Consider the following 55218-nt stretch of genomic DNA (forward strand, 5'->3'; position numbering starts at 1 on the left):
AGAGCAATCTTGTTCGGCATCCCGATTTCCCTCTCAAGGGCATGGGCAGAACCGATCTGCCATGCCTGTTCACTCCAGAACGCGGCATGGGCTTCGGCGAGATCCCTGCCAGGACGGCAGTCCGACAGCGCGCTTGCGAACTAATTCCCTATCGCCTACGGCAGGCCTGTTTCTGAGTGTAGAACCGCTCGGGCGGAGAGTATGTGTCGAATACGGCATAATGCCGGCTTTAACCCGAAACGGAGCTCATCATGAAAGTGGCCATTCTTTCCGGCACGGTCTACGGTACTGCTGAAGACGTCGCCCGCCATGCTGTCACGGTTCTCAAAGCGGCGGGCTTTGATGCCTGGCACGACCCGCGTGCGCAGCTCTCGCAGGTGCTGGACTTCGGGCCGCAAGCCTTGTTGGTAGTGACCGCCACCACCGGGATGGGTGAATTACCGGACAGTTTTGTCCCGCTGTATTCGACAATCCGCGAACAGGTTCCGGCCTGGCAGGGCTTGCCCGGCGGGGTGATCGCGCTCGGGGACGCCAGCTACGGCGATACCTTCTGCGGCGCGGGGGAGCTGGTTCGGGAGTTGTACGCCGAGCTGGGTGTACGTGAAGTACAGGAGATGCTGCGTCTCGACGCTAGCGAAACGGTTACGCCGGAAACTGACGCAGAGCCATGGCTTGATCGTTTTGCTACAGCCCTGCGCGGCTGAACGGTCAGCCGGGCAACAAACTTCAGGGGCGCCGAACGGCGTCTGCCGGGCTGATGCTGCGGGCCTGGGCAAACGCATGCACTTGCGGGTAGAACTCCCGGAAATCCTGCAACAGCGGCGTGTATAGCTGTTCGAGTTCAACGGCGCCGCCTGCCAGGCCTTCCGGACGAGACAGTCGACGGCTCATACCGGCCACGACCTGCTCCATCACGGCGAATTCCCGATAGCTGCCGAGCCAGTCATGGGCCGCCATGCGCGGCGCGATCAACGCCAGCTTGGCGGGCAGCTCGGCTTCCTCACGCAACACCCGATACACCCGCGCGGTGAAGTTCGGGAGGGGTTCGCTGGCGTAGTCGTGCCAGTGCGCGGCCAGGCAGTGATCAAAAAACAGGTCGACCAATATGCCCGCATAGCGTCTGCGCTCGCGAGGAAAGCGTTGCTTGGCCTGGAGGACGACCGGATGGCTGTCGGTAAAAACATCGATCTGTCGATGCAGGCGAATGCCCGCTTCAATGTCGGCCGGCCAGCGGTCCTGCAGGGGGCCCTTGACGAAATCCCCGTAGAGGCTTCCGAGCAGCTGCCCGGGCCGTTCGCCGCCAAGATGCAGATGTGCAAGATAGTTCATGAGGCGAGTCTAGCAGCGCTTCCTTGCATTCAGCTTGCATGCTTGCGCAGCGCCTGATTGATATGGTTGGCGTTCGATCCATCACCGCTGCCCGCTCAGTCCGGGCAGAGATGACGCTTCGGCGGTCAGGTCGTTGCGATGACTGCTAACTTTTTCGTTTCCTGGAGCCTATAGATGTCTTGGCATGAGCTGCTTGGTCCGCTGCAACACCTGCCGCAATCCATGCCGCTGGAGAGTTGGTTCGCGACTCTGCAATCGCAGGGTGTGAACGATTCTTTTGAGCTTGCGGTGTTAGGCGGGCGGCTGGCCGCCACCCCCGGCTTGGCATTTCTCGCCGGCTATCAGGCCGCCCTCCGAAGGCTGTGGCCTGAAGCTCCCACAGGCCTTGGCGCACTGTGCGCCACCGAGCGTCGTTTGCTGCGGCCGGCTGACATGCAGACCCGGCTGGATGGAGTACGGCTGACCGGCAGCAAGGATTTTGTCATTGCTGGCTCGGCTGCGGCGTGGTTGCTGGTGCCGGCGCGTGATGAGGCGCTCGGCGAGCGACCGCGGCTGAGTCTCTGCATGGTCCGCACGACCGATCCGGGCGTTATCGTCGAGGCGGCGTCGCCGTTGGCGCTGGTGCCGGATATTCCGCACGGCCGCTTACGGTTGGCGAGCGCGGCTTGTGATCGCTTGGCTGGCGACGGTTGGGACGACTACGTCAAACCGTTCCGGACACTGGAAGACCTTCACGTACTCGCGGCACTGGCTAGTTGGCTTTACGGCGTCGGGTTGCAGTGTGGCTGGCCGCAACGGCTGCAGCTGCAGCTCTTGGGTGTGTTACCGGGCGCGGCTGAGATCTCGCGGCTGCCACCAGCGGACCCGGCGACCCATTTATTGTTAGCTTCGCTGAGTCTGCAGTTCGAGTCGCTTGGTGAGGCGCTCGATGCCGCGCTGGCAACCGGCCCGCAGCTGTGGTCGGACCTCTGGCGGCGCGACCGCGGCGTGCTGCAGTTGGCTCGCCGTGCTCAAGCCAAGCGGTTGATGCAGGCAGCCGAGCTGTTTGGGCTGCCCCCCGAAAGCGATCAGGCATGATCAGCGAATTGCCAGCCGCCGGGAACTCCTCGCTGCGCTGCGGACCTATAACTGGCGTGCCGCGACAGCGCGGGTCGGTCTCCCCGGGCTTTAAGCAGCGCGGGTGATCGAAAAACCTGTGAATTACCCGACAAGGATTTCAATGTCATTGAGCTGTGTCGCTACCTTGGTCCCTGGCGCGGTGCTCCTGCCGGGCGGCCGGTCATGATGCTTGCCGGCGAGGTGTTCCCCTGGCGAGAGGACAATCGTTTCCAGCTACTGCTCGACGGGCCGCAGTTCTTTCCGCGCATATTGGCCCGTATCAATGGGGCCCAACAGCGAGTAGATGTCGAACTCTATCTCGTCGAGGATGGCGGCTGCGCCGATCGACTGATCGAGGCTCTGGTCGCGGCGGCTGATCGAGGTGTGCGGGTTCGCTGCCTGTTTGATGGCTTCGGCTGCCTCAAACTGGGGCAGAAGGCCCGGCAGCAGCTGAGCGACGCTGGGGTCGGTCTGCGCCAATACAATCCGCTGAAACTCCGATTGAAGTTTCGCAACCTGCACCGCGATCACCGCAAGCTGATTCTTATCGATGACGCGCATTGTTTTGTTGGCGGGACCGGCGCTACCGATGAATTCTGGAACCCCTCGAATGCGGATGAGCATTGGCACGAAGCGATGGTCGAAATCAGCGGCCCGCTCGTTGCCGACTGGCAGCGCCTGTTCGATGTGCAGTGGACGCTGTGCCTGAAAAAGAGAATCTGGCAACTGCCGCTACCGCAACGACTTCCAAGAGTCCCTGCCAATCCGATAACCGATGATGGCATGGGCCGAGTGGCTTACTCGGCGGCGCGCCAACATCGGGACATTCTCCATAGCCTGCTGCGCAACCTGCAGCGCGCCGAACGCAGGATCTGGTTGGCGACCCCATATTTCCTGCCCACTGGCCGCGTTCGTCGGGAGTTGATGCGTGCGGCGAGACGCGGTGTCGATGTGAGGTTGCTGCTGACCAGCCGTAACACAGATCACCCCGCGGTCCGCTATGCCGGGCAGCGCTATTATCCAAGGCTGCTGCGAGCCGGCGTGCGTATCCACGAATATCAGCCACACTTTCTGCACCTGAAGATGGCGTTGGTCGACGACTGGGTCAGCGTCGGCTCGTGCAATTTCGATCATTGGAATCTGCGCTGGAATCTGGAAGCCAATCTTGAAGCGCTCGACCGGCAGTTCAGTGCATCTGTGGCGAGCAGCTTTGAGAATGATTTTTCGCGTAGCCTCGAAATTGATCTTCAGCGGTGGCATTCCCGTCCACTGAACCAGCGCATCTACCAGCGCTTGTGGGGGGTGCTTGACCGGCTCGTGATTAACATTTTCAACCGAAGCGGCTGACGGTACTGGCCGCGTTGTTTATAAAGTGTCCAAACTGAAAGGGAGAGCGTTCTGATGGCTGCGAAGAAAATTCTGATGCTGGTCGGTGACTACGTCGAAGATTACGAAACCATGGTGCCGTTTCAGGCGTTGCAGATGGTAGGCCATACCGTGCATGCGGTCTGCCCGGACAAGAAGGCTGGCGACACCGTCCGTACCGCGATTCATGACTTCGAGGGCGATCAGACCTACAGCGAGAAGCCCGGCCACAATTTTGCGCTGAACTTCGATTTCGCCGCGGTGCGGGCGGAAGATTACGACGCCCTGGTCGTGCCGGGAGGGCGTTCGCCTGAGTACCTGCGGCTCAATGAGCAGGTGATCAGCCTGGTCAAGGCCTTTGGTGAGGCGAAAAAGCCGATTGCTGCGGTCTGCCATGGCGCTCAGCTGCTGGCCGCTGCAGACGTGCTACAAGGGCGTGCGTGTAGTGCTTATCCCGCCTGCGCGCCGGAGGTTCGCCTGGCCGGTGGTGAGTTCGTCGATATTGGCGTTGATAAAGCGCACACCGAGGGCAATCTCGTGACGGCCCCGGCGTGGCCGGCTCACCCCGCCTGGCTGGCTGCATTTCTCGAACTGCTCGGTACCCGCATCAGCCTGTAAGATGCCGCTCCGTTCGAAGGCCCGCTCCGGCGGGCCTTTTCTTTTCACTCCGCAGGCGCTGTCTGCTCAAGGTCTGAGGCCACCATGACCCAACCCCGAGACCCGCTTCACGGCGTAACGCTGGAATCAATACTCGTCGAGCTGCAGGCTCACTATGGCTGGGAAGGGCTGGCGGAGCGGGTCGATATCCGCTGCTTCAAGAGCGATCCCAGTATCAAGTCAAGCCTGACGTTTCTGCGCAAGACGCCATGGGCGCGGGCGAAAGTAGAGGAATTGTTCGTTCGACAGCGCCGTCGGCAGGCGAGCTGATCGTCCTGCATCTGATGGCTGCAGAAACGAAAAAGCCCGGCTGATAGCAGCCGGGCTTCATGGGTGAGGCGGTTACTTACTGCACTTCTACCGCCAGGCTGTCGGCGATCTTCTGCTGCCAGATCGCAGGTCCCGTGATGTGCACCGACTCGCCGTTGGTGTCGACCGCGACGGTGACGGGCATGTCCTTCACTTCAAACTCGTAGATGGCTTCCATACCCAGTTCGGCGAAGGCCAGCACCTTGGACTTCTTGATCGCCTGGGCGACCAGGTAGGCGGCGCCGCCGACAGCCATCAGGTAGACGGCCTTGTTGTCCTTGATCGCGTCGATGGCGATTGGGCCGCGCTCGGACTTGCCGATCATGCCCAGCAGGCCGGTGCTTTCCAGGATCTGACGGGTGAACTTGTCCATGCGGGTAGCGGTGGTCGGACCGGCTGGGCCCACTACTTCATCACCGACCGGATCGACCGGGCCGACGTAATAGATGAAGCGTCCCTTGAGGTCCACCGGCAGCTCTTCGCCCTTGTTCAGCATGTCGACCATGCGCTTGTGCGCGGCGTCGCGGCCAGTGAGCATCTTGCCGTTGAGCAGGACGGTTTCGCCCGGCTTCCAGCTCTGCACATCTTCCGGGGTGAGGGTGTCGAGGTTGACACGACGCGCGCTCGGACCGGCTTCCCAGACGATTTCCGGGTAGGCATCCAGCGGCGGCGGGGTGAGTTCGGCAGGGCCGGAGCCGTCCAGCACGAAGTGCGCGTGGCGGGTGGCGGCGCAGTTGGGGATCATGCACACCGGCAAGGATGCGGCATGGGTCGGGTAATCCATGATCTTCACGTCGAGTACGGTAGTCAGGCCGCCCAGGCCCTGGGCGCCGATACCCAGCTGATTGACCTTCTCGAACAGCTCCAGGCGCAGCTCCTCGATGCGGTTCTGTGGGCCGCGGGCCTTCAGCTCATGGATGTCGATGGATTCCATCAGAACTTCCTTGGCCATCACCGCGGCTTTCTCTGCGGTGCCGCCGATACCAATGCCGAGCATGCCCGGCGGGCACCAGCCAGCGCCCATGGTCGGAACGGTCTTGAGCACCCAGTCGACGATCGAGTCGGACGGGTTGAGCATGGCCATTTTCGACTTGTTCTCCGAACCGCCGCCCTTGGCTGCGACGTCCACTTCGACCTTGTCGCCGGGAACGATGGAGTAGTGGATCACAGCTGGAGTGTTGTCCTTGGTGTTCTTGCGGGAACCAGCCGGGTCGGCCAGGATCGAAGCCCGCAGGACGTTCTCTGGCAGGTTGTAGGCGCGACGCACGCCCTCGTTGATCATGTCGTCCAGACTCATGGTGGCGCCATCCCAGCGCACGTCCATGCCCACGCGCACGAATACAGTGACGATGCCGGTGTCCTGGCAGATCGGCCGATGGCCGGTTGCGCACATCCGCGAGTTGATCAGGATTTGCGCCATGGAATCGCGCGCTGCCGGCGACTCTTCGCGCAGGTAGGCCTCGTGCATCGCCTGGATGAAGTCGACGGGGTGGTAATAGGAGATGAACTGCAAAGCGTCGGCAACGCTTTGTATCAGGTCGTCTTGCTTGATCACGGTCATGCAGCGCGTCCTCTTGGCGGGGCGGAGACAAGGCGTGTCGAGAGATTCAGCCGACACACTCAGGTAAAAAGGCGCGGCAGTATAACCTGCCGTAGAGAGAGGAACACAGACGGACCAAAGGTGAAGGGATGCACAGCGGAAACTGGCATGACGCTAGCGACAACATGGCGTTGCGTGACGGACCGAGACGTAGGCACATCGACGCGAGCGCGATGGAGTGGGTCGAACACGATCGTCCGGCTGCAACTGTGCCTGACCAGGTGTTCTCAATCTGCGGTTATAACTGTGTATAGGTTTTTCACAAGGGCCGGCGTAAAGTATGACGAATTGCCACTATGGGAAAGGATTCCATGCGTGCTAGTCGTGACCAGAGCGAACAGCGAGCTCTGCAGTTGTTGGTGACCAAGCGCTTCGGCATGGCCGCTGCGACTTACGGTCTTGCGTTGTTGCTCACATGGATTACCGTGGCTGCCGGCTTCTATCAGGCGCCGATCGAGACTGCCATCGCGGGATCGGTGATGATCGCGGCCAGCCAGTTGACCTTTTTCTGGGTCTTCTATCGCGGTCATAACCTGCGCTTTCGAGACCCCAGCCTGACCGAGCCACAAGTGCTGGTTGCCCTGGTCTGGCTGACCTTCTTTTTGTTCAATCTCGGCGATAACCGCGGATCGTTGCTGGTGCTGTACGTACTGGTGCTGATGTTTGCGGTGTTTCTGCCACCGAAAATTTTCCTTCGTTACGCCGTGTTGGCGCTGTGCAGCTTTGTCGTCATGGTTTTATTCGACGCGCAGATGGGCCACCTGAACGAGCCACAGACGGCTCTGCTGCAGACGGGTGTGCTGCTGGTGACCCTGGTCTGGATGTGCTTGTTCGTCGGTTATGTCTACAGGTTGCGTCAACGTATGCGTCAGCGCCGGTTTGCGCTACAGGCGCATCAGGAAACACTGCGCGGCATGATGCGGCAGCTGGAAGACCTGGCCTCGACCGATGAGCTGACCGGCCTCTACAACCGCCGGCATTTCCTGCGTAAGGCGGAGGCCGAGCTGAGCCGGCTGCGGGCAGGACATCAGTCCGGCCTGGCCCTGATCGATCTCGACTATTTCAAACGGATCAATGATCTGCACGGGCATGCGGTGGGCGATCGGGTCTTGCAAACCTTTGCCTCGGTGGCGCGCTCCTGTCTGCGAGACGGCGACATACTGGCCCGCTACGGGGGCGAAGAGTTCGTTTTGTTGCTGCCAAACACCGATGCCGAGCAATTTGGCGCCTGTTGCGAGCGCTTGCGCGAGGCCTTCGCCAATGCCCAGCCGCCGGAGGGGAATATGCAAGCCGGGCATTTGAGCCTTTCAGTCGGCATGACCCTACTCCGTGAAGGCGACGATCTGGACGAGTCCCTGCAGCGCGCCGACGACGCGCTGTACCGGGCCAAGGACAACGGTCGGAATCGGTGCGAGATCAGCTGGGCGACGGTAGATGCCTGAGATCAATCACCGAGGGCGGACGTGGCACGTGGCGAATGGCAGCAATCTGCTCGATGCGCTCAATGATGCCGGTTTGAACGTACCCTTCAGCTGCCGAGCGGGCAGTTGTCATGCCTGTCTGGTGCGCTGCCTGCAAGGTGAACCACAGGATGCCCGCCCGCAGGCTCTCGACTTGGCCCGGCGCCTGGAAGGCTGGCGGCTCGCCTGCCAATGCAGCGTGGTGGAAAATCTCGATATAGCGGTTTGCGACCCGGCGCGCGAAGGCCTGCCAGCGCGGGTCGAAGGGCTCGACTGGCTGGATCATCAGGTTCTGCGATTGCGCCTGATGCCCAGCGAACGGCCGCTGCGCTATCAGGCTGGGCAGCATGTGCTGTTGTGGAACAGTCTTGGCGTCGCCCGGCCTTATTCGCTCGCGAGCGTACCTTGGGAAGATCGCGGGCTTGAGTTTCACCTTGATTGCCGGCACAGCGGTGCGTTCTGCGACGCGGCCCGCGCCCTGACAATCGGAGACACGCTGCGCCTGGGGCAACCGTATACGGGCGCGCTGCGCTACGAGCCCGAGTGGCAGATGAGGCCGCTACAGTTGTTGGCTGCCGGCACAGGACTTGCTCCGCTCTGGAGCTTGCTGCGCGAAGCATTGCACCGGAAACACCAGGGGCCGATCCGGCTGCTGCATTTCTGTCGGGGAACGTCCTATCTGCAAGGGCCGCTTGAAGCGCTAGCCGGGTTGAACGGCAATCTGAGCATCGAATACGTCGACCGGGAGCATGAACGCAGCCGTCTGCAGTCGCTGCGTGCCGCCTCGCGCCAGGAGATTGCACTTATCTGCGGCGGTCGCGAGTTTGTAGAGGACTGCGCAAAACGCATGTTTTTGGCGGGACTGCCGCGGGGGCAGGTGCTGAGCGACACTTTTCTTACGCGCCGGTCCGGCGGTTAAAGACAGGAATCTCTAGACCTGCGGGAACGGCGCGCCAGGCCGCCCTGGGCGGGAACTGGCGCGTCGCGCTAATCAGCTCAGGGAGTCGCCCACACGCAGGATCTTCATAGTGTTGGTGCCACCCGTGCCGTGATAGGTGTCGCCCTTGGTCAGGATCACCCAGTCGCCAACATTGACGATGTTGCGCTTGAGCAACTCGTCCACGGCGGATTGGCTGACCTTGTCGACGGGCAGGGCTGCCGGATCGAAGGGAATGGTCTGCACACCGCGGAACATGGCAACGCGCGCCTGGGTATCGCGATGGGGTGAGAAGGCGAAGATGGGTACTGACGAGCGAATCCGCGACATGATCAGCGGGGTATAGCCGCTTTCGGTCAGGCTGATGATCGCCTTGACGCCGGGAAAGTGGTTCGCCGTGTACATCGCCGCCAGTGCCGTGCTTTCGTCGCTGCGCTCGAAGCGCTGACCAAGACGGTGGCCCGACTTGATGCTGGTTGGATGCTTCTCGGCACCGACGCAAACGCGCGCCATGGCCTTGATCGCTTCGACCGGGTACTCGCCCGCGGCGCTTTCGGCCGAGAGCATCACGGCGTCGGTGTAGTCGAGCACGGCATTGGCTACATCGGACACTTCGGCGCGGGTCGGCATCGGGTTCTGGATCATCGACTCCATCATCTGGGTCGCGGTGATCACCACCTTGTTGTTGCGGCGTGCATGCAAAATGATCTTCTTCTGGATGCCCACCAGCTCGGCATCACCGATTTCTACGCCCAGGTCGCCGCGCGCGACCATTACGCCGTCACTGGCGCGGATCAGGCCATCCAGCGCCTCGTCATCGGCGACCGCTTCGGCGCGCTCGATCTTGGCGATCAGCCAGGCGCTCGAGCCGGCTTCGTCGCGCAGGCGGCGGGCCAGCTCCATGTCGGCGGCATCACGCGGGAAAGAGACGGCGAGATAGTCCAGGTTCATGTCGGCGGCCAGCTTGATGTCGGCCTTGTCCTTGGCCGTCAGCGCCGGTGCGGTCAGGCCACCGCCACGACGGTTGATGCCCTTGTTGTCCGACAGCGGACCGCCGATCAGCACGGTGCAGTGCAGTTCGTCGGCCGTGGTGGCGTCCACGCGCATGACCACGCGACCATCGTCGAGCAGCAGTTCGTCACCGACGCTGCAGTCTTTCACCAGGTCCGGGTAATCGATCCCGACCACTTCCTGGGTGCCAGCATCACGGGGGTGGGTGACCGAGAAGCGGAAGCTGTCGCCTTCGGCCAACTCTATGCGCTTGTTGGTGAACTTGGCGATACGGATCTTCGGCCCCTGCAGATCACCGAGCAGCGCGACGAAGCGACCGTGCTTCGCGGCAATGTCCCGTACCAGCTGCGCGCGTGCGCGGTGCTCATCGGGCGTTCCGTGGGAAAAGTTCAGGCGGGCCACATCGAGCCCGGCAACGATCATTTTTTCCAGCACCTCGGGCGAACTACTGGCAGGACCCAGCGTGGCAACGATTTTGGTACGGCGCGAAGTCATTCAGTGCTCCTTTTTCAGAATGGCCGCGAGGCTACTATGCCCGGCGGCTGTAGTCATTGTTGGGCTGCACTACTCTTTCGGTGGGCGCCCGAGAGATCCTGAAGGGCGATTTAGCTGGACAGGTGGACTGCAGTTTTCATGACGACGGTCGATAATCCGGCATCGGAGGAATCACCCATGCGCACACTGTTCATCATTGTTCTGGCCACCCTCAGCGTAGGCTGCAGCAGCAAAAATGCCCTGAATCGCCATCTCGATGCGGCCTACAAGCAATACGAGCTGGGTGATTGCGGCCAGGCCATGCTCGAACTGTCCCAGGCGGAGCGTCGCAGCCGACCACGGGATAATCTGCAGCCGGAAATATCGCTATTGCGCGGCCAGTGCCTGGAGCGTCAGGGCCTGTTTGTCGACGCGGCACAGACCTATCAGTTCATTCAGGCGCGTTATCCGGCCAGCGAATACGCCTTTCGCGGACGGGCCAGGCTGGAGACGCTGCGTCAGTTGGGGCACTATCAGCCGGAGGAACGGGTGGTGACCCACGCCGTCAAACCCTGAGACGAGAGCCGGCTCATAACGACCGGTAGGGAAGGACCCCATGCGTATCGCAGTACTGATAGTTGGCGCTTTGTTGGCCCCGCTGGCGCCCGCGGAAATCTACCGCTGGGTTGATCCCGCCGGTAACGTGCATTTCAGCGCGAAGCCGCAGGCGGGTGCGGAGCAGATCGAGGTTCGGCCGCAGGTGATCGATAGAGACGAGGCGACCCGCGAGCGCCAGGCGCGCACGGAGCGCTTCTTCGAGGCTCGTCGCGAGGAGCAGGAGGCGGCTAGCGTGGCGGCGAGCGCCAGGCAGACGCAGCGAGAGCAAGAGTGCCGGCAGCTGCAAAACCGTCTGTCACGCCTGTCTCGTGGCGGGCGCTACTTCACGGCCGATGCAAAGGGTGAGCGGGTCTACTACAGTGATGAGGAAATAGGCGCGGCACGGCGGCAGTTGGCCAGTCGTATCAGTCAGAACTGCCGCTGAATAGCCGGAAACGGCAGCAGCGATAACACTTGGCGGCAGGCCCGCATCCGATGAGCATGCACAATCAGCGCAGCATTCAACGGCATCAATTGCCGTACTACCTCAACGTATTCAACCGCTTTACGGACAAGCCCTTGGGTTTCATCGGCAATCTGTCCGAGTCCGGACTGATGATGATCAGTCCCTATCCGATGATGACAGACGTACGTTTCGATATGCGCTTGAAGATCCCCGGGCAACATAGCCAGCTGCGCTATATCGATTTCAGTGCCGTCTGTCGTTGGTCGCGCGAGGACGTGACGCCCGGCAGCTTTGACTCCGGTTTCATATTTGTCTCACCGCCCCGTGAGATTCGCGAAATGATCGATGCGTTGCACCACTACTTCAGCTTTCGCCCCATGCAGCACATCCCACCAGCGCGTCTGCCGCGTAACCAGCCAGCCGGGAGCAAGGCTGCCGATCAGGACTGCTGCCAAGGCACCTGAGCCCGTCTGCTGGCAGGCCAATTGCCCAAAGCCTAAGCGCTAGCGGCGCCAGAGCAAGCGAAATTCGGTTACAGCACACCGCCTTTCTTCCACGCCAGATAGCGGCTGATCAGTGCTGGACCCAGCTCATGCGGACAAGCATCGAGAACTGGCACGCCATGGGCGAGCAACCGCTCATGGAGTCTGCTGCGGGCGTTGAGGTAGTCGAGCGTGCCGCAATAATCGAGGGCGTCCTGAAAGGTTTTGACCGGCTGCTGACGTAGCCTGTCGAGCACCGGCTCGCGCAGGCTCACGACCAGTACACGGTGGCGACGGGAAAGTTGCCGGACGGCACCGAGCAGAGCCTCGTCGTCCTCGTCGCGCAGGTTGCTCAGGATGATTACCAGGGCGCGGCGTTTCTGCAGGGTCAGGACATCATTGATGGCCAGCGCGAAATCGGCCGGTCGCTGCGTATTGACCAGGTCATAGACACCGTTAAGCAGCGCGTTGAGTTGGGTCTGGCCTTTGGCCGGGGCGAAGAAGCGCCGTTGCTCGGTGGCGAACGTATAGAGGCCCAAAGCGTCGCCCTGGCGCAGGGAGACGTAGCCCAACAGCAGGCTGGCATTGAGCGCATGATCGAAGTGCGTGAGCGGGCCATCCTGGCTACGCATCCGTCTGCCGCAATCGAGCATCAGCAGAATCTGCTGATCTCTTTCGTCCTGATACTCCCGAACGATGGGCATGCGATTGCGTGCTGTGGCCTTCCAGTCGATCTGCCGCAGGGTGTCGCCTTCGCGAAATTCGCGTAATTGGTGAAAGTCCATGCCAAGCCCCCGCCTGGGCTGCTGACGTACACCCAGGCGGCTCAGCCAACGGTCGACCGCCATCAGTGGCGCACCATTCAGCTGGGTGAAATCGGGATAGACCCGCGTCTGTGATTGCAGCGGCAGTAAGCGCCGCTCTCGCCACAGCCCCAGCGGGCTGAACAGGTGAATTTCGCAATGCTCGAAGTGAAAATGGCCGCGACGCGTCGGCTGCAGGCGATAGCTGACCTGGCAGAGCTGCTGCGGTGCCAGCAGCACCTGCTGTGGCAGCGCCTGCATACCCAGTCCTGCCGGCGCATGGTCGAAGATTGCGGCACGCATGGCTCGCGACAGCGGATGTCGAATCTCGAGCTGAACGTCATGCCAACGTCCCAGGGCGAGATTGCCGGCCAGTGTGCGTCGCACCGCTGGCGAAGGCAGGCGGTGCAGGTGCAGGGCGTCAAACGTTGCGACCAGACCCAGGCACAGCAGCAAACCCCACCAGGCCATATGGGCAGCCGAGGGCACGGCGCTGTCGAGTGCCGCGGCGGTACCCAGCAAAAGCCCAAGGCAAAGCAGGGCGACCAGTGCGTAGAGCAATCGACGTGACGGATTCATCGACTGCCTCGAGTGCCGTTTAGCGTCACAGGCGAGGAGCCGCGATCTGCTCGAGCAGCTGTTGAAGCAGCTGGTCTACCGATGTGCCTTCGATGTCGAGCTCAGGCGAGAGCCTGACGCGATGCCGCAACACGGCCAGAGCGCAGCCTTTTACATCGTCCGGGACGACGAAATCGCCGCCACGCAACAAGGCGCGTGCGCGTGCGCAACGCACCAGCGCGATCGACGCGCGTGGACCAGCGCCCAGCGTCAGCCCCGGCCAGCTGCGGGTGGCCCGGGCCAGCCGAACGGCATAGTCGAGAACCTGGTCATCGAGCGGCAGGTCGCTGGCGATTTTCTGCAGCGCCTGGGCATCCTTCGCCTGCAGCAGAACGCGCAAGCCACTGACGTCCAGAATGTCGGTACGAACCGAGCGAGTGACTTGACGAACCAGCGTCAACTCCTCGTCCGCCTGCGGGTAGTCCATGCGCAGCATCAGCATGAAACGGTCGAGCTCGGCTTCCGGCAGTGGATAGGTGCCTTCCTGCTCGATGGGGTTCTGCGTGGCCATCACTAAAAACGGTTGCGGTGCAGCGAGCGCGCGGCCCTCGAGCGTAACCTGACGCTCCTGCATGACTTCCAGCAGCGCCGCCTGGGTCTTGGCGGGTGCACGATTGATCTCGTCAGCCAACAACAGGTTGGTGAACACCGGGCCCTTGCGCAACTTGAACTGCTCGCTGGCCAGGTCATAGACTGCATGACCGGTGATGTCGCTGGGCATCAGGTCCGGCGTGAACTGAATACGCGCGAAGTCGCCACCGAAGCAGCGCGCCAGTGCCCGTACCAACAAGGTTTTGCCCAATCCCGGAACGCCCTCGACCAGCACGTGGCCGCCGGCGATCAGGGCCGTGAGCAGTCCGTCGACGACTTCGTGCTGGCCGATTATGGCCTTGTGCAGCTCGTGGCGTAGCGCCTGGGCGAGCTGGCTGGCACGTTGGCGCTGATTGCTCGGCGGTACGTCTGGATTGGCGCTGTTTGGATCGCTGGGTGTTTCGCTCATAAGCTGTTCCTGATGCTTTGCAGGCGGGCAACCTGGCGGGTGAATTCAGTGGCGCTGACGGGTTTTTTCAAAGGGGGCAGCATGGCCTGCGCGACAGCCTCGGCGCCGGTTCGGCTGACCCTCGCCAGCACCTGGCACTGTTCGGCGTGTTCGAGGCTCTCGAAGCCCGGGTGACGTCGCTGTGCCTGTCGCCGAATATCGTCTTGAAGGCTGCTAATTAATCGGTGCTGTCCGGCCCGCCGATAGAGAAAATCGGCGGTGCCGCGCAGGTGCTCGTGCAGGCGTCGCCGATTCCGCTCGGCTGGCGCTTCCAATGGACCCTGGCGCTGCGCAACATGCCAGAGCGTTGCAAGCAGCATCAGTAGCAGCGCTGCCAATGCTTCCGGAAAATAACGCAGCAGCCGTTGCAGCAGATCATCATGCTCGGTGCGGTAGATCAGCGTTACGTCGCGGTCCTGGGTGAGGTACCACAGCAGCCAGGCATGGTCGTATTGGGCAATGGCATCGTTTCGCCAGATCCAGCTGTCGGTCAGGGCCGTGATCAGGCCGTTCCCGCGCTGCAGTTGCAGCATATGCGTCGCGCTGGCGCTGTTGGCCCATGCGTGCGCACGGCCACCGGCGTCGTAGAGGTGATAGTTGGTATCGAAGGCGAGATAGGCAGGAGCGTCTTCGTTTTCCAGATAGAGGCGAGTCAACGCAGGGCGTTTCTCGGCGTTCGCGGCGGCATCAGCGGTATGACTGTCGTCGAGATTCTCGCCCGCCTCGTGCTGCTGAAGGTTCAGTGCATCGAGTAGCAAGTCGCCGCTACTTCCCGCGTTTTCGTCCCAGATACGCTCGGCGACAAACACCAGGTGGCCACCCTGATCGACCCAGTGCAGCAGGCGTTCGGCCTGGCCGGGCGTCATGTTGCTGCGCTGGCCCAACAGTAATAGCACCTGTTGATTGCTTTTGGACTCGGCGAGGCCACCGAGGCCTTGTGCATGATCGACCGCGCGCCCCTGATCGATCAGGAAGCGCTCTGCGGCCAGATACGGATTGCTGCGTACTTCCGGTGCGGGACCATGCTCGATCGTTTCCTCATAGGGCGTCGCCTTGCTCAAGGCAAAAAGCAGCAACAGCCCAAGCAGCAATCCGCCCGCAGCAAGCAGAAAGAACCGACGTGGCCTGCTCATGCGAGCCGCTCACTGCCAAACAGTGCGCGCCAGCGTTGGCAAAGCTCGTCTCGGGCCGCATCGGGCGGTAGCTGGTTTCCATAGGCCAGACCCAGCCAGTGTTGTGTCAAAGCTTCGGCGTACTCGAGCAGCTGTGGCTGGGCCTGCTGTCGCAACAGCTCAAGTATTTCCCCCTCGGTATGCGAGTTTTTCAGGGGCAGTTGTCGCTCGTGCAGCAGCCGGCTGAGAAAGGCCCGGTAGAGCAGGCCGAGCGCTTCGCGTGGGCGCTGGTGCCAGAGCCGCTGTACCTCGGCGACAACGTCCGTCGGGATGCTTTCGGGTTGCAGGTCAAGCCCGAACAGTACGGCCGGCGTTGTGTGGCGCTGTCTGATCCGCAACTGGCCAGGTGTCACGTATAGCTTGAGCCAGTCACGGTAGCGCCACAGCAGCCAACCAGTCAGGCCGAACAGGGCGGCCCAGAGGAGCACTTCGATCGCGCTCGCAAGAGTGCCCGTGTGCTGGGTCAGCAGGTCGCTGCGCAGCAGTCGCTCAAGCAGGCGCGCAAACCAGCCCGGCTCGTCATCCGCTGCTTCGGTGAAGCGCCAGCGGGTGACTGTTTCGTGGTTTCGGAAAGGTGGTTGGTCGAGCAGTTCACCGATCCGCTGACTGGCCGCCTTGCTGGTCAAGGGCTGCTTGAGCAGGCGATCACTGCCTGGGCCGGAGGTTTCGTCTGTCTGCATCGTTTCGCCCGCGACAGGCGCAGCCAGTGCCACCTCGGTTGGCGATAACAACCACAGGCCCAGACCCATCAGCAGCATCGGCAGCAACGACTTCATGCGCGCCTGCAGGCGACGAAACGTCAGTTCGATATCCCAGCCCTCGAGCGTGGTGCGGCGGTTCAGGTAAAGGCTGAAACCGCTGGCGACATAAATTGGCTCCCATAGCACCAGCACCAAGGCATAGAGCAGGTTGGACAGGTGTTCGAACCACAGCCAATCGCCGCTCATGCCGAGTAGATCCTGCCAGTTCCAGTCGGCCAGCATCTGGCGTGGGATGAGCATATACATCAGCGCCAGAGCACCAAACCACAGCCCCATCTCCAGATGCATGCCCACCAGGGTCAGCCAGGATGCGGCCCGGCTGTCCCGTTGTCCCAGCACCGCGAGGCGCTGCTGACGAGCCGAGCCGGCCAACTGCTCGAGTTGCAACACGGGAAGATTAAAACTTCTCTTCAGGCTGAAACGGTGCCAGGTAACGCTGGAGAACCACTGTGAACGCAGCAGTTGCGGAAGCGCCGTGATGCTTTGGCGCAGGGTCGGTGTGTCGCCGAACAGCGCGCGCGACAGGATAAAAAGCGGTAGCCGTTCATAGAGCGGTTTCAACCACCAGAACAGCAACAGCGAAAGCGTCGGGTGTTGCCAGAACAACAGGGTCAACAGGGCGAAGACCGGCAGTGTCACCAGCGCCCAGCTGACCATCAACACCGCGGCGTGACGTTGTGCCAGCAGAATGCCGAGATCCAGCGACTCCCAGGCGGTGCGGGGGCGGATCGCCATGCTGGCATCATTCAGGCGCATGGAAACGCCGCCCACTTCGTGCCAGATAAGCACCGACCAACAGCCACAATACAGCGCCGACGGCGTATTTGACTGCGGCTGGCGGGTAGGTCATCGACGACCAGTACGCCTCGATAAAGGCTGCGATCAAGAGAAACAGCGTGGCTCCTGCAATCAGCCTCACTGCCGTAGCGGCAGCCAGGCGCAATGCCTCGCTGCGTGTTCGACGGCCGGGTGACACAAGAGCGGCACCCAGTTTCAACCCGGCTGCGCCCGCCAGGGTGATCGCCGTCAGTTCAAACGCGCCATGACCGATGACGAATGACCAGAACGGCTGATCGTAGCCGATGCCGGTCAGGTGGCCGGCAATGGCGCCGATGATCAAACCGTTGAACAACAGGTAAAACAGGCTGCCAAGGCCGAAGAGCAGGCCGCCAGCAAAGGTCTGGAAGGCGATGCCGATGTTATGCATCACGTAGTAACCGAACATCACCCAGTCGTCAGCGGAACCACGCTCGCCAAAGCGGCCGAGACGACTGGCGTCAGGGTCGTACATGGCTTCCATCTCTGCGACCTGCTCCGGGCTGATAAGGCTGTAGACCAACTCCGGAAAGGCCAGCACCAGCGCAGCCATCCCCAGCAGGCTAAGGTAGAAAATCAGACTCGCGGCTGCCAGATATCGCCACTCTGTGCGAACGAGTCTGGCAAAACCGCCAAGAAAGAAGCCGAGCAGGCGACCACCCAGCGGGCTTCGGTGGCGATAGAACTGATGATGCCCGCGTTGAACCAGCAACTGCAGGCGCTCGACGAAGCGCATGCTGTAACCGCGCGACTGTGCCAGTGCCAGTTGCTGACAGAGCCGTCGATAAGCAGCCGGAAAGCCAGCGACGCTGCCGGGCGCCGGGGTTTTGCCGCGTTCCAGCGCTGCGAGCATGTCCTCGAATGCCTGCCATTCGGTCTGGTGCCGGGCTTCGAACTGGCTTTGCTTCATACCGGACCCACCAGGCTTCGCGCGATGCCGTGGATTCGGGCTTCCGCGTGTGCGGGTTCGATCTGCAGCGGTTCGGCCAGGATCGAGGCCAGCTCAAGGCGTCTCGGCGCAGAGAGTGTCGAATGGCGCTCTGCAAAGGTGATCAAGGCATGTTGCTCAGCCAGGGTCAGGGCCAGTGGGGACGCTACTGCGTCGGCTGCTGGAAGTGCTGGCGCGTTGACGTTGCGCTCGCGGTACACCACCAGCGTACCCGCGGCGAGGTCGCCCAGGCGTTTGAACGAGGGGTGCCAGAGGCAGCAGAGGGCGCCGAGGAAATAGCCGAACGGCAGCATGTCGACGAAACGCAACAGATTGCGTGTCAGGGACGAGGCCCAGCCGACCGGCGTGCCGTCATCATGAATGACGCGCAGTCCCAGCCATTGTTTGCCGGGAGTGCGTCCCTGGTTCAGCACTTCGAACAGCACCATGTACCACCACTGCACCAGAAACAGCAGCAGTGCACCAACACCCATGCCAAATTTGCCCAACAGGGCGAATGCAAATCCCAACGCCGCCAGTATTGCGCCCCGTATCAGCAGATCCAGTGCAAACGCCAAAGCGCGAGGGACCAGGCCGGCTGGATGGAGCAGCAAATCGATGCCTTCCGGTGTTTCGACGCGGTGCGTGTTATCCAGCAAGGCAGTGGCTGAAGGGGCGGATGGCACGGCTCTGGCTCGCTAATCGGGGACTGGATGCTATGCGCACATTGCGCCTCAGGCAACGGCGATAGCCGTGCCAGGCGAATGAAACCACCGAATGGCGCCCTCAGCCATAACCGGCTTGGCAGTTCTGATTGATAGGCGGGTTGATTGCTCACGCCGGCGTTGCAACTCCACTCGAACAGAGGTGCCGACCATTCGTTAAGGGTGGGGCTGGCGCGCTAGACTGGCGGCGACAATCGAGAAGGAAGCTCCCTTGACCTCCAGCATCTTCTGGTATGACTTCGAAACAACTGGCATCTCGCCTCGCTGTGATCGGCCTGTGCAAGTGGCTGGCATCCGCACCAACGAAGCGTTGGAGGAAATAGGCGAGCCGCTGAATATCTATTGTCGTCTGAGCGATGACATCCTTCCGCACCCCGCTGCGTGCCTGGTCACTGGCATAACGCCTGCCACGCTAGCGGAAAAAGGACTATGCGAGACTGAGTTCGTGGCTCGGCTTCATCATGAGCTGGCGGTGCCTGGCACCTGTGGCGCGGGGTACAACAGCCTTCGTTTCGATGATGAGGTGCTGCGCTATAGCCTCTACCGCAACTTCTTCGATCCCTATGCGCGTGAATGGCAGGGCGGCAACAGTCGCTGGGACCTCATTGACCTGGTTCGTACCGCCTATGCGTTGCGTCCGGAAGGCATCGTCTGGCCGGAAGAGGAGGGGCGAGTCACCTTGAAGCTGGAGCGCCTCAGTGCGGCTAACGGGCTCGAACACGAGAGTGCTCACGATGCACTGTCAGACGTGCGGGCAACGATTGCCCTGGCTCGACTGATACGCGCGCGACAACCGCGGCTTTATGACTATCTCTACAAGCTACGGCGTAAACATGCGGTGGTCGAACAGGTCCAACTGCTTAAACCGATGGTGCATGTATCCGGTCGGTTTTCCGCGGCGCGACATTTTCTATCGGTGGTACTGCCGCTGGCCTGGCATCCTCGTAACCGTAATGCACTGATCGTCTGCGACCTGAGTGCCGACTGTACGCCGCTGTGGGAAGAACAGGTCGAGACCATTCGCGAACGGCTCTATACCCGCCGGGAAGACTTGGGCGAGAAACTTCCGATTCCCTTGAAGCTCGTGCACATGAACCGCTGCCCAGTGCTGGCGCCCATGAGCGTGCTGCGCCCGTCAGATATCGGGCGACTGGGACTGGATATTCAATGTTGTGAGTCGAGAGCTGCCGAATTACGCGGCCGCGAACCTGAATGGCGGTGGAAGCTTGCCGACATCTACCAAGAGGAAGCGTTTGCGGGTTCGCCCGATCCTGAACAGCAGTTGTATGACGGTTTCTTCAATGAACGTGACCGACGATTGTGTGAGCAGGTACGAAACGCTCCGCCGCTTGCCGCCGACACCGCACTGCCGTTTGATGACTTGCGCTTGCCTGAACTGCTTTTCCGCTATCGCGCGCGTAACTTCCCCGAATGCTTATCGGCCGCCGAAACCCAGCAATGGCAGACGTTCTGCAGGCAGCGCTTGATGACGCCCGAATACGGTGCGCCGAATACCTTGGAGCAGTTTGAACAAACCGTGCAGGCTTTATTGCCCTCAGCTACGCCCGAACAAGCACGTCTGCTGCAGCAATGGTCAATACATGCTCGCGGCTTGCGTGAGCGTTACATGCGGTGATGATTGCTTGGTCATGGAACAAAAAAGCCATCTAACGCAGCGTAACTGCGTCAGATGGCTTTGGGTACGGCGTTGAAACTTAGCCCAACAAGGTGGCCCAGCTTTCAACCTCGTCGGAACCCCATTGTGCTTTCCACTCTTTCAACGTTTTGTGATTGCCACCTTTGGTTTCAATCACTTCACCGTTGTGAGGGTTCTTGTACTGCTTGACGCGCCGGGCGCGCTTGGTCGCGGTGGGTGCTTTGGATGCACGCAGTGGCTTGTTGCTGCGGGCATCGGGGTCGAGCAGAGCGATAATGTCGCGAAGGGACTTCTGGTATTCGCCCATCAGTTCGCGCAGTTTGCCTTCAAACTCGAGTTCCTTTTTCAGCTTGTCATCTGCTGACAAGGATTTCAGGCGCTCCTGTAGTTCCTTGATAGCTTCTTCAGTGGCGCGGTATTCATTGATCAGCGACATGTCACTTCCTTGGTATAGGTTTGAACGCAAGTGACAGCAATCATAGACAGCTGCCGCGGACAAGTAAATGTTGCTTTGGGTAAAGTTTGCTCACTTTGTTTCATCTTTGTGTATGGCGTGCGAGGTGCGCTAGTTAAACCAGGCATCGGTGAAGTACTGCACATAAAAGAAGGTTGCGGCGGCTACGTCACGCTTATTTACCCTGCCCGGGTGCTTGGCAATCCGCTTCAGTGTTGCGTTCCTCTGCCCGTTGATGCCGCGCCGGACAACTTATCCCTTCGGCTATTGCGGTTTTAATCATGATCTTCGTGCAATCGAATTCGTCCCGGGCTGCGAGTGGCAACCAGTACAAGGGCATGCTGTGGTGCGGGTTGAATAATATGGTGGCGGTTTTCTTCGCTGGGCTAGAATGCCGCGTCTTTATGGGTAAGCCGGAGTTAACTTAAAAATGCGCACTTTCAGGCTGGTTATCGCCTGTCCCGACGGCGTCGGCATTGTGGCCAAGGTCGGCAATTTCCTGGCGACCTACAATGGCTGGATCACCGAAGCCAATCACCATTCCGATCATCAGAGTGGCTGGTTCTTCATGCGGCATGAGATCCGGGCCGACTCGCTGCCTTTTGATCTCGATGGCTTTCGCCAGGCGTTCGCGCCAATCGCTCGCGAGTTTGCCATGGAATGGCGCATCACCGACTCTGCCCAGCGCAAGCGGGTAGTGCTGATGGCCAGCCGCGAGTCGCACTGCCTCGCCGATCTGCTGCATCGTTGGCACAGTGGGGAACTGGATTGCGACATTCCTTGCGTAATCTCCAACCACGACGATCTGCGCAGCATGGTCGAGTGGCACGGCATTCCGTATTTCCATGTGCCCGTCCAGTCGGGACGCAAGGAAGAGGCGTTTGCCGAAGTGTCGCGCCTGGTTCGCGAGCAGCGGGCCGATGCAATCGTATTGGCGCGCTACATGCAAATTCTGCCGGCTGAGCTATGCGAGGAATATGCGCAACGGGTAATCAATATCCATCACAGCTTTCTGCCGTCATTCGTCGGTGCAAAGCCCTACCATCAGGCCTCGCTGCGGGGAGTCAAACTTATTGGTGCGACCTGTCACTATGTAACCGAAGAGCTCGATGCCGGGCCGATAATCGAGCAAGACGTGGTGCGCGTCAGCCACAGAGACAGCATTGAGGACATGGTCCGGCTGGGCAAGGATGTGGAAAAGATGGTGTTGTCCCGTGGTTTGCGCTATCACCTGGAAGAGAGAGTGCTGGTGCATAGCAACAAAACACTGGTATTCAACTGATCCATCGCTATCGGCGCGGGAGGTGAAATGAGCAACCCACTGGACAAGGCTGGCGCGAAAGCGCCACCGATCATCGGTAGCGGTTGTACTCAACGCTACGATCCGGAGCGGCTGGGGCCAACGCTGGGCACTGACTTTCCGGGTGCTGAAGCGCTCTGGAAACGTCACCTTGATGCGTTCGATAGCATTGTCGACGGCAGCGTAAGTGGCGATGCCGCCACTACTCAAGCCAGCAGCGCGAGACCGGCTGACTGACATTGCGGAACAATCCATTGTTCAGTTCGAGGCCTGCGATGAAACAGACCGATTGCCTGTTACTGGGCGCTGACACGACGGGCGAGGCCAACGTACACCCGCTGCATCTAGCCAACCGTCACGGTTTGATCGCCGGTGCCACCGGCACCGGAAAAACCGTGACCTTGCAGCGCCTCGCCGAGCAATTCAGCGATGCTGGCGTCGCTGTTTTCGCAGCAGATATCAAAGGCGATTTATGTGGCCTGGGCGCCGCTGGCGATCCGCAAGGAAAGATCGCCGAGCGGATCGCCAGCATGCCCTGGCTCGATCATAGACCCCAGGCCTATCCGGTGATTTTGTGGGACGTGCACGGCGTAAGCGGCCATCCGCTCAGAACCACGCTGACAGAGATGGGGCCATTGTTGCTGGGCAACCTGTTGGAGCTAAGCGATAGCCAGCAGGCGGCGCTCTATGCAGCATTCAAGGTGGCCGATCGCGAAGCGCTGCTGCTGCTCGATCTAAAAGATCTCAAGTCCCTACTTGCTCATCTGAAACAGCATCCGGAGGTGCTTGGTGAAGATGCGGCCTTGTTAACGAGCGCATCGTCCCAGGCGCTGTTACGGCGGCTGGCAACACTGGAGCAACAGGGGGCCGAGGCGCTGTTTGGTGAGCCGGCGCTCGCGCTCGAAGACATTCTGCAGCCCGCGAGCGACGGGCGCGGACGAATTCATCTACTCGACGCCAGCCAGCTCGTCCATCAGGCCCCCAAAGTCTATGCAACCTTTTTGCTGTGGCTGTTGGCTGAGTTGTTCGAACAGCTCCCCGAGCGCGGTGATGCCGATCGACCGCTGCTCGCGCTGTTCTTTGACGAAGCGCATCTGCTGTTCAACGACACCCCGAAGGCCTTGCAGGACAGATTGCTGCAGGTGGTCAGGCTGATTCGCTCGAAGGGCGTTGGCGTCTATTTCGTCACTCAGAGCCCAACGGATCTGCCAGATGATGTGCTGGCTCAGTTGGGTCTGCGCGTGCAGCACGGGCTCAGGGCCTATACGGTCAAGGAACAGAAAGCGCTGCGAGCGGTGGCGGAGGGTTTTCGCGCTAACCCGGCTTTTTCGTCACTGGACACCTTGTCCGGTCTAGGAACCGGTGAAGCGCTGGTCGGTGGTCTTGAGGACAAAGGTACGCCGTCGATGGCTCAGCGTGTTGCCGTCGCACCCCCTCAGTCGCGCATCGGGCCGCTAACCGAGCGCGAGAGACAGGACCTGATCGCCAGTTCGCCGCTGAGAGGTCGTTACGACAGGCCGGTCGATCGTGAGTCTGCCTACGAAATATTGCTCGAACGGGCCAAGCAGGCATCCGAGAGCCAGCCACAAGCGAAGGCTGCTGCATCAAAAAACGGTGTTACCGATGCGTTAGGTGATATGGCCGGGCAGGTATTCAAGAGCGCAATGCGCCAGGCTGCGACGCAGCTAGGCCGGCAATTGATGCGGGGCCTTCTGGGCTCTTTATTGGGGGGTAAACGCTGAGCAGAATCAATCAGCTGTGACCGCTCAGTTTCTAGCCGCGATGCTCGCGGTGCGTATTTACCGTGCCGCGTTCACTTGGTCTCTGGAGCTTGTTCTGACAACTCTTTCTCGATTTTCTGCAGTTCGGCCTTGAATACCTGATCGTGCACGGTCGGCTTTTTACGCCATGGCTTTCGCTCGGGATCGGGCTGCGCGGCATAGGTCGTTATTTCCCCACCGTAAACAGCCTGGAAACGGTTGGCTTGCTTTTCCAGTTCGGCACGTAGCTCTTCTTTTGTCACGTCTTGTATTGCCTCTTAATTAAATATCTATCAGCAGCGCGGCGCGCTAAGGGGGGCGAGTTTCTGGGCTCGAATGAGGCCCGGCTCGGGTTGGGTGTATATGCGATAGGAGGAGACAGTACTGCAAGCGGGCTTAGCTAAACAAGTGTGACGCTAAAACGAGTATTCGGTCCGGTGGCGAACTGTGGTGTCAGGGCGGGGTAGTTTGCCAGTGCGAATTATCGCTTAAGCAAATGCTTGCTCGAGCTGTAACGATATTTTGGTGAGCAAAGCTTTGATCAGAGTAAAAGCCAGCAGCAGTACCTGGCGTTTGCAAACCATCCATGAATAAAAAAACCGCGCCTGATTCGGCGCGGTTTTGTTTGCAATATGTAATTTTAGCGAGCCGATTGGCTGGCCACGTCATTTGGCGCGCGGCCATAGACGTCGTCCAGACGCTCGATATCATCCTCGCCCAAATAGCTACCCGACTGGACTTCGATAATTTCCAGCGGGATTTTGCCAGGGTTGGCCAGGCGGTGAATGGACGTCACGGGGATGTACGTGGACTGGTTCTCGGTGAGCAGGAATGTCTTGTCATTGCAGGTCACTTGGGCAGTGCCGGAAACGACGATCCAATGCTCGGCGCGATGATGGTGCATCTGCAACGACAGCTGCGCACCGGGGTTGACGCAGATCCGCTTGACCTGGAAGCGTCCGCCCATATCGACCGAGTCGTACCAGCCCCAGGGGCGATAGACAGCGCAGTGGTTCTGCGTTTCGGAGCGCTTCATGGCGTCGAGCTTGTTGACCAGCTTCTTGACGTCCTGGACCTTGTCCTTATGGGCGATCATCGTGGCGTCCTTGGTCTCAACCACTACGATATTGTCCAGGCCAACGACGGTTACCAGCTTGCCGTTGCCGTGAACGAGACAGTTGCGGCTGTCTTCGACAATCACGTCGCCTCTGGTCACGTTGCCGTTTTCATCCTTTTCCAGCACGTCCCAAAGTGACGACCAGGAGCCCACGTCGCTCCAGCCAGCCGACATCGGCACGACGCATGCCAGTTCGGTTTTTTCCATGACCGCATAGTCAATCGAATTATCGGGGCAGCAGGCGAAGGTGGCTGGGTCGATCAGCAACTCTTCACCATTCTTGATGCTGCGCTCCAGCGCCACCCAGCAGGTGTCGTAGATGTCCGGGTCGTGCTTCTTCAGCTCGTCGAGGAACACGCTGGCACGGAACAGGAACATGCCGCTGTTCCAGTAGTAGTCTCCGGAATCGACGTATTCCTGCGCGCGCACCTCGTCCGGCTTTTCGACGAACTGGGTGACGCGGTTGACGCCTTCAGGCAGGCCGTGGCGCTCCTGGTGATCGCACTTGATGTAGCCATAGCCAGTTTCCGGGCTGGTGGCTGGGATGCCGAACAGCACCATTCCGCCGTTTTCGGCCGCATTGGTGGCCAGGGCGAGAGAGCGCTGGAAAGCTTTATGGTCTTCGATAACGTGATCGGCGGGCAGTACCAAAAGCAGCTCGTCACGCTCATCAGCAATCAACTTCATCGCCGCGATGGCAATTGCCGGGGCGGTGTTACGGCCGAACGGCTCGAGCAGGAGGCCTTGGGTTTGAAGCTTGCGTGCGGCCAGTTGCTCTTTGACGATGAACCGGTGCTCCTTGTTGCAGACCAGCAGCGGCGCTTGCATGCCTTCGAAGGCCAGGCGCTCGATGGTTTGCTGGAACAGTGTTTGTTCAGCCGTGAGGGCGAGGAACTGCTTGGGGAATGCCTTGCGCGAAAGAGGCCAGAGTCGGGAACCGCTGCCGCCTGAGAGGATGACCGGAATCATGTTGTTTCTCCTGAATCGTTGAGAAGGGGGAGTTCTTCTTGTCCATGTGGGCGGCCAGATGCCTGTGCTCGCCATGCGCTTTTTGGTCGGGCCTTCAGGTGCCGCGTGCCGTCAAGTTCCGTTTTCCAACAGGAAAATGCTTTCGGGGCGAACTGCGTGCTCCGAGCCTGAATGTGATGGGGTGCTACTCGATCGCCGATAGGTGCCGCGGTCAGTGTCGTAAGTGATATTGCGCAGCTGGCAGTGGTTCCGGCGTGGGTACCTGCAAATTGATCCATCTCGAAAAGGCAGGGGGTCGTGCTGTTCGGCTGCACTCCAGCTGCCCGCGGTAGGCGCGCCTGACGGTATTTGCCAAGTGCTTGCGACGCGCTGACCTGCCCCGTCTGTCCTCTGTTGAGCATGCCTGGCGAGGCTAAACGTCTGCCTTGGCTGAAGCGCTGAATACGTTGCTGAAAATTCCACTGCACGTTCATGTGCGACGTCCCTTTCCGTCTGGAAATGCCGGTACGCGCTTATGATTGCCGGTGCCTTCGGATAGTTCCCCGCAGCCCTGCCGTCGATCGGGGAGTTTTTGACGGGTGTGGAAAAGACGACGGTCTGCTGGCGCAGCGAGCCTTAATCCGGAGGCGAGGTTCAGGTCGGGAATACGGCCACGGCCTATGTTGGCGAGCCGTGAATCACCCCCTGCATAAGAGCGAGGGGGCGTCAGCTGGGGGTCAGGCTTGGGCGTCTCTTAGAAATACCAAGTGATCAGGCGACGAGCTTTCAGGGCAATAACGATAGCCGTCGTAATCGAAGCCTTTCAGTTGATCGGGCGACTCGATACGTTCCTTGATTACAAAGCGGCTCATCAGCCCCCGGGCCTTCTTTGCGTAGAAGCTGATGATCTTGTACTGGCCGTTCTTCATATCCTTGAAGTCGACATCGATCACCCGCGCGTTCAGCGCCTTGCGGTTCACGGCGCCGAAGTATTCTTTTGAAGCCAGGTTGAGCAAGACGTCGTCGCCCTGTGCGGCCAGCGCTTCGTTGAGCCACCCGCTTATCCGCTCGCCCCAGAAGGCGTAAAGGTCCTTGCCGCGTGGGTTGGCCAGCTTTGTGCCCATTTCCAGACGATAAGGCTGCATCAGATCCAAGGGACGCAGCACGCCATAGAGCCCGGATAGCATGCGCAGATGATGCTGTGCGAAACCGAGATCTTCTTCGGAGAGGTCATTGGCGTTTAGGCCGGTGTAGACGTCGCCCTTGAACGCAAGGAGTGCCTGCTTGGCGTTGTCCAGCGTAAAGGCCGCATCCCAGCTGCCATAACGAGCGACATTGAGCGCCGCAAGCTTGTCGGACAGATGCATGAGTTCGCCAATCTGCTGGGGCGACATGTCGCGCAGCTGGCTGATCAAAGCCTGCGCGTGATCCAGGTGTTCGGGCTGGGTGAAGCGTCGGGTGGTCGGTGGGGTGTCGTAGTCCAGGGTCTTGGCTGGGGAAATCACCATCAGCATGCAACGGTCTCCTTTGATGTGAGCGGATTCTAGGCGGTATGGCCGTCCCCGCTCCAGCTATGGCCGTGATTAGGTGTTGACCTTGACTCGGGCTAAGGCGGCACGCTTCTCTTGTTGCTAACGAAGGAGGACACATGACCGATTGCAATCACTCGCACTGGCAGCCCTCGCACGATTACCGTCCGCTCGAGAACGGCGCGGAAAAACAGACGTGGGCGGTGGTGCTGTTGACGGGTCTGGCCATGGTCGCTGAGATCGTCGCCGGCTATTGGTTCAATTCGATGGCATTGCTGGCGGACGGCTGGCATATGGCCTCGCACATGGTGGCGATCGGCATGTCGGCGACCGCCTACTTGTTGGCTCGACGCTACGTGCACGACCAGCGTTTTGCCTTTGGAACCTGGAAGATCGAGGTGTTGGCGGGCTTTGCCAGCGCTGTATTGCTGGTGATGGTAGCGTTGCTGATGATCGGGGAGTCGCTGATGCGCTTCTGGTCGCCGGCCAGCATCGGTTTTGATGAGGCGCTTTGGGTCGCGGTGATCGGTTTGTTGGTAAATATGCTGTCCACCTGGTTGCTGCGCGGCCAGCCCCACCATCATGGCCACGATCACGATCACGATCACGATCACGATCACGATCACGATCACGATCACGATCACGATCACGACCATTCAAGCGCGCCGGCCAAGGACCTCAACCGTCATGCCGCTTTCATCCATGTGCTGACGGATGGCCTGACCTCCTTTGCGGCAATTGTCGCCTTGCTGGGCGGCAAGTACTTCGGCTGGAGCTGGCTGGATCCGCTGATGGGTATCCTCGGTGCCATCGTCATTCTGATCTGGGCCAAAGGCCTGCTGCGTGAAACGGCGAAGGCTTTGCTTGATCGGGAAATGGACGACCCGCTGGTGCGGCGAGTGAAGGAGCAGTTGGAGCAAGTGCCGGATACCGAAGTGACCGACTTGCATCTGTGGCGAGTCGGGCGAGCGCAGTACAGTTGTATCGTCAGCGTCGTCACCCATCAGCCCTATTCGGCCGACCGCTACAAATCACAATTGGCGGGGTTTCCAGAGCTGGTTCACGTAACAGCGGAGGTGAACCGGTGCGGCGAAAGCGCGCAGGTTGATTAACGAGACTAGTCCTCGAACAGGCCTGCGCCAAGCGCTATCCGTCGTTTCGTTAAAAAAACGTCATCCGTTCGAAAAAGACTTTTTCCTGTCATCTTTTTTGCGGTATTACCTGATGCAAGACCGCCGAACCCTGCACTCACAGGTGGCGGCCTCTGGGTGGCCCCAAGCCCCTGCTACCCAAGTCCGCTCATCTTGCGCACGGTGGTTCTTTCTACGGCGGAGTGCTTTGGCCCTCCGTCGAACCGGCTCCGAAAAGGTGATCGCGTATGGATGACTACGGCAGACCCCGCGCAACTCAGCCCACCCTTTACGTTCTTGATACCAACGTTCTGATTCACGACCCCAACGCGCTATTGAATTTCCAGGAGCATCAGGTCGCCATTCCGATGACCGTGCTTGAAGAGCTGGATCAGCTCAAGACCGGCAAGCACAGCGTGGCGGCCGAGTGTCGGCAGACGATTCGCCTGATCGACAAGGTGCTGGGTGATGCTACCCCTGAAGAAGTTGAACTTGGCGTCCCTATCCAGCGTGAGAAAAGCGGCCCGTGCGGCAGCTTGTCGATCCTGATGAGCAAAGTCGCCGATTCGAGCGGGTTGCCAGAGGACCTCAACGACAACAAGATCATCAACCAGGTCGTGGATCTGCAGCGTCGCAGCGCGGGCGTTCCGGTGGTTTTGGTCACCAATGACATCAATATGCGGCTCAAGGCGCGTGCCTGTGGCGTTGCCTCGGAGGACTACCACACCGACAAGCTGGTCGACGATGTCGGGCAGCTATCGCGCGGCTACCACAGCCTCAGCGGGTCGTTTTGGGACAGGGTCAGTAAGGTCGATACGCATCAGGGGCACGGCCGCACTTGGCACCGGGTTCAGTTGATCGACAACTTGCCCGCGGTGCACATCAACGAGTTCATCCTCGATGAGCAGGGCTTCGTTGGCTGGATCAAGGGCATCAAGGCTGACGAGCTCCTATTGCTCGACATGCATCAGGAGCCCTTGCTTCATCAGGAAGCCTGGGGCCTGAAGCCGCGTGACATCCACCAGGCACTGGCGCTCTTCGCACTGCTTGATCCGGATATTCATCTGGTCAATCTGTCGGGCGCCGCCGGGTCGGGCAAGACAATCCTGGCGCTGGCAGCCGCCATCGAGCAGACGGTGGTGAGCAAGCGCTACCGCCGCATCATCGCGACGCGCAGCGTACAGGGGCTGGATGAGGATATCGGCTTTCTGCCAGGCACCGAGGCGGAAAAGATGGAGCCCTGGCTGGGAGCGATCACCGATAACCTCGAAGCGCTGCATATGGACGATGAAAGCACTCATGGCAGCGTCGACTACATCCTGCAAAAGGTGCCGCTGCAGTTTAAATCGCTCAATTACATTCGCGGGCGCAGCTTCCAGCAGAGCCTGATCCTTATCGATGAATGCCAAAACCTGACGCCGCACCAGATGAAGACGATCATCACCCGAGCCGGTAGCGGGTCGAAAGTGGTCTGTCTCGGTAACCTGGCTCAGATTGATACGCCTTACCTGTCTGCCACCAGCTCGGGGCTCACCTACCTCACCGAGCGATTCAAGGACTTTCCGCACGGTATGCACATCACCTTGCAGGGCGTTCCCCGTTCGGTCCTGGCCGAGTACGCCGAGGCCCATATGTAAACAAGCAACTGGAGAAGCTGGAGCTTCAAGCAAAGCATGACCTGGCAGGAAACGATGGGCAGGCTTGCTTCCAGCTTCCAGCTTCCAGCTTCCAGCTTCCAGCTGAGCTAAACTGCCGGACCCCACAGTCTTAGCAGGATGAAAAATGCTCACCCATCTCGATGCCCAAGGGCGGGCCAATATGGTCGACGTAACCGCCAAGGCCGTCACGGCGCGCGAGGCGGTGGCGGAAGCCAGAGTCCGTATGCGTCCCGAAACCCTGCAGATGATCCAGCAAGGCGGGCATCCGAAGGGCGACGTCTTCGCGGTTGCCCGTATCGCAGGTATTCAGGCGGCCAAAAAGACCCACGACCTGATCCCGCTTTGTCATCCGTTACTGCTGACCAGCATCAAGCTCGACCTGCATCCGGACGGCGATGATTGCGTGCGTATCGAGGCCCGCTGCAAGCTGGCGGGCCAGACAGGCGTAGAGATGGAGGCGCTGACCGCCGCGAGTGTCGCTGCGCTGACGATCTATGACATGTGCAAAGCGGTCGACAAAGGCATGGTCATCGAGGGCGTGCGACTGTTGGAAAAGCTTGGCGGCAAGAGTGGCCACTGGCAGGTGCCGGCATGATCCAGGTTCAGTTTTTCGCGCGCTATCGTGAAGCGCTCGGCCGCGATTCAGAACAGTTGGAGTGGGATGCCTCTTGGCAACAGGTCGACGATCTTCGCTTGCGATTGCTGGCACGCGGCGCCGAGTGGGCGGTGCTAGGCGAGCAGAACCTGATGTGCGCGCGTAATCAGGAGTTGTGCAACCTTGACGAGCCATTGGCCGATGGCGATGAAGTGGCATTCTTTCCGACCGTAACGGGAGGCTGACCATGGGCGTGCGAGTCCAGCAGGGCCCATTCGATCCAGGCGCCGAACTCAACGCCTTGCATGCGGCTAATCTCGGCATCGGTGCGGTTACCGGTTTCGTCGGTTACGTGCGTGATTTCAATGATGGTCGTGACGTCGCCGGAATGTTCCTTGAGCATGCCCCGGGTATGACCGAGAAGGCGCTGCAGAAAATCATCGACGAGGCGGCTGACCGCTGGCCGCTGCTCACGCTGGAGATTCTGCACCGGGTAGGGCGACTGGAGCCGGGTGAGCCGATCGTTTTCGTCGGCGCCGCCAGCGCCCATCGAGAGGCGGCGTTTGATGGGTGCCGATTCGTCATGGATTACCTGAAGACCCGTGCGCCTTTCTGGAAAAAGGAAGACACCTCGGAGGGAACGCGCTGGGTCGAAGGTCGCTGCAGCGACCAGGCAGCAGCCGATCGCTGGCGCCAGGGGCCGGCTGACTAGCCGAAGGTGATCTGCAGTTTGTAGAGCAGCGTCGACAGCACGGAGACAATGCCCAGTCCGAGCAACGCGATCCCCCAGCCTCGCTCACGGAAATTGAAACCGACACCCATCAGGACGAAGCTGGTAATGACGAGTAACAGCATGAAATCGATGCGCTCCATAAAAGCGACTCCCGATGTGAATGGCTTCATTCCACTCTAGAGGCTTGTACGGTTTGGGCGCTGATCTGCGTCATGCTGATGGCAGCCGCGCAGCTGAATGCAAAAAGGCGAAGCCATGTCCGCTTCGCCTTTCGTTCATCAGCGCTTAGCGCCTGGGTGGGACCGCTGCCAACAGTTCGGCAGGCGGCATCTCGCAACTGATCGTTCGACCTAATAATGCCTCGATTGCCGGCAGGGCAAAGGCATCATCTTCGCCTGCGAAGCTGATCGAGGTACCGCTGGCCCCGGCCCGACCAGTACGGCCGATGCGGTGGACGTAATCATCCGGCACTTCCGGCAGGGTGAAATTGATCACGTGGCTGATACCGTCGACGTGTATGCCGCGGCCGGCAACGTCGGTGGCCACCATGACGCGGATCTTGCCTTCGCGGAAACCTTCCAGCGCGCGGATGCGCTTGTGTTGCGGTACGTCTCCCGACATCTGCACGGCGCTGATGCCGTCGCGCGTCAGCCGCTCTTCGATGCGGCGCACTTCGTCCTTGCGGTTGGCAAAGACCATTACGCGAGTCCAGTCGTTCTGGGTGATCAGGTTATAAAGCAGCTTGTATTTGTCGCTACCCGCCACGGCGTACACGTGCTGTTCGACCGTGTCGCTGGCGACATTGACCGCTTCGATCTCGACGATTGCCGGTTCCGTGGTCCATTGCTTGGCGAGGTTCATCACGTCTTCGGTGAACGTGGCCGAGAACAGAAGTGTCTGGCGTTCGCTCTTGGGTGGCGTCTGGCGAATGATCTGGCGAACCTGAGGGATGAAGCCCATGTCCAGCATGCGATCCGCTTCGTCGAGCACCAGTACTTCAACCATGTCCAGGTGCACTTCGCCGCGCTGATTGAAGTCCAGCAGGCGTCCCGGTGTTGCCACCAGAATGTCGCAATAGCGGGACTCGAGCGCTTTTAGCTGCTTGTCGAAGTCCATGCCGCCGACAAAACTCATGACGTTCAAGCCGGTGTATTTCGTCAGGTCCAGTGCGTCATTGGCGATCTGAACGACCAGCTCCCGGGTCGGCGCGATGATCAGAGCGCGGGGCTCGCCCATGTAGCGATCGCTCGGTGGTGGGGTCTGCAGCAGCTGCGTGATGGTCGAGATAAGGAACGCGGCGGTTTTGCCGGTGCCGGTCTGGGCCCGACCAATTGCATCGCGGCCCTTGAGCGTAAAGCCGAGGACCTGCGCCTGGATGGGCGTGCAATAAGGAAAACCGAGGTCGTGGATGGCGTGCATCAACTCGGGGGCGAGCTTGAAGTCGTGAAACCGGGTCTTGCCTTCTGCTGGCTCGACGATGAAATCTTCCAGTTTCCAGACTGGCGCGGGTGGTACGGGTGGCTTGCTTGCCCGCTCGCGGCGTGGCTTGCTGTTCGTCTTTGGGGGAATATCCTGCTGCGTTTTGGTCTTTTCGACCTGCATCTGGCTGCTAACGCCCTGGTGTGCTGATGTGCTGCTTTCAGCTTCGGTGGCCGCAGACTCATTCGAGCCTTTGCCAAACATCTTCTTGAGTGCTTTGAGCACGGTCTTCTCGTCTGTGTCGTGTAAGATTTGCCCGCCAGTGTAATGCAAGAAGCAGACACGGCGAAGTGTTGCTCCGGGATGCTCGACCGTCGCTCTGTTAGCCGCAAACGAGATTCCGGCCAGACTCCTTGGCACGGTAGAGCGCGCGGTCAGCCACGTTGATGAGGCTATTCAGATCATCGTTCAATCGCATCGGTGCCACGCCGATCGAGATGGTTACGCCGGGCAATAACCCGATCGGTGAATGGAACGAGGTGACATCTGCAAGACTGCCGCGCAACCGCTCTGCGACGTTTCGCGCATCGCTGAAGGCCATTTCCGGCAGTAGTACCACGAACTCTTCACCGCCATAGCGCACCAGGCTGTCGGCCGGGCGTAGCAACTTGCCGAGCGTGTTGACCACCAGGCAGAGCGCATAATCGCCCGCCAGGTGGCCGTGTCTGTCGTTGTATTCTTTGAAGCGGTCAACATCGAGCATGAGCAACGACAGCGGCTGACCGCCGAGAGCGCAACGGGCACTTTCGCGCCCGTAGATGTGCTCCAGCCAGCGGCGATTGAACGAGCCGGTCAGTTTGTCGATGTTGGCGTTCTGCTCGCTGTTGATGATCAGCCGGTCGCTCAGTCGCACACGCTGGCAGAGCAGTTCAGCCAGGTTCTGCATCAACTGTGGCGAACGGGTCAGCAACTGCATCGAGCGTCGATGCACGCGAAGCAAGACGGAATCCTCAAGGGCAAGGACGTAGGCCGACGGCTGCAGATCGTCCATGAAGCTGATTTCGCCAGCGCAGTCGCCAGGGCCGATTGAGCGAACCGGGCTGCCTTCGAGCGAATCCAGGTGAACCGCCAGCTCGCCGCTGAGAACCAGATAGAGGTAGTTGTTGTGTTCGTGCGGCGTTAGCAGGATCTCGCCAAGCGCCGCGGTGCATGGCTCGAAGACTTCTTGCAGCAGGCGCAGGCAGGGCTCGTCCACCCTGTCCAATAGCCGCGCCTTTTTAAGGTGCTGCATTTCCACCCGCCAACTGGCCGGGTTCATGGCTGCACCATCCGTTCGGATGACACCGTCGTCATGGCCATCGCATGCGTCCCTTCAAGGCTGGCTAGGTCGGCTTCTTCTGGCCGCGATGCTCGCTACAACGGCAGGCGCATCGAGTTTTGCTCTACCCGTGCCAAGCGTAGTTGCATTTGCTCACCTGGACAGGCGAGCAGCGTCACATTTTTTCTTTGAAGCGGGTAACTATCTCAGCGGATTTCAATCCAGCCGAGCGGCAAGCCATTCGCCGATATCACGAATTTCTCCGGGCACCACCTCGTGAGCCATCGGGTAGTCCTTCCATTGTGCCTGCACCTGGTTCTGAACCAGACAGTCATAGGCGGCGCGTCCCATTGCGGGCAGCACGACACCATCGTTCGAACCGTGTAGCGCCAGTACCGGTAGCGCGGCCTGCATCGGCGACAGCTTCAGGTCGGGATTGAAGGTCGGTGCATAGGTGGAAAGAGCGATGACGCCGCCCAACGGGCCGGGCCAGCGCAGGAAGGCCGTGTGGTAGACGACAGCGCCACCCTGAGAAAAACCGGCCAGAAAGATGCGGGCGGGATCGATGCCGCTGTCACGCTGTGCCTCGATCAGGTCGATCACGCTTTGTGCTGATTGCTCCAGTTGCGCCTGGTCGATGGCGCGGGCGGGGCTCATCGCGACAATGTCGTACCAGCTTGGCATGGCCCAGCCACCATTGATGGTGACGGCGCGAGTCGGTGCTTGGGGCAGCACGAAGCGGGTCGTCGTCAGCCTCTGCTGTAATGCTTCGGCGACGGGCAGGAAGTCGTAGCGGTCAGCGCCAAGGCCATGCAGCCAGATGACGCATGCGTCGGCGGCGGTTGCGGGCTCGATGATCAGCGGGTCACTCATGATGGGCTCCGTTCGGGTGGCGCGCCAGGATGGTGCGCGCGCAGAGAAAAATGCAGCAATCTGCGGCGAGGTTACCTGTACCTGGCTTGGCAATGAAGCGCATGGAAGCGCACAGCGGCGTTTTGAGGGCCTGGTACGCCGCTTGCTTTGGCTGCTTTACCCAACGCGCGGGAAGTCGTCGGCACTTCTGCAAACAAGCGTGTAGGGAAGAGTTGCTGATAATCAAACGGCGGCTAGACTCAGGTCAGGTTTCTTCTTTGTTCTCTCGATAGATATCGAGGCGCAGCCTGTGATCCAGGCGGAAGACTCTGACCCGAAGAATAAAAAGCAAACTGGAGGTTTCGATGACAAGGGTTAAATCCACACTGGCCGTGCTTGGTGCCGCGACACTTTTAGGCGCAAGCGGCTTGGTTCAGGCAGGGGCAACGCTGGACGCCGTGAAGAGCAAGGGCTTCGTGCAATGCGGCGTCAGCGACGGGCTACCGGGCTTCTCCTATACCGATGCCAAAGGCGAGTACAAGGGAATCGACGTGGATGTCTGCCGGGCCGTTGCGGCTGCGGTTTTTGGCGATGCGAGCAAGGTCAAGTTCAGCCCGCTGACGGCCAAGGAACGCTTCACGGCGTTGCAGTCCGGTGAGGTCGACGTGTTGTCGCGTAACACCACCTGGACCAGTTCACGTGATGCTGCAATGGGCCTGAATTTCGCTGGCGTGACCTATTACGACGGGCAAGGCTTCCTGGTGAACAAGGAGCTGGGCGTAAAGAGCGCCAAGGAGCTGGACGGCGCGACAGTCTGCATCCAGGCCGGCACTACCACTGAACTCAACCTCTCCGATTATTTCCGCGCCAACAACCTCAAATACACACCGATCACCTATGACACCTCTGACGAAAGCGCCAAGTCGTTGGAATCAGGACGTTGCGACGTGCTTACCTCTGACCAGTCTCAGCTCTACGCCCAGCGCATCAAGCTGGCGAAGCCGGGCGACTATGTGGTGTTGCCGGAAGTCATTTCCAAAGAGCCGCTCGGCCCTGCCGTACGGCAAGGTGATGAAGAGTGGTTCGACATCGTTCGCTGGGCGCTGTACGGCATGATCAACGCAGAGGAGCTCGGTATCACTTCGGCGAATGTCGAAGAGAAAGCGAAGAACACCAAGAATCCTGACGTCGCGCGTCTGCTGGGTGCCGAAGGTGAATATGGCAAGGATCTGAAATTGCCTAAGGACTGGGCAGTTCAAATCGTCAAGCAAGTGGGCAACTACGGTGAAGTGTTCGAACGCAACATCGGTTCCGGTAGCGATCTGAAGATCGAGCGCGGCCTGAACGCGCTTTGGACCAATGGAGGTCTGCAGTACGCACCCCCGGTGCGTTGATCGAGCCGGGCCGGCGCGCTGCCGGCCTTGTTTCAAGGATGAGCACAGCCGGTGCCAAGGCGCCGGCTGTGCCGTATGAGGTTTCTTGATGCGAACCATTGCCAAAGCAGGAGCCGGGCGCGGCTCGCTGCTCACGGATCCGCAGGCGCGTGCCTGGTTGTTCCAGGTCATCGCCGTAATAACTGTAGTAGGGATCGGCTGGTTTCTGTTTCACAACACCCAGACCAATCTCGCCCACCGGGGCATTACGTCAGGCTTCGGTTTTCTCGATAACGCTGCCGGTTTCGGCATTTCCCAACATCTGATCGACTACAGCGAGAGCGACTCTTATGGTCGAGTCTTCTGGGTCGGCCTGCTCAATACGCTGCTGGTCAGCATAATCGGCATCATCCTGGCGACCATTATCGGGTTCATTCTCGGGGTGGCGCGGCTGTCACCCAATTGGTTGATACGCAAAATCGCGACCGTCTATATAGAGACGTTTCGCAATATTCCGCCATTGCTACAAATTTTCTTCGTTTACTTTGCAGTGCTCAGCCCGCTGCCAGGGCCACGGGAAAGCTTGAGTCTCTGGGATGTTGTGTTCATCAACAACCGGGGTGTGCAGATGCCTGCTCCCAGCGCTGGAGAGGGGTTCTGGCCGTTCTGGGTAGCGATGTTCGTGGCGCTGGTTGCGATCGTGATACTCAACCGCTGGGCACGCGCGCGGCGCCATGCCACCGGGCAGACGTTTCCGGTCTTCTCCGCCAGCCTGGCATTGTTCATCGCCATTCCGGCGGTTTGCTCGCTGGTGATGGGGGCGCCGTTTTTGTGGGAGATTCCCGAGCTTCGGCGTTTCAACATTCGTGGTGGCTGGGTAGTTATTCCCGAGCTGGTGTCGATTGTGCTGGCGCTGTCCATTTACACCGCGGCTTTTATCGGTGAAACAGTCCGTGCGGGTATTCAGTCGGTCAGCCATGGGCAGACCGAAGCGGCCGCCTCGTTGGGCCTTCGCCCGGGTCGTGTGCTGCGCTTGGTCATCATCCCCCAAGCCATGCGCGTGATCATCCCGCCGCTGACCAGCCAATACCTCAACCTGGCGAAAAATTCCTCGCTAGCGGCTGCGATCGGCTATCCCGACATGGTGTCGCTGTTTGCCGGCACGGTGCTCAACCAGACCGGCCAAGCGATCGAAACCATGGCCATCACCATGAGTGTGTACCTCGCCATCAGCATCAGCATCTCGCTGCTGATGAACTGGTACAACAAGCGCATTGCGCTGATCGAGCGGTAAGGACGAGCGCATGACGAGCCATACTTTCAAACCGGACCTGCCGGCGCCCTCTACCAATATTGGTGTGGTGGGCTGGATGCGGGCCAATCTGTTTTCAAGCTGGATCAACACGCTGCTGACCCTCATCGGCCTCTATCTGATCTGGTTGATAGTGCCTCCGATCATTGAGTGGGCAATCATCGAAGCCGACTGGACTGGCGAAACCCGCGCGGACTGTTCGCGGGAGGGCGCGTGCTGGGTGTTCGTCCAGACGCGTTTCAGCCAGTTCATGTACGGTTTCTACCCGCCGGAACTGCGCTGGCGCGTGGATGCCACCGCCTGGCTCGCCATCATCGGAGCCGCGCCGCTGTTCTTGAAGCAGATGCGGCACAAGGCAAGCTACGGTATCGCTTTTCTGGTGATCTATCCGCTGCTCGCCTACTGGTTGCTGCACGGCGGCTTTCTGGGCCTTGAGACCGTTCCGACCAGTCGCTGGGGCGGGCTGATGCTGACCATCGTCATTGCCGCTGTCGGTATCGCCGGTGCGCTGCCACTCGGGATTCTGTTGGCGTTGGGGCGGCGTTCCGACATGCCTGCAATCCGGGTCCTGTGCATCACCTTCATCGAGTTCTGGCGCGGGGTTCCTCTGATCACCGTGCTGTTCATGTCCTCGGTGATGCTACCGCTGTTCCTGCCGGAGGGCATGAACCTCGACAAGCTGATGCGAGCCATGGTGATGGTGGTTTTCTTCGAGGCGGCGTACATCGCCGAAGTGGTGCGGGGAGGCCTGCAGGCAATCCCCAAGGGCCAATACGAGGCGGCCGCGGCGATGGGCTTGGGCTACTGGCGCAGCATGCTGCTGGTGATTCTGCCGCAAGCGCTGAAGATGGTCATTCCCGGCATCGTCAACACCTTCATTGCCCTGTTCAAGGACACCAGCCTGGTGATCATCATCGGGCTGTTCGACTTCCTCAATAGCATCAAGCGCGCCACTTCCGACCCTGCCTGGCTGGGCATGTCGACAGAGGGTTACGTGTTCGCGGCGCTGGTCTACTGGATTTTCTGTTTTGGCATGTCGCGCTATTCCATGCATCTGGAACGCAAGCTCGACACCGGCCACCGCAATTAGGAGAGGCAGCATGAACGACACATCTCTACAACCTGAACAATCTCAGCAGGCTGGTGAACCGGTCATCCGGATGCAGGGCGTACACAAGTGGTTCGGTCAGTTCCATGTGCTCAAGGACATCAACCTGAACGTCACTCAAGGTGAGCGCATCGTATTGTGCGGCCCTTCAGGGTCGGGCAAGTCCACAACCATTCGCTGCCTCAACCGGCTCGAGGAGCACCAGCAGGGGCGCATCGACATCAATGGCGTGGAGCTGACCAGCGACCTCAAGCAGATCGAGGCGATCCGCAGCGAGGTGGGCATGGTGTTTCAGCACTTCAACTTGTTCCCCCACCTCACGGTGCTGCAGAACTGCACGCTGGCGCCCATGTGGGTGCGCAAGATGCCGCGCCGTCAGGCCGAGGAAGTGGCCATGCATTACCTTGAGCGCGTGAGGATTCCAGAGCAGGCTGACAAGTTTCCAGGGCAACTCTCGGGCGGCCAGCAACAACGGGTAGCGATTGCGCGGGCGCTGTGCATGAAGCCGAAGATCATGCTGTTCGACGAGCCGACGTCGGCCCTGGATCCGGAGATGGTGAAGGAAGTGCTCGACACCATGGTCGGCCTAGCCGAAAGCGGTATGACGATGCTTTGCGTCACGCACGAGATGGGGTTTGCGCGCACCGTCGCTGATCGGGTGATCTTCATGGACAAGGGCGAGATCGTCGAGGAGGCCGACCCTGAGACCTTCTTCACCAATCCCAGCAACGAGCGCACCAAGCTGTTCCTCAGTCAGATCCTGCACTGATCGAGCGCAACGTTGGCGGTGAGTGATCGGCTCCGGCTGGTGCTTACCGCCTGTCAGCGAGCTTATTCGGCGGCGTCCCCTTAGCCTCGGACGCCGTCATGGGCTAGAATACGCGGCCCGACTGCTCCCCTCTCCGAGGCTGTTCCGACGATGTTGATCCTGCGCGGCGCTCCCGCTCTTTCCGCCTTCCGTCACGGTAAGCTCCTGGCCCAATTGACCGATAAGGTCCCCGCTGTGCGCGGGTTGTACGCCGAGTTTGCTCATTTCGCCGAGGTGTCCGGCACGCTAGGTGCGGACGAACAGCAAGTACTGGCCCGGCTGTTGAAATACGGCCCCAGCGTTCCGGTTCGCGAACCTGCAGGACGACTGTTTCTGGTGATTCCGCGCTTCGGCACCATCTCGCCGTGGTCGAGCAAGGCCAGCGACATTGCGCGCAATTGCGGTCTCGACAAGATTCAGCGTATCGAGCGCGGCATCGCCTACTACGTTGAGGGCGAGCTTTCCGCTTCCGATGCCAGTCTGGTATCGGCAGCCCTGCATGACCGGATGACCCAACTGGTACTTGAGCAGTTCGAGGGCGCGGCCGATCTGTTCAGCCACGCACAACCCAAACCGCTGCGTGCGATTGATGTGCTGGGTGGCGGTCGTGCCGCGCTTGAGCAGGCCAACGTGGAGTTGGGCCTCGCTTTGGCTGAAGACGAAATCGACTACCTCGTGACCAGTTTCAACGGCCTTGGGCGTAACCCGCACGATATCGAGCTGATGATGTTCGCGCAGGCCAACTCCGAGCATTGCCGGCACAAGATCTTCAACGCCAGCTGGGACATTGATGGCGAAAGCCAGGAGAAGTCGCTGTTCGGCATGATCAAGAACACCTTCCAGATGCACGGTGAAGGCGTGCTGTCCGCGTACAAGGACAACGCTGCGGTCATCGTCGGTAACATGGCCGGCCGTTTTTACCCCGATGCCGAAACGGGCGAGTACGCGGCGAACCAGCAGCCCGTACACATCTTGATGAAGGTGGAAACGCACAACCATCCAACTGCCATTGCGCCTTTCCCCGGCGCGGCCACCGGCTCCGGTGGCGAAATCCGCGACGAGGGTGCGACCGGCCGCGGCGCCAAGCCGAAGGCTGGTCTTACTGGGTTTACCGTCTCCAACCTCAACATTCCTGGCTTCGAGCAGCCCTGGGAAGTGCCATACGGCAAGCCTGAGCGCATCGTCACGCCGCTAGATATCATGATTGAGGGGCCGCTGGGTGGCGCGGCGTTCAACAATGAATTCGGCCGCCCGGCGCTAAATGGCTATTTCCGGACCTTCGAGCAGGCGATCAGCACGCCGCGCGGAGAAGAAGTTCGCGGCTATCACAAGCCGATCATGTTGGCCGGCGGCATGGGCAACATTCGTGAAGATCATGTTCAGAAAGCCGAGATCTCGGTTGGCGGCAAACTGATCGTGCTCGGTGGCCCGGCGATGCTCATTGGCTTGGGCGGCGGCGCAGCGTCCTCCATGGCGACCGGCAGCAGCTCGGCCGATCTCGATTTCGCCTCGGTGCAGCGTGACAACCCGGAAATGGAGCGCCGCTGTCAGGAGGTGATCGACCGGTGCTGGCAGCTTGGCGACAAGAACCCGATCAAGTTCATCCACGACGTCGGTGCCGGTGGCCTTTCCAACGCGTTTCCAGAACTGGTCAATGATGGCGGTCGTGGCGGTCGTTTCGATCTGCGCAAAGTGCCTAACGATGAGCCTGGCATGGCGCCGCACGAGATCTGGTGCAATGAATCCCAGGAGCGCTATGTCCTGTCGGTCGACGCGGCTGATCTGGAGCGTTTCGAAGAAATCTGCAAGCGTGAGCGTTGCCCCTTCGCCGTAGTCGGGGAAGCCACGGCCGAGCCGCACCTTACGGTTGCCGATAGCCATTTCGGCGATAAGCCGGTCGATATGCCACTCAACGTTTTGCTCGGCAAAGCGCCGCGCATGCATCGCAGTGCCGTTCGTGAAGCCGAACTCGGAGATGACTTTTCAGCTGAGCAGGTCGATCTTTCCGAGGCGATCGATCGCGTGCTTCATCATCCCGCAGTCGCCAGTAAGAGCTTCCTGATCACCATCGGCGATCGCAGCATCACCGGCATGGTCGCGCGCGATCAGATGGTCGGGCCGTGGCAGGTTCCGGTTGCCGACTGTGCGGTGACGGCTACTAGCTATGACGTCTATACCGGTGAAGCGATGGCGATGGGCGAGCGGACGCCGCTGGCCCTGCTCGACGCGCCAGCATCGGGGCGCATGGCAATCGGCGAAACGCTGACCAACCTCGCCGCCGCACGTATCGAGAAGATCTCCGATATCAAGCTTTCCGCCAACTGGATGGCCGCTGCTGGGCACCCGGGTGAGGATGCGCGCCTGTTCGATACGGTGAAGGCGGTTGGCATGGAGCTGTGCCCGGAATTGGGTATTACCATTCCGGTCGGCAAGGACTCCATGTCGATGAAGAGCCGTTGGAGTGAAGAGGGCGTAGATAAGAGCGTGACCTCACCGCTCTCGCTGGTTGTGTCCGGCTTTGCCCCGGTTGTCGACATCCGCCAGACCCTGACGCCGCAGCTGCGTCTGGACAAGGGCGAAACCGACCTGATCCTCATCGATCTGGGTCGCGGCCAGAACCGTATGGGCGCGTCCATCCTCGCGCAGGTCTATGGCCAGATGGCCCGTCAGGCACCAGACGTGGACGATGCGGAGGATCTACAAGCATTCTTCGCCGTGATCCAGGGACTTAACGCCGATGGGCTGTTGTTGGCGTACCACGATCGTTCCGATGGTGGCTTGCTGACAACCGCGCTGGAAATGGCCTTTGCCGGTCACTGCGGGCTCAACCTGAATCTCGATTCGCTCGTCGAAACTGCCGCCCAGATCCCCGCAACGTTGTTCAATGAAGAACTGGGCGCGCTGGTGCAGGTTCGCCAGGGTGACACGGAAATCGTTCTCGCTCAGTTCAGCGCAGCGGGACTTGCCGACTGCGTGTCGGTCATCGGGCAGCCCGTCAACAACGGCCATGTGGCAATCAAGTTCGAAGGCGCCGATGTCTTCGCTGGTGATCGCCGTCTCTTGCAGCGGCAGTGGGCCGAGACGAGTTACCAGATCCAGCGGCTTCGGGATAATGTCGACTGCGCGGATCAGGAGTTCGACGCTCTGCTTGAGGAAGATAATCCGGGATTGAGCGTTACCCTGGGCTTCGACGTGAACGACAATATCGCCGCGCCTTATATCAAGCGTGGCGTGCGGCCTGAGGTGGCTATCCTGCGTGAGCAGGGTGTGAACGGTCAGACTGAAATGGCGGCAGCGTTCGATCGCGCGGGTTTCGCCGCGGTCGACGTACACATGAGCGACATCCTGTCAGGCCGCATCAGCCTTGAGCGCTTCAAGGGGCTGGTGGCGTGTGGCGGCTTCTCCTACGGCGACGTGCTGGGCGCTGGCGAAGGCTGGGCCAAATCGATCCTGTTCAATGGTCGCGCTCGGGAAGATTTCAGCGCCTTCTTTGAACGCAAGGACAGCTTTGCCCTCGGCGTCTGCAATGGCTGCCAGATGTTGTCCAATCTTCATGAGCTGGTACCTGGCAGCGAATCCTGGCCGCACTTCGTGCGTAACCGTTCAGAGCAGTTCGAAGCGCGTGTAGCGATGGTGCAAATCCAGGATTCGCCGTCGATCTTCCTTCAAGGGATGGCCGGATCGCGTTTGCCGATCGCCATCGCGCATGGCGAAGGTCACGCGGAATTCGAAAGCGAGGAAGCGCTGCTTGAGGCGGACCTGTCCGGTACGGTAGCGCTGCGCTACATCGATAATCACGGTAAGGTCACCGAGCGCTACCCGGCCAACCCTGGCGGCTCGCCCCGTGGCATTACCGGCCTGACCACTCGGGACGGGCGTGTGACGATCATGATGCCGCACCCCGAGCGCGTATTCCGTGCCGTGACCAACTCCTGGCGTCCGGACGAGTGGCAGGAGGACGGCGGTTGGATGCGCATGTTCCGCAACGCACGGGTCTGGGTGGATTAGCGCTGAACTGAGCCAGAGAGCCCGAAGCGTGCAAGCGTTTCGGGCTTTTTCTTGTCTGTGACGGAGTCGCTGCGTTATGGCTGAACCAAGCAATGGCGTCAACGTCTGATCTTGACCTGGGGCACTCAAGGTCGCTCTGGACCTGAACATAATCCACTCAGCGGAGCCGGTGCTTCGCTAACCGTTTCTGTGCGGAGATGTTGATGTACAAGCTGTGTTTCTATGTCCCAGAGAGCCATCTGGAAGCGGTCAAGAAAGCGGTTTTTGAGGCGGGTGGCGGGCGTATCGGTGCTTACGACAGTTGCTGTTGGCAGGTGCTGGGGCATGGGCAGTATCGCCCGCTGGAAGGCAGCAAGCCGTTTCTAGGGCAACTTGGCCAGGTTCAATCGGTATCGGAATGGAAAGTCGAACTAGTGGTTGCCGACGAGCTGATCCACGACAGCGTCAAGGCGCTCAAGCGCACCCATCCCTATGAAACGCCTGCTTTCGAGGTGTGGCGGCTGTCAGACTTGCAGTTCTGAATGATCTTGTTCAAAGAGAGCCGAGTCGCCATGGAAGGTGACTCGGCTTTTTTTGTGCTTCATGCGCAATGGCAATCAAACGCTGACGTTCAGGCGCACTTCGATGTTCCCGCGTGTAGCGTTTGAATAGGGGCACACCTGATGCGCCGCTTCAGCCAACTGCTCGGCTGCGGACTGCTCAAGGCCTGGAAGGCTGACGTTTAGCTCTACTTCAAGGCCGAAACCTCCGGGGATCTGGCCGATGCCCACCTGTCCCGAGACCGATGTATCGGCGGGAAGCGGTTGCTTTAGCTGGCTTGCAGTGAACTTGAGTGCGCCAATGAAGCACGCTGCATAGCCGGCGGCGAACAGTTGTTCCGGGTTGGTTCCATCGCCACCTTGCCCGCCTAGTTCACGAGGTGTGGACAGTTTCACATTGAGCAGGCCGTCGGATGATGCAGCCCTGCCGTCGCGGCCTCCAGTTGCAGTGGCGGTGGCTGTATAGAGCGCCTTGATGCTTTGCATGAATTGCTTCCTCCGATAATGAGTAGGCTTATTACGCTATCGCGCTAATAGTTATCGCGCAAGATAAATTTATTAACGAAACATAGGTGCCTGGCGTGAGGTGGCTGAGGGTGGGTTGCGATCAGCTGCGGGTTAGCAATGCGCTTCGAAGGGAGACCAGCTGGTCGCGCAGGGCCAGTAACGCCTCGTGTGATTGCCCGGTACATTCGAGCATGCAGGCAGGAAAGTCGCGGGCCTGCTCCTTCATGGCCAGTCCGGCCTCGGTGAGATGCAGTTCGACCACTCGCTCGTCGCGGTTGCTGCGGGTCCGGCTGATCAGGCCTTCGGCCTCCAGGCGCTTGAGTAAAGGCGTCAGTGACCCCGGCTCGGTCAGCAGCCGTGCGCTGATCTCCCCAACGGTCAGCCCGTCGCGCTCCCAGAGCACGAGCATGGCCAGGTATTGCGGGTAGGTCAGGCCGATACCTTGTAACAGCGGCTTGTAGGCTTTGGTCATCTGCAGGGAGGCAGAATACAGGGCGAAACACAGCTGTTGGTCCAGCTGTAACTGTTCGTCGGAAGGGCGCTTCGTCATGGGCGGTCGAATGGCGAGGAAATGGCCCTCACGGTAACGCGCCGCCTTGCTTGCTGCCAAGCTCGCGGCTCCTTCAGGGGCGAATCTCTATCAGGGTGCCGTCTTTAACCAGATTCCAGATCTCGCGCATGTCATCGTTCTTCAGGGCGATGCAGCCTTCCGTCCAGTCGAGCGTATGGAAGTACCATTCGGGGTATTCCTCGTCGACCGGTGTGCCGTGCAACATGATCATGCTGCCCGGCCTCGCGCCTTCGCTGCTCGCGCGAGCCAGATCCTTCGCATTCGGGTAGGAGATGTGCATCGCCAGGTTGTACTTGTCGGAAGTCTTGCGCCAGTCGATCCAATAGAGTCCTTCGGGAGTGCGCTTGTCACCCTCGCGCTGTTTCGGGCCGGCTTGCTTGCCGAGGGAAACGCGGTAACTTTTCATGCTGACGCCGCGGCTGATCAAGTGCAGCTTGCGCTCGGACTTGACCACCAGAACCTTGTCGATGAAAGCGTCGTCGAGGATCGGGGTCGCGTTCGCGTGGGAAAGGGTGGCGAAACTAAAGCAGACTATTGCTAACAGCCAGTGCATTGGGGCGAATCCTGAATCCAAACTGCATCAGACCTGTTTGCACGCCACCCGCATTGCTTCGATGGCTTCGTTGCGCACCGGGAAGGCCTGCTGCACCCGGTCGGCGAAGAAGTATTCTAGGGTACGACCCACCGTCGGAAAAGCCAGCTCTGACCAAGGGATGTCGACCTGTCGGAAAAGCCTGACTTCCAGACTTTCATCGCCCGCACAAAATCGTTCGTCGACCAGCTCGGCGCGGAAGAACATGTAGACCTGGTTGATGTGCGGCAAGTCGAACAGCGTGTACAGCTGCAGATCCGTGACGTGCGCGCAGGCTTCCTCGAGCGTTTCCCGCTCTGCTGCTTGCTGCACGGTTTCGCCGTTTTCCATGAATCCGGCCGGGAGTGTCCAATATCCTCGTCGTGGCTCGATTGCGCGTCGGCAAAGCAGCACGCGTTCGTCCCAGACGGGCAGGCAGCCAGCCACGATGCGCGGGTTCTGGTAGTGGATCGTGTCGCAGGAGGCACAGACGAATCGTTGTCTGTTATCTCCGTCGGGCACTCGTTCAATGATCGAGCCGCCGCACTGGCTACAGAATTTCATCGCGACTCCTTCAATTGCGGTGGTTGTCTAGCCGAGGTGAGCTCGGCGAGTTGGCTATTTGCTGAGAGCCGGCCTGCCGGGAGAAGTTTGCCACAGCAACGGTTGGCCTCGTCGAACAGGTATCGGCTGGCGGTCCCAGAGCTGCTGGATTTTGGCTTGGCCCGTCTTGGGCGTCTCGGTGATTCATGCCATGATGCCAGTCAAAGACAGAAAGAGACGTTCCATGCTGGACAAGATTCTCCAACGGGTGCGGGATTACTCGCCGCATCTTCTGGAGCCGGAAGGCAGGATGCCCGAGGCGGCCGTACTGATGCCCATCACCCGCAGCGACTCGCCGGAACTGGTGCTGACCCTGCGCGCCAGTGGTCTTTCCACCCATGGGGGTGAGGTGGCGTTCCCCGGGGGGCGACGCGATCCTGAGGATCGTGACCTGATCCACACCGCCTTGCGCGAGGCTGAGGAGGAGGTTGGGCTGGCACCGGGAATAGTGGAGATCGTCGGCCCTCTGAGCAGCCTGGTTTCGCTGCACGGGATTCATGTCACGCCTTATGTTGGCATCGTCCCGGACTATGTTGAATACCGCGCCAACGATGCGGAAATCGCCTCGGTGTTTTCCGTCCCGCTGGAGTTTTTCTGCGAGGATGCGCGTGAGGTGACCCACCGGATCGACTACCGGGGCGGCGCTTGGTACGTCCCGTCTTACCGGTATGGCGAATACAAGATCTGGGGGCTGACAGCGATCATGGTCGTCGAGTTGGTCAACCTGGTGTACGACGCCGGAATCGAAATGCGCCTGCCTCCCGCGTCCTACATCGATCTGAGTCAGAAGAGGCCATAACCGTGAAATATCGTTTGGGTGATTCCCTTGTTGAAACCCACCCACAAAGCTGGGTAGCGCCAAATGCCACGCTGGTGGGCAAGATTCGCCTGGAAGCTGGCGCTAACGTCTGGTTTGGTGCCGTGCTGCGTGGTGATAACGAGCTGATCCATATCGGTGAGAACAGCAACGTGCAGGATGGCAGTGTTATGCACACTGATATGGGCTATCCACTGACACTGGGCGTCGGCGTCACTGTTGGTCACAACGCCATGCTGCATGGCTGCTCCGTCGGTGACTACAGCCTGGTCGGGATCAACGCCGTGATTCTCAACGGCGCGAAGATCGGTAAATACTGCATCATCGGCGCCAACACCCTGATCGCCGAGGGCAAGGAAATCCCGGACGGTTCGCTGGTAGTCGGTTCGCCAGGCAAGGTGGTCCGCGAACTGACTGGCCAGCAGAGAAAAATGCTGGAAGCCAGTGCGGCGCATTATGTGCACAACGCCCAGCGCTATGCGCGTGATCTGGCGGAGCAGGACGATTGACTGCAGATGAGCGACCGGTTGCATCGCCTTGCGTAAGTGTCTGCGCGCTGGACGAGGATGATATCTGCACGGGCTGCCAGCGCAGTGTTGACGAGATTCGTCGTTGGGCGCGGATGGATGATTCTGAACGGCGACAGGTGTTGATGCGTTGTCACGAGCGTGCGCGCCTGACCGGCCTGCTGTTCTAGTTGCCTAGTGGGCAGCGGCGTATGGGCGTTGCGTTGGCGCATGATGCATCGTTTGGGGTAGCTCGTGCGAAAGCGTTGCGGGCCTCGGCTACGATACAGCGCTGTAGCTGTCCAGTCTGAGTGTGCGGAGGCGACGTCGGTTTACTAATCGTCGCTCTTTGAATCCTCTGTCTCCTCGATCACCCAGGCGCGCACGCTTTTGACGCGGTTGTCCGCGGCCTGCAAGATCTCGAGCCGGTACTGGTTGATTTGCAGGCAGATTCCGCTGTCCGGGATGTGCTCAAGCGCCTCGGTGATCAACCCATTGAGTGTCTTGGGGCCGTCGCAGGGGAGCTGCCAGCCCAGCGCGCGGTTGACTTCGCGCAGGTAGGCGGCACCGTCGATCACCAAGGTGCCGTCGTCCTGCGGATGTATATCCGGGCTGCGCAACGCGTCCTGATTGCTGAACTCGCCGACGATCTCTTCGAGAATGTCTTCCAGTGTCACGATTCCCAGCACATCACCGTATTCGTCAACGACGATGCCGATGCGTCGCTTCTGCTTCTGGAAGTTGACCAGCTGTGTGGAGAGAGGCGTGTTTTCCGGAATGAAGTAGGGGTCGTTGCAGGCTTCCAGCAGGCTTTCCCGGGTCAGCTGGTCGTGGCTGAGCAGGCGTGCAATCTGGCGCATGTGCACGATGCCTTCGATCTGGTTGATGTCTTTGCGAAACACGGGAAGGCGCGTGTGCGGTGTCGTTCGCAGCTGGGTCACGATGGTTTCGAGGTCATCTTCGAGATCGATACCGGCGACTTCGTTGCGCGGAATCATGATGTCGTCGACCGTTACCCTTTCCAGGTCGAGGATGCCGAGCAGCATGCTTTGCCGCTTCATCGGCATGTCGCTGCCTGATTCGTGCACGACGCTACGCAGTTCTTCCGTGGACAGGCTGTCCGTGCCTTTGTTGGACAGGTCAACGCCGAGCAGCTTGAGTAGGCCGTTACTGATCCAGTTGAGCATTGCCACCAGCGGATACAACACCTTCTGCAACATCAGCAGCGGCAGGCTGACCGGATAAGCCACGGCTTCAGGCCGCAGGGCAGCGAGGGTTTTGGGGGTAATTTCCCCGAAGATCAGCAGGATTATTGTCAGGCCGATGGTCGCGATTGCGATTCCGGCCTCACCCCACAGCTTGATTGCCAGCACGGTGGCAATTGCGGAGGCGAAGATGTTGACGAAGTTGTTGCCGACCAGAATGGTCCCGAGCAGCCTGTCTGGGCGTTCAAGCAGGGCGCTGGCACGTTTTGCGCCGCGGTGCCCTTCCTTGGCCTGGTGGCGCAGGCGATAACGATTGAGGCTGAGCATTCCGGTTTCGGAGCTGGAGAAGAACGCCGAGCACAACAGCAGACCGACCAGCATGCCGACCAGAAAGCCGGGGTGTAGATTCTCCACGGAGTGGTCCTAGATATGCAGAATGAATTCGCGGACCAGCTTGCTGCCGAAGTAAGCCAGCATCAGCAAGCAGAAGCCTGCCAGCGTCCAGCGAATGGCCTTGTAGCCGCGCCAGCCTAGCTGATGGCGACCCCACAGCAGCAGCCCGAACACTACCCATGCGAACACTGAGAGCAAAGTCTTGTGGACCAGATGTTGCGCGAACAGATTGTCGAGGAAGATCCAGCCGGAAATCAGCGAGGCCGACAGCAGTAGCCAGCCTGCCAGCAGGAAGCCAAATAGCAAGCTCTCCATGGTTTGCAGCGGCGGGAAGTTCCTGATCAGGCCGGACGGGTGCTTGTGCTTGAGGTGATGATCCTGCAGCAGTAGCAGCAATGACTGGAACACGGCAATCGTGAGCATTCCGTAAGCGAGGATCGACAGCAGGATGTGCGCCAGTATGCCTGGCTGCTCGGCAATGGCCGGTGGCGTGCCGGACGGTGCGAACTGGGCAAACAGCACGGTGAGGCAGCCGAGAGGAAAGAGCAGCAACAGCAGATTTTCGACAGGCATCCGGTAAAGCGCGAGCAGGATCAGCAAGATTACCGCTGCAGCAATCAGGCTCGAGGCGGTGAAGAAGTCCAGATGCAGGCCGCTCGGTGAAAGCAGCTGGATGAACAGACTTACGCCATGTGCGGCGAGCGCCAACGCGCCCAATATAAGAAGCAGACGCTTGTCCGGCACGGTGCGTTGCGCCAGGCGCAGGCCCTGGTATCCGGTGACGCCGACATAGAGGCAGGCGGCAGCTAGGCTCGGGAGCAAAGGGTGCATAGGTCTGTTAGTAGGCTCGAAAGGCGATGAGTGTGGCATAAACGCCGGATGCACAAAAGTGTGCGGTTGGCCGCGGGTACCGCCGCGGTGCCGGTCGATAGATGCGTAACGGGCGGATGACGACGGCGAGGGCAGGCATGATTGGGCCGTTCGATGAAAAGCATTGATAGCGGGGTACCGGCCTGAGGCATGCAGCTTCTATAATCGGTGCCTTAACCACATCCAGCGTGGAAATGGCACATGTTTGAAAACCTAACCGACCGCCTCTCCCAGACGCTTCGCCATGTTACCGGCAAGGCCAAGCTGACCGAGGATAATATCAAGGACACCCTGCGCGAAGTGCGAATGGCATTGCTAGAAGCCGACGTTGCGCTACCTGTGGTCAAGGAGTTTGTCGCCAGGGTCAAGGACAGAGCTGTCGGTACCGAGGTCTCCAAGAGCCTGACGCCCGGTCAGGCTTTTGTGAAGATCGTCCGCGTCGAGCTGGAAGAGCTGATGGGCGCGGCGAATGAAGACCTTGATCTCAGCGTGGTTCCGCCTGCGGTAGTGCTGATGGCGGGCCTGCAAGGGGCGGGCAAGACGACTACGGTTGGTAAGCTCGCAAGGTTCCTCAAGGAGCGCAAGAAGAAGTCAGTGTTGGTGGTGTCGGCCGACGTTTATCGTCCTGCCGCCATCAAGCAGCTCGAGACGCTCGCGGCGGAAGTGGGCGTGACCTTCTTCCCGTCTGACACCAGTCAGAAGCCAGTCGAGATTGCTCAAGCCGCCATCCGCGAGGCCAAACTCAAATACATCGATGTGGTTCTGGTCGATACCGCCGGTCGTCTGGCTATCGATGCGGAGATGATGGCCGAAATCCAAGCTGTTCATGCGGCGATCAAGCCGGCTGAGACCTTGTTTGTGGTTGACGCCATGACTGGCCAGGATGCGGCCAATACTGCCAGGGCTTTCGGTGAAGCGCTTCCGCTGACAGGTGTGGTTCTTACCAAGGTCGATGGTGACGCACGTGGCGGCGCTGCCCTGTCGGTGCGCCACATCACCGGTAAGCCGATCAAGTTCCTGGGTATGGGCGAGAAGAGCGACGCGCTCGAGCCCTTTCATCCGGACCGCATTGCTTCTCGAATCCTCGGCATGGGTGATGTGCTCAGCTTGATCGAGCAGGCCGAGCAGACGCTCGACCGGGAAAAGGCTGAGAAGCTCACCAAGAAGCTGAAAAAGGGCAAAGGGTTCGATCTGGAAGATTTCCGTGATCAGCTTCAGCAAATGAAAAACATGGGTGGCCTGGGCGGCTTGATGGACAAGCTGCCATCGATCGGCGGCATGAATCTATCGCAGATGGGGAATGCCCAGGGCGCGGCCGAGAAGCAGTTCAAGCAGATGGAAGCCATCATCAATTCGATGACTCCTGTCGAGCGCCGTAACCCGGACATCATCAGCGGTTCGCGCAAGCGTCGCATTGCCATGGGCTCCGGCACGCAAGTGCAAGATATTGGCCGCCTGATCAAGCAGCACAAGCAAATGCAGAAAATGATGAAGAAGGTCAGCGGTAAAGGCGGCATGGCGAAGATGATGCGCGGCATGGGGGGCATGTTGCCGGGCGGCGGCGGAATGCCCAAGTTTTAATGTTTCGAAGAGATCAGTGGACGCCGCGCCGGGCTCCGCTGACGCTGGATAGGCCTGCTGGCGAGGCCTGCGGTTGTTTTTGAAAAAGCCATTTGCAAAAGTCCGGATAATCCTTAGAATATGCGGCCTTTCGGGCCTTGAGCCCGGCATTCAGATTTGCTGTACCGACTACAGGAACGATGTTCACATGGTAACTATTCGTCTGGCCCGTGGCGGCTCCAAGAAGCGCCCTTTCTACCACCTGACCGTGACCAACAGCCGCAACCCGCGCGATGGTCGCTTCGTTGAGCGTATCGGTTTCTTCAATCCGATCGCTTCGGGTGCGGAAGTGAAGCTCTCTGTAAACCAGGAGCGCGCTACTTACTGGCTGAGCCAGGGCGCACAGCCGTCTGAGCGTGTTGCTCAGTTGCTGAAGGAAGCTGCCAAGGCTGCTGCCTAATTACATGAACGCAACGTCTGCTCCGGCCGAAGACCTGATTGTTATCGGCAAAATTGTTTCGGTGCATGGCGTGCGTGGTGACGTAAAGGTCTACTCCTTTACCGATCCTATCGACAATCTGCTGGACTATCATCGCTGGACGCTCAGGCGAGGTGACGAGGTCAAGCAGGTCGAGCTGGTCAAGGGTCGCCTGCAGGGCAAGATCCTGGTGGCTACGCTGAAGGGGCTGACAGATCGGGAAGAGGCGCGTGGCTACGCGGACTTCGAGATCTGCATCCTGCGCAGTGAATTGCCACAGTTGACTGACGATGATGATTACTACTGGTACCAGCTTCAGGGCCTGACGGTCATCAACCAGCTCGGGCAAGTGCTCGGTCGGGTCGATCATCTGCTCGAGACCGGCGCCAACGATGTGCTGGTGGTCAAGCCGTTCGACGGCAGCTTGGATGACCGCGAACGCCTGCTGCCCTATACCGACCCCTGTGTATTGAAGGTCGATCTGGAAGCAGGCGAGATGCGCGTCGAATGGGATGCAGACTTCTGAGCATCATGTCTGGCCTGCGAGTCGATGTGATCAGTCTGTTCCCCGATATGTTTGCGGCTATCGGTGAATACGGTATCACTAGCCGTGCGGTGAAGCAGGGGTTGCTCCAGCTACAATGCTGGAATCCTCGAAGCTATACCGAAGATCGCCATCAGACAGTCGATGATCGCCCTTTTGGGGGCGGACCCGGCATGGTGATGAAGGTCAAGCCGCTTGAGCTTGCATTGGCCGATGCCCGGCAGGCCGCTGGGGATAACGCGAAGGTGATATACCTGTCGCCGCAGGGGCGTCAGCTGAAACAGGCTGATGTTCGCGACCTGGCGCAAGAGACTGGGCTTATCCTCATCGCGGGCCGTTACGAAGGCATCGATGAGCGTTTCATCGAAACGCATGTAGATGAAGAATGGTCGATTGGCGACTATGTGTTGTCCGGTGGTGAATTGCCGGCCATGGTGCTTATCGACGCAGTGACCCGTCTGCTCCCTGGAGCGCTGGGTCATGCTGATTCGGCTGAGGAGGATTCGTTTACCGACGGCCTGCTCGACTGCCCGCATTACACGCGACCGGAGGTGTATGCGGATAAGCGTGTTCCTGAGGTGCTGCTCAGTGGCAATCATGAACACATCCGGCGTTGGCGTTTACAGCAGTCCCTCGGAAGGACCTGGGAGCGTCGCGCTGATCTTCTGGATAGCCGCTCGCTTTCTGGGGAAGAACAAAAGCTGCTGACGGAATACATCCGCCAGCGGGACGATAGTTAAACGTATCGATGGCACGCCAGAAAGGCCTGTCTCAGGAGCACAGCATGACCAACAAGATTATTCAGGCGATTGAAAGCGAGCAGATGACCAAGCAGCTGCCCCCGTTCGCCCCAGGTGACACCGTAGTTGTCCAGGTCAAGGTGAAGGAAGGCGAGCGTGAGCGTCTGCAGGCCTTCGAAGGCGTCGTGATCGGCAAGCGTAACCGCGGCCTGAACAGCGCTTTCACCGTTCGCAAGATCTCCAATGGTGTAGGCGTTGAGCGTACATTCCAGTACTACAGCCCGATGGTCGACAGCCTCAGCGTCAAGCGCCGTGGTGATGTCCGTAAAGCCAAGCTGTACTACCTGCGCGCGCTGTCCGGCAAGGCAGCTCGCATCAAGGAAAAGCTTTCCTGAGGAAAGTTTTTCCCAGAAAAAGCAGCCTCCGGGCTGCTTTTTTTATGGGCGATTGGTTTGCGCTAACCGTATAGCCCGGACGCGGGCGGCGTACTGCTGGCGGCCTGTGCCGTGCGCATGGTCTGGAAGTGTTGGCGCTCTCAGGGTATCGGGCGACCCGGCTCGGATTTGTTCACGGCTGCATCAGCGTCTGCGTTGTCGGTCAGGGCAATCAAGGTCCAACCGGCCTCTGGCTTGATCCGAGCGTCCGGGTGGAATACGTGTGTATGGCCGTGGTTGTCTATCGCGAAATACAGGACGGCGCCCGAGCCATTTAGGACCTGATACTCCTGCCAGCCGAAGGTATCGGTCAATTTGTTGCTTTTGAATGAGTCCCCTCGACCTAGGCGTCCGGCAAGTTGCGAGTAAGTCAGCGTGGGCGTGCCTAGTGGACGGCCTCGGTGTTCGTCGCTGGGTCGATGTTTGTCGCTGCGTCGATTCTCTTGGGTGCTTGCCAGGTTAAAGAGTCGACCAACGCCGAACTCGTGACGGAAGCGCATGGCGGCAAGGGTGTTCATTTCGCCTACAGGCGACAACGCCAGCAGGTGTCCGAGCCCAACCAGATCGAGGTGGTTTTCGGCGTGTTGAGAGGCCGGGTTTCCGTAATAAGTTGGTAGATTCTCCATCCGAGCCGCGCGAATGTTGTCCCAGCTGGAGTCGGTCAGCATGACTCTCACGCCTTGTTCGCTCAGCGCGCGACCAATCGCTCTAGCAACGGGATTGGCGCCCACGAGCAAAAAGCCGCTGGGCGGGGGCTCTGCAACCTTGAGCAGTCTCGCCAAGGGGCGGGCGGTTGCGCTTTGCAGTACCACAGTGCCAATGATTACGGCGAAGGTGAGCGGCACGAGCAACAGTGCATCCTCATGGCCCGTTTCGTTTAGGCGAACCGCAAAAATTGCGGATACGGCAGCCGCGACGATCCCTCGCGGCGCAATCCATGCGAGCAGCAGGCGTTCCTGCCAACTTAACTGCGAACCCCAAGTGCACAGGGCAATCGCCAGCGGTCGAGCCGCGAACTGCACGATCATTAGAAGGATCAGCACTGCCGGCCCCAGCTCCATCAGTGCCGCCAGATCGAGCATTGCTGCCAGCAGGATAAACAGCCCCGAGATGAGCAGGATGCTCAGGTTTTCCTTGAAGTGAAGGATGTCTCG

Annotated in this window: 57 protein-coding genes and 1 pseudogene (1 of these 58 only partly in view); 34 read left to right on the forward strand and 24 right to left on the reverse strand. The window is 60.0% G+C overall.

From position 1 onward, the window contains the following. Positions 1–251: 251 nt before the first annotated feature. Positions 252–704 carry a flavodoxin gene (locus tag PSTU_RS0116660; protein ID WP_019342147.1) on the forward strand — a complete coding sequence of 151 codons (453 nt, stop codon included), beginning with the start codon at positions 252–254 and terminating at the stop codon, positions 702–704. Between the two features lie 22 nt (positions 705–726). On the opposite strand, the gene PSTU_RS0116665 is transcribed toward PSTU_RS0116660, so the two are convergent. Then, the gene (locus PSTU_RS0116665) at positions 727–1329 is read right to left on the reverse strand and encodes an ACP phosphodiesterase (RefSeq protein WP_019342148.1); all 603 of its coding nucleotides are present in this window, start codon (positions 1327–1329) and stop codon (positions 727–729) included. Between the two features lie 174 nt (positions 1330–1503). Here PSTU_RS0116665 and PSTU_RS0116670 point away from each other — a divergent pair, with 174 nt between their 5' ends. The 4 genes from PSTU_RS0116670 to PSTU_RS0116685 all read left to right on the forward strand — a co-directional run bounded on the left by PSTU_RS0116670 (position 1504) and on the right by PSTU_RS0116685 (position 4719). After that, positions 1504–2406, forward strand: a complete 903-nt coding sequence (locus PSTU_RS0116670) for an acyl-CoA dehydrogenase (RefSeq protein ID WP_019342149.1) — start codon at positions 1504–1506, stop codon at positions 2404–2406. Positions 2407–2613: 207 nt separating this feature from the next. Then, complete coding sequence (locus tag PSTU_RS0116675) at positions 2614–3774, forward strand: phospholipase D-like domain-containing protein (protein WP_029404838.1); 1161 nt, start codon at positions 2614–2616, stop codon at positions 3772–3774. A gap of 51 nt (positions 3775–3825) precedes the next feature. Beyond that, entirely contained in the window at positions 3826–4410 is a 585-nt protein-coding gene (locus PSTU_RS0116680; RefSeq protein ID WP_172830740.1) for a DJ-1/PfpI family protein, read from the forward strand. Between the two features lie 84 nt (positions 4411–4494). After that, positions 4495–4719 (forward strand): VF530 family DNA-binding protein, encoded by a 225-nt coding sequence (locus PSTU_RS0116685; RefSeq protein ID WP_019342152.1) that lies wholly within the window; start codon positions 4495–4497, stop codon positions 4717–4719. 76 nt (positions 4720–4795) lie between these two features. Here PSTU_RS0116685 and PSTU_RS0116690 read toward each other — a convergent pair whose 3' ends face one another. After that, positions 4796–6319 (reverse strand): fumarate hydratase, encoded by a 1524-nt coding sequence (locus PSTU_RS0116690; protein ID WP_019342153.1) that lies wholly within the window; start codon positions 6317–6319, stop codon positions 4796–4798. Positions 6320–6669: 350 nt separating this feature from the next. On the opposite strand from PSTU_RS0116690, the gene PSTU_RS0116695 reads away from it, so the two are divergent. Then, a complete protein-coding gene (locus PSTU_RS0116695; RefSeq protein WP_029404839.1) occupies positions 6670–7800 on the forward strand; it encodes a sensor domain-containing diguanylate cyclase in 1131 nt (376 codons plus the stop codon). Further along, positions 7793–8737, forward strand: coding sequence for an iron-sulfur-binding ferredoxin reductase (locus PSTU_RS0116700; RefSeq protein ID WP_019342155.1), 945 nt, complete (start codon positions 7793–7795; stop codon positions 8735–8737). The genes PSTU_RS0116695 and PSTU_RS0116700 overlap by 8 nt, the downstream gene beginning before the upstream one ends. Positions 8738–8809: 72 nt before the next feature. Here the strand turns inward: PSTU_RS0116700 and pyk are convergent, their stop codons facing one another. Continuing rightward, the gene (pyk, locus tag PSTU_RS0116705) at positions 8810–10261 is read right to left on the reverse strand and encodes a pyruvate kinase (protein WP_019342156.1); all 1452 of its coding nucleotides are present in this window, start codon (positions 10259–10261) and stop codon (positions 8810–8812) included. Between the two features lie 177 nt (positions 10262–10438). Here pyk and PSTU_RS0116710 point away from each other — a divergent pair, with 177 nt between their 5' ends. The 3 genes from PSTU_RS0116710 to PSTU_RS0116720 are packed head-to-tail and all read left to right on the forward strand — an operon-like array spanning position 10439 to position 11767. Next, on the forward strand, positions 10439–10816 hold the full coding sequence (locus PSTU_RS0116710) for a tetratricopeptide repeat protein (RefSeq protein WP_019342157.1): 378 nt from the start codon (positions 10439–10441) through the stop codon (positions 10814–10816). A gap of 40 nt (positions 10817–10856) precedes the next feature. Next, positions 10857–11282 (forward strand): DUF4124 domain-containing protein, encoded by a 426-nt coding sequence (locus PSTU_RS0116715; RefSeq protein ID WP_019342158.1) that lies wholly within the window; start codon positions 10857–10859, stop codon positions 11280–11282. Positions 11283–11332: 50 nt separating this feature from the next. Then, positions 11333–11767 carry a PilZ domain-containing protein gene (locus tag PSTU_RS0116720; RefSeq protein WP_019342159.1) on the forward strand — a complete coding sequence of 145 codons (435 nt, stop codon included), beginning with the start codon at positions 11333–11335 and terminating at the stop codon, positions 11765–11767. Between the two features lie 68 nt (positions 11768–11835). Here the strand turns inward: PSTU_RS0116720 and PSTU_RS0116725 are convergent, their stop codons facing one another. The 6 genes from PSTU_RS0116725 to PSTU_RS0116750 are packed head-to-tail and all read right to left on the reverse strand — an operon-like array spanning position 11836 to position 18608. After that, complete coding sequence (locus tag PSTU_RS0116725; protein ID WP_019342160.1) at positions 11836–13167, reverse strand: DUF58 domain-containing protein; 1332 nt, start codon at positions 13165–13167, stop codon at positions 11836–11838. Positions 13168–13192: 25 nt separating this feature from the next. After that, on the reverse strand, positions 13193–14206 hold the full coding sequence (locus PSTU_RS0116730) for an AAA family ATPase (protein WP_019342161.1): 1014 nt from the start codon (positions 14204–14206) through the stop codon (positions 13193–13195). Next, on the reverse strand, positions 14203–15378 hold the full coding sequence (locus PSTU_RS0116735) for a DUF4350 domain-containing protein (protein ID WP_019342162.1): 1176 nt from the start codon (positions 15376–15378) through the stop codon (positions 14203–14205). The genes PSTU_RS0116730 and PSTU_RS0116735 overlap by 4 nt, the downstream gene beginning before the upstream one ends. Then, positions 15375–16934 carry a DUF4129 domain-containing protein gene (locus PSTU_RS0116740; protein WP_019342163.1) on the reverse strand — a complete coding sequence of 520 codons (1560 nt, stop codon included), beginning with the start codon at positions 16932–16934 and terminating at the stop codon, positions 15375–15377. Before PSTU_RS0116740 ends, PSTU_RS0116735 begins: the two co-directional genes overlap by 4 nt. Further along, positions 16921–17904 carry a stage II sporulation protein M gene (locus PSTU_RS0116745; RefSeq protein WP_019342164.1) on the reverse strand — a complete coding sequence of 328 codons (984 nt, stop codon included), beginning with the start codon at positions 17902–17904 and terminating at the stop codon, positions 16921–16923. Before PSTU_RS0116745 ends, PSTU_RS0116740 begins: the two co-directional genes overlap by 14 nt. Then, positions 17901–18608, reverse strand: a complete 708-nt coding sequence (locus PSTU_RS0116750; protein WP_036993357.1) for an RDD family protein — start codon at positions 18606–18608, stop codon at positions 17901–17903. Before PSTU_RS0116750 ends, PSTU_RS0116745 begins: the two co-directional genes overlap by 4 nt. 250 nt (positions 18609–18858) lie before the next feature. Between PSTU_RS0116750 and sbcB the strand changes: the two genes are divergently transcribed. Beyond that, a complete protein-coding gene (gene sbcB, locus PSTU_RS0116755) occupies positions 18859–20283 on the forward strand; it encodes an exodeoxyribonuclease I (RefSeq protein ID WP_019342166.1) in 1425 nt (474 codons plus the stop codon). Positions 20284–20362: 79 nt separating this feature from the next. Here sbcB and mvaT read toward each other — a convergent pair whose 3' ends face one another. Continuing rightward, positions 20363–20740 carry a histone-like nucleoid-structuring protein MvaT gene (gene mvaT, locus PSTU_RS0116760; protein ID WP_019342167.1) on the reverse strand — a complete coding sequence of 126 codons (378 nt, stop codon included), beginning with the start codon at positions 20738–20740 and terminating at the stop codon, positions 20363–20365. A 448-nt stretch (positions 20741–21188) separates the two neighbouring features. Here mvaT and purU point away from each other — a divergent pair, with 448 nt between their 5' ends. Genes purU through PSTU_RS0116780 form a run of 3 tightly spaced genes read left to right on the forward strand, consistent with a single transcriptional unit; the run spans position 21189 to position 23800 of the window. Further along, positions 21189–22040 carry a formyltetrahydrofolate deformylase gene (gene purU / locus PSTU_RS0116770; RefSeq protein ID WP_019342169.1) on the forward strand — a complete coding sequence of 284 codons (852 nt, stop codon included), beginning with the start codon at positions 21189–21191 and terminating at the stop codon, positions 22038–22040. A gap of 27 nt (positions 22041–22067) precedes the next feature. Next, a complete protein-coding gene (locus PSTU_RS20945) occupies positions 22068–22295 on the forward strand; it encodes a hypothetical protein (RefSeq protein ID WP_019342170.1) in 228 nt (75 codons plus the stop codon). A 38-nt stretch (positions 22296–22333) separates the two neighbouring features. Then, positions 22334–23800 (forward strand): helicase HerA-like domain-containing protein, encoded by a 1467-nt coding sequence (locus PSTU_RS0116780; RefSeq protein ID WP_019342171.1) that lies wholly within the window; start codon positions 22334–22336, stop codon positions 23798–23800. A 71-nt stretch (positions 23801–23871) separates the two neighbouring features. Here PSTU_RS0116780 and PSTU_RS0116785 read toward each other — a convergent pair whose 3' ends face one another. From PSTU_RS0116785 to yaaA, 3 genes are all read right to left on the reverse strand, one after another. Beyond that, positions 23872–24081 carry a hypothetical protein gene (locus PSTU_RS0116785; RefSeq protein ID WP_019342172.1) on the reverse strand — a complete coding sequence of 70 codons (210 nt, stop codon included), beginning with the start codon at positions 24079–24081 and terminating at the stop codon, positions 23872–23874. Between the two features lie 377 nt (positions 24082–24458). Then, positions 24459–25904 (reverse strand): mannose-1-phosphate guanylyltransferase/mannose-6-phosphate isomerase, encoded by a 1446-nt coding sequence (locus PSTU_RS0116795; protein ID WP_019342174.1) that lies wholly within the window; start codon positions 25902–25904, stop codon positions 24459–24461. Between the two features lie 716 nt (positions 25905–26620). Next, entirely contained in the window at positions 26621–27397 is a 777-nt protein-coding gene (gene yaaA, locus PSTU_RS0116800; RefSeq protein WP_019342175.1) for a peroxide stress protein YaaA, read from the reverse strand. A gap of 134 nt (positions 27398–27531) precedes the next feature. Here yaaA and dmeF point away from each other — a divergent pair, with 134 nt between their 5' ends. The 5 genes from dmeF (at position 27532) to moaE (ending at position 31507) form a co-directional block, all read left to right on the forward strand. Then, positions 27532–28524, forward strand: coding sequence for a CDF family Co(II)/Ni(II) efflux transporter DmeF (gene dmeF / locus PSTU_RS0116805; protein WP_019342176.1), 993 nt, complete (start codon positions 27532–27534; stop codon positions 28522–28524). 266 nt (positions 28525–28790) lie between these two features. After that, positions 28791–30179, forward strand: a complete 1389-nt coding sequence (locus PSTU_RS0116810; protein WP_019342177.1) for a PhoH family protein — start codon at positions 28791–28793, stop codon at positions 30177–30179. A 145-nt stretch (positions 30180–30324) separates the two neighbouring features. Next, complete coding sequence (gene moaC / locus PSTU_RS0116815; RefSeq protein WP_019342178.1) at positions 30325–30795, forward strand: cyclic pyranopterin monophosphate synthase MoaC; 471 nt, start codon at positions 30325–30327, stop codon at positions 30793–30795. Further along, positions 30792–31040 (forward strand): MoaD/ThiS family protein, encoded by a 249-nt coding sequence (locus PSTU_RS0116820; protein ID WP_019342179.1) that lies wholly within the window; start codon positions 30792–30794, stop codon positions 31038–31040. The genes moaC and PSTU_RS0116820 overlap by 4 nt, the downstream gene beginning before the upstream one ends. Positions 31041–31042: 2 nt before the next feature. Beyond that, the gene (moaE, locus tag PSTU_RS0116825; protein WP_019342180.1) at positions 31043–31507 is read left to right on the forward strand and encodes a molybdopterin synthase catalytic subunit MoaE; all 465 of its coding nucleotides are present in this window, start codon (positions 31043–31045) and stop codon (positions 31505–31507) included. Here the strand turns inward: moaE and PSTU_RS21855 are convergent. The 4 genes from PSTU_RS21855 to PSTU_RS0116845 all read right to left on the reverse strand — a co-directional run bounded on the left by PSTU_RS21855 (position 31504) and on the right by PSTU_RS0116845 (position 35138). Beyond that, positions 31504–31668, reverse strand: coding sequence for a hypothetical protein (locus PSTU_RS21855; protein ID WP_019342181.1), 165 nt, complete (start codon positions 31666–31668; stop codon positions 31504–31506). The genes moaE and PSTU_RS21855 overlap by 4 nt on opposite strands. A gap of 145 nt (positions 31669–31813) precedes the next feature. After that, positions 31814–33232, reverse strand: coding sequence for an ATP-dependent RNA helicase RhlB (gene rhlB / locus PSTU_RS0116835; protein ID WP_019342182.1), 1419 nt, complete (start codon positions 33230–33232; stop codon positions 31814–31816). Positions 33233–33329: 97 nt separating this feature from the next. After that, the gene (locus PSTU_RS0116840; protein WP_019342183.1) at positions 33330–34265 is read right to left on the reverse strand and encodes a GGDEF domain-containing protein; all 936 of its coding nucleotides are present in this window, start codon (positions 34263–34265) and stop codon (positions 33330–33332) included. Positions 34266–34481: 216 nt separating this feature from the next. Then, the gene (locus PSTU_RS0116845) at positions 34482–35138 is read right to left on the reverse strand and encodes an alpha/beta hydrolase (RefSeq protein ID WP_019342184.1); all 657 of its coding nucleotides are present in this window, start codon (positions 35136–35138) and stop codon (positions 34482–34484) included. Between the two features lie 344 nt (positions 35139–35482). Between PSTU_RS0116845 and PSTU_RS0116855 the strand changes: the two genes are divergently transcribed. The 6 genes from PSTU_RS0116855 (at position 35483) to PSTU_RS0116880 (ending at position 44247) form a co-directional block, all read left to right on the forward strand. Then, entirely contained in the window at positions 35483–36511 is a 1029-nt protein-coding gene (locus tag PSTU_RS0116855; RefSeq protein ID WP_019342186.1) for an amino acid ABC transporter substrate-binding protein, read from the forward strand. A gap of 88 nt (positions 36512–36599) precedes the next feature. Further along, complete coding sequence (locus tag PSTU_RS0116860; RefSeq protein ID WP_019342187.1) at positions 36600–37784, forward strand: amino acid ABC transporter permease; 1185 nt, start codon at positions 36600–36602, stop codon at positions 37782–37784. 10 nt (positions 37785–37794) lie between these two features. Beyond that, a complete protein-coding gene (locus PSTU_RS0116865) occupies positions 37795–38892 on the forward strand; it encodes an amino acid ABC transporter permease (protein WP_019342188.1) in 1098 nt (365 codons plus the stop codon). A gap of 10 nt (positions 38893–38902) precedes the next feature. Further along, on the forward strand, positions 38903–39679 hold the full coding sequence (locus PSTU_RS0116870; protein WP_019342189.1) for an amino acid ABC transporter ATP-binding protein: 777 nt from the start codon (positions 38903–38905) through the stop codon (positions 39677–39679). Positions 39680–39829: 150 nt separating this feature from the next. Then, positions 39830–43726 carry a phosphoribosylformylglycinamidine synthase gene (gene purL, locus PSTU_RS0116875; RefSeq protein ID WP_019342190.1) on the forward strand — a complete coding sequence of 1299 codons (3897 nt, stop codon included), beginning with the start codon at positions 39830–39832 and terminating at the stop codon, positions 43724–43726. 203 nt (positions 43727–43929) lie between these two features. Next, a complete protein-coding gene (locus PSTU_RS0116880) occupies positions 43930–44247 on the forward strand; it encodes a YqfO family protein (protein ID WP_019342191.1) in 318 nt (105 codons plus the stop codon). A gap of 75 nt (positions 44248–44322) precedes the next feature. Here the strand turns inward: PSTU_RS0116880 and PSTU_RS0116885 are convergent, their stop codons facing one another. From PSTU_RS0116885 to PSTU_RS0116900, 4 genes are all read right to left on the reverse strand, one after another. Then, entirely contained in the window at positions 44323–44751 is a 429-nt protein-coding gene (locus PSTU_RS0116885; RefSeq protein WP_019342192.1) for an organic hydroperoxide resistance protein, read from the reverse strand. A 121-nt stretch (positions 44752–44872) separates the two neighbouring features. Then, positions 44873–45322, reverse strand: coding sequence for a MarR family winged helix-turn-helix transcriptional regulator (locus tag PSTU_RS0116890; RefSeq protein ID WP_029404840.1), 450 nt, complete (start codon positions 45320–45322; stop codon positions 44873–44875). A gap of 73 nt (positions 45323–45395) precedes the next feature. Then, positions 45396–45896, reverse strand: a complete 501-nt coding sequence (locus PSTU_RS0116895) for a L,D-transpeptidase family protein (protein ID WP_019342194.1) — start codon at positions 45894–45896, stop codon at positions 45396–45398. A gap of 27 nt (positions 45897–45923) precedes the next feature. Continuing rightward, entirely contained in the window at positions 45924–46478 is a 555-nt protein-coding gene (locus PSTU_RS0116900; RefSeq protein ID WP_019342195.1) for an NUDIX hydrolase, read from the reverse strand. A 223-nt stretch (positions 46479–46701) separates the two neighbouring features. Here PSTU_RS0116900 and PSTU_RS0116905 point away from each other — a divergent pair, with 223 nt between their 5' ends. From PSTU_RS0116905 to PSTU_RS22305, 4 genes and pseudogenes are all read left to right on the forward strand, one after another. Continuing rightward, the gene (locus tag PSTU_RS0116905; protein ID WP_019342196.1) at positions 46702–47316 is read left to right on the forward strand and encodes a CoA pyrophosphatase; all 615 of its coding nucleotides are present in this window, start codon (positions 46702–46704) and stop codon (positions 47314–47316) included. Between the two features lie 2 nt (positions 47317–47318). Beyond that, positions 47319–47843 (forward strand): gamma carbonic anhydrase family protein, encoded by a 525-nt coding sequence (locus PSTU_RS0116910; protein WP_019342197.1) that lies wholly within the window; start codon positions 47319–47321, stop codon positions 47841–47843. Then, on the forward strand, positions 47840–48031 hold the full coding sequence (locus PSTU_RS0116915; RefSeq protein WP_019342198.1) for a DUF1289 domain-containing protein: 192 nt from the start codon (positions 47840–47842) through the stop codon (positions 48029–48031). The genes PSTU_RS0116910 and PSTU_RS0116915 overlap by 4 nt, the downstream gene beginning before the upstream one ends. A 6-nt stretch (positions 48032–48037) precedes the next feature. Then, positions 48038–48151 (forward strand): annotated as a pseudogene (locus tag PSTU_RS22305) (hypothetical protein); the annotation flags it as partial. Between the two features lie 24 nt (positions 48152–48175). Here the strand turns inward: PSTU_RS22305 and PSTU_RS0116920 are convergent. Both PSTU_RS0116920 and PSTU_RS0116925 read right to left on the reverse strand, forming a co-directional pair. After that, on the reverse strand, positions 48176–49459 hold the full coding sequence (locus PSTU_RS0116920) for an HlyC/CorC family transporter (protein WP_019342199.1): 1284 nt from the start codon (positions 49457–49459) through the stop codon (positions 48176–48178). A gap of 9 nt (positions 49460–49468) precedes the next feature. Continuing rightward, positions 49469–50269, reverse strand: a complete 801-nt coding sequence (locus PSTU_RS0116925; protein WP_019342200.1) for an inner membrane protein YpjD — start codon at positions 50267–50269, stop codon at positions 49469–49471. A 240-nt stretch (positions 50270–50509) separates the two neighbouring features. On the opposite strand from PSTU_RS0116925, the gene ffh reads away from it, so the two are divergent. The 5 genes from ffh to rplS all read left to right on the forward strand — a co-directional run bounded on the left by ffh (position 50510) and on the right by rplS (position 54025). Beyond that, positions 50510–51889, forward strand: coding sequence for a signal recognition particle protein (gene ffh, locus PSTU_RS0116930; RefSeq protein ID WP_019342201.1), 1380 nt, complete (start codon positions 50510–50512; stop codon positions 51887–51889). Positions 51890–52076: 187 nt separating this feature from the next. After that, positions 52077–52328 carry a 30S ribosomal protein S16 gene (gene rpsP / locus PSTU_RS0116935; RefSeq protein WP_003282953.1) on the forward strand — a complete coding sequence of 84 codons (252 nt, stop codon included), beginning with the start codon at positions 52077–52079 and terminating at the stop codon, positions 52326–52328. A gap of 4 nt (positions 52329–52332) precedes the next feature. Continuing rightward, positions 52333–52872, forward strand: coding sequence for a ribosome maturation factor RimM (gene rimM, locus PSTU_RS0116940; RefSeq protein WP_019342202.1), 540 nt, complete (start codon positions 52333–52335; stop codon positions 52870–52872). A gap of 5 nt (positions 52873–52877) precedes the next feature. Next, positions 52878–53630, forward strand: a complete 753-nt coding sequence (gene trmD / locus PSTU_RS0116945) for a tRNA (guanosine(37)-N1)-methyltransferase TrmD (RefSeq protein ID WP_019342203.1) — start codon at positions 52878–52880, stop codon at positions 53628–53630. 44 nt (positions 53631–53674) lie between these two features. Further along, positions 53675–54025 carry a 50S ribosomal protein L19 gene (gene rplS / locus PSTU_RS0116950; protein WP_019342204.1) on the forward strand — a complete coding sequence of 117 codons (351 nt, stop codon included), beginning with the start codon at positions 53675–53677 and terminating at the stop codon, positions 54023–54025. Positions 54026–54165: 140 nt separating this feature from the next. Here rplS and PSTU_RS0116955 read toward each other — a convergent pair whose 3' ends face one another. Beyond that, positions 54166–55218: the 3' portion of a cation:proton antiporter gene (locus PSTU_RS0116955; RefSeq protein ID WP_019342205.1), read on the reverse strand. It continues 792 nt past the right edge of the window; 1053 of the gene's 1845 nt are visible here — the last part of the coding sequence; its start codon lies beyond the right edge, outside the window; it ends in the stop codon at positions 54166–54168.

Source organism: Stutzerimonas stutzeri SDM-LAC, assembly GCF_000235745.1.
GTDB classification, from domain to species: Bacteria; Pseudomonadota; Gammaproteobacteria; order Pseudomonadales; family Pseudomonadaceae; genus Stutzerimonas; species Stutzerimonas stutzeri_H.

Bases quoted from the DNA above. Each gene is read 5' to 3' on its own strand.
- PSTU_RS0116660 (WP_019342147.1), top strand. From the start codon at position 252: ATGAAAGTGGCCATTCTTTCCGGCACGGTCTACGGTACTGCTGAAGAC.
- PSTU_RS0116665 (WP_019342148.1), bottom strand. From the start codon at position 1,329: ATGAACTATCTTGCACATCTGCATCTTGGCGGCGAACGGCCCGGGCAG.
- PSTU_RS0116670 (WP_019342149.1), top strand. From the start codon at position 1,504: ATGTCTTGGCATGAGCTGCTTGGTCCGCTGCAACACCTGCCGCAATCC.
- PSTU_RS0116675 (WP_029404838.1), top strand. From the start codon at position 2,614: ATGCTTGCCGGCGAGGTGTTCCCCTGGCGAGAGGACAATCGTTTCCAG.
- PSTU_RS0116685 (WP_019342152.1), top strand. From the start codon at position 4,495: ATGACCCAACCCCGAGACCCGCTTCACGGCGTAACGCTGGAATCAATA.
- PSTU_RS0116690 (WP_019342153.1), bottom strand. From the start codon at position 6,319: ATGACCGTGATCAAGCAAGACGACCTGATACAAAGCGTTGCCGACGCT.
- PSTU_RS0116695 (WP_029404839.1), top strand. From the start codon at position 6,670: ATGCGTGCTAGTCGTGACCAGAGCGAACAGCGAGCTCTGCAGTTGTTG.
- PSTU_RS0116700 (WP_019342155.1), top strand. From the start codon at position 7,793: ATGCCTGAGATCAATCACCGAGGGCGGACGTGGCACGTGGCGAATGGC.
- pyk (WP_019342156.1), bottom strand. From the start codon at position 10,261: ATGACTTCGCGCCGTACCAAAATCGTTGCCACGCTGGGTCCTGCCAGT.
- PSTU_RS0116710 (WP_019342157.1), top strand. From the start codon at position 10,439: ATGCGCACACTGTTCATCATTGTTCTGGCCACCCTCAGCGTAGGCTGC.
- PSTU_RS0116715 (WP_019342158.1), top strand. From the start codon at position 10,857: ATGCGTATCGCAGTACTGATAGTTGGCGCTTTGTTGGCCCCGCTGGCG.
- PSTU_RS0116720 (WP_019342159.1), top strand. From the start codon at position 11,333: ATGAGCATGCACAATCAGCGCAGCATTCAACGGCATCAATTGCCGTAC.
- PSTU_RS0116725 (WP_019342160.1), bottom strand. From the start codon at position 13,167: ATGAATCCGTCACGTCGATTGCTCTACGCACTGGTCGCCCTGCTTTGC.
- PSTU_RS0116730 (WP_019342161.1), bottom strand. From the start codon at position 14,206: ATGAGCGAAACACCCAGCGATCCAAACAGCGCCAATCCAGACGTACCG.
- PSTU_RS0116735 (WP_019342162.1), bottom strand. From the start codon at position 15,378: ATGAGCAGGCCACGTCGGTTCTTTCTGCTTGCTGCGGGCGGATTGCTG.
- PSTU_RS0116740 (WP_019342163.1), bottom strand. From the start codon at position 16,934: ATGCGCCTGAATGATGCCAGCATGGCGATCCGCCCCCGCACCGCCTGG.
- PSTU_RS0116745 (WP_019342164.1), bottom strand. From the start codon at position 17,904: ATGAAGCAAAGCCAGTTCGAAGCCCGGCACCAGACCGAATGGCAGGCA.
- mvaT (WP_019342167.1), bottom strand. From the start codon at position 20,740: ATGTCGCTGATCAATGAATACCGCGCCACTGAAGAAGCTATCAAGGAA.
- purU (WP_019342169.1), top strand. From the start codon at position 21,189: ATGCGCACTTTCAGGCTGGTTATCGCCTGTCCCGACGGCGTCGGCATT.
- PSTU_RS20945 (WP_019342170.1), top strand. From the start codon at position 22,068: ATGAGCAACCCACTGGACAAGGCTGGCGCGAAAGCGCCACCGATCATC.
- PSTU_RS0116780 (WP_019342171.1), top strand. From the start codon at position 22,334: ATGAAACAGACCGATTGCCTGTTACTGGGCGCTGACACGACGGGCGAG.
- PSTU_RS0116795 (WP_019342174.1), bottom strand. From the start codon at position 25,904: ATGATTCCGGTCATCCTCTCAGGCGGCAGCGGTTCCCGACTCTGGCCT.
- yaaA (WP_019342175.1), bottom strand. From the start codon at position 27,397: ATGCTGATGGTGATTTCCCCAGCCAAGACCCTGGACTACGACACCCCA.
- dmeF (WP_019342176.1), top strand. From the start codon at position 27,532: ATGACCGATTGCAATCACTCGCACTGGCAGCCCTCGCACGATTACCGT.
- PSTU_RS0116810 (WP_019342177.1), top strand. From the start codon at position 28,791: ATGGATGACTACGGCAGACCCCGCGCAACTCAGCCCACCCTTTACGTT.
- moaC (WP_019342178.1), top strand. From the start codon at position 30,325: ATGCTCACCCATCTCGATGCCCAAGGGCGGGCCAATATGGTCGACGTA.
- PSTU_RS0116820 (WP_019342179.1), top strand. From the start codon at position 30,792: ATGATCCAGGTTCAGTTTTTCGCGCGCTATCGTGAAGCGCTCGGCCGC.
- moaE (WP_019342180.1), top strand. From the start codon at position 31,043: ATGGGCGTGCGAGTCCAGCAGGGCCCATTCGATCCAGGCGCCGAACTC.
- PSTU_RS21855 (WP_019342181.1), bottom strand. From the start codon at position 31,668: ATGGAGCGCATCGATTTCATGCTGTTACTCGTCATTACCAGCTTCGTC.
- PSTU_RS0116840 (WP_019342183.1), bottom strand. From the start codon at position 34,265: ATGAACCCGGCCAGTTGGCGGGTGGAAATGCAGCACCTTAAAAAGGCG.
- PSTU_RS0116845 (WP_019342184.1), bottom strand. From the start codon at position 35,138: ATGAGTGACCCGCTGATCATCGAGCCCGCAACCGCCGCCGACGCATGC.
- PSTU_RS0116855 (WP_019342186.1), top strand. From the start codon at position 35,483: ATGACAAGGGTTAAATCCACACTGGCCGTGCTTGGTGCCGCGACACTT.
- PSTU_RS0116860 (WP_019342187.1), top strand. From the start codon at position 36,600: ATGCGAACCATTGCCAAAGCAGGAGCCGGGCGCGGCTCGCTGCTCACG.
- PSTU_RS0116865 (WP_019342188.1), top strand. From the start codon at position 37,795: ATGACGAGCCATACTTTCAAACCGGACCTGCCGGCGCCCTCTACCAAT.
- PSTU_RS0116870 (WP_019342189.1), top strand. From the start codon at position 38,903: ATGAACGACACATCTCTACAACCTGAACAATCTCAGCAGGCTGGTGAA.
- purL (WP_019342190.1), top strand. From the start codon at position 39,830: ATGTTGATCCTGCGCGGCGCTCCCGCTCTTTCCGCCTTCCGTCACGGT.
- PSTU_RS0116880 (WP_019342191.1), top strand. From the start codon at position 43,930: ATGTACAAGCTGTGTTTCTATGTCCCAGAGAGCCATCTGGAAGCGGTC.
- PSTU_RS0116885 (WP_019342192.1), bottom strand. From the start codon at position 44,751: ATGCAAAGCATCAAGGCGCTCTATACAGCCACCGCCACTGCAACTGGA.
- PSTU_RS0116890 (WP_029404840.1), bottom strand. From the start codon at position 45,322: ATGACGAAGCGCCCTTCCGACGAACAGTTACAGCTGGACCAACAGCTG.
- PSTU_RS0116895 (WP_019342194.1), bottom strand. From the start codon at position 45,896: ATGCACTGGCTGTTAGCAATAGTCTGCTTTAGTTTCGCCACCCTTTCC.
- PSTU_RS0116900 (WP_019342195.1), bottom strand. From the start codon at position 46,478: ATGAAATTCTGTAGCCAGTGCGGCGGCTCGATCATTGAACGAGTGCCC.
- PSTU_RS0116905 (WP_019342196.1), top strand. From the start codon at position 46,702: ATGCTGGACAAGATTCTCCAACGGGTGCGGGATTACTCGCCGCATCTT.
- PSTU_RS0116925 (WP_019342200.1), bottom strand. From the start codon at position 50,269: ATGCACCCTTTGCTCCCGAGCCTAGCTGCCGCCTGCCTCTATGTCGGC.
- ffh (WP_019342201.1), top strand. From the start codon at position 50,510: ATGTTTGAAAACCTAACCGACCGCCTCTCCCAGACGCTTCGCCATGTT.
- rpsP (WP_003282953.1), top strand. From the start codon at position 52,077: ATGGTAACTATTCGTCTGGCCCGTGGCGGCTCCAAGAAGCGCCCTTTC.
- rimM (WP_019342202.1), top strand. From the start codon at position 52,333: ATGAACGCAACGTCTGCTCCGGCCGAAGACCTGATTGTTATCGGCAAA.
- trmD (WP_019342203.1), top strand. From the start codon at position 52,878: ATGTCTGGCCTGCGAGTCGATGTGATCAGTCTGTTCCCCGATATGTTT.
- rplS (WP_019342204.1), top strand. From the start codon at position 53,675: ATGACCAACAAGATTATTCAGGCGATTGAAAGCGAGCAGATGACCAAG.